The organism is Actinomycetospora sp. 2LY8.5 (assembly GCF_057180585.1).
This window is the reverse complement of sequence record NZ_JBXUHE010000011.1, coordinates 56,275-111,882: the sequence shown is the minus strand read 5'-3', so window position 1 is coordinate 111,882 and position 55,608 is coordinate 56,275. Positions and strand designations below refer to the sequence as shown.

At 72.1% G+C, this 55,608-nt stretch carries 58 protein-coding genes and 2 tRNA genes (2 of these 60 cut by a window edge); 32 read left to right on the top strand and 28 right to left on the bottom strand.

Annotated elements, in window-relative coordinates:
• The 3 genes in view from AC2A1K_RS15425 to AC2A1K_RS15415 are tightly spaced (each overlapping or abutting the next) and all read right to left on the bottom strand, a layout consistent with a single transcriptional unit that may run on beyond the window.
• Nucleotides 1–269: the 5' portion of a Fur family transcriptional regulator gene (locus AC2A1K_RS15425; protein WP_483897187.1), read on the bottom strand. 154 nt of this gene lie to the left of the window's left edge; only the first 269 of its 423 coding nucleotides appear in the window; it begins with the start codon at nt 267–269; its stop codon lies off the left edge, out of view.
• The gene (locus AC2A1K_RS15420; protein ID WP_483897186.1) at nt 266–640 is read right to left on the bottom strand and encodes an ArsR/SmtB family transcription factor; all 375 of its coding nucleotides are present in this window, start codon (nt 638–640) and stop codon (nt 266–268) included. The genes AC2A1K_RS15425 and AC2A1K_RS15420 overlap by 4 nt, the downstream gene beginning before the upstream one ends.
• Nucleotides 637–942, bottom strand: a complete 306-nt coding sequence (locus AC2A1K_RS15415) for a DUF6703 family protein (protein ID WP_483897185.1) — start codon at nt 940–942, stop codon at nt 637–639. Before AC2A1K_RS15415 ends, AC2A1K_RS15420 begins: the two co-directional genes overlap by 4 nt.
• Nucleotides 943–1,046: 104 nt before the next feature.
• Between AC2A1K_RS15415 and AC2A1K_RS15410 the strand changes: the two genes are divergently transcribed.
• The 6 genes from AC2A1K_RS15410 to AC2A1K_RS15385 all read left to right on the top strand — a co-directional run bounded on the left by AC2A1K_RS15410 (nt 1,047) and on the right by AC2A1K_RS15385 (nt 6,562).
• Nucleotides 1,047–1,379, top strand: coding sequence for an antibiotic biosynthesis monooxygenase family protein (locus AC2A1K_RS15410; protein WP_483897184.1), 333 nt, complete (start codon nt 1,047–1,049; stop codon nt 1,377–1,379).
• 91 nt (nt 1,380–1,470) lie between these two features.
• Nucleotides 1,471–2,898 carry a glycine--tRNA ligase gene (locus AC2A1K_RS15405; protein ID WP_483897183.1) on the top strand — a complete coding sequence of 476 codons (1,428 nt, stop codon included), beginning with the start codon at nt 1,471–1,473 and terminating at the stop codon, nt 2,896–2,898.
• 199 nt (nt 2,899–3,097) lie between these two features.
• A complete protein-coding gene (locus tag AC2A1K_RS15400; RefSeq protein ID WP_483897182.1) occupies nt 3,098–4,093 on the top strand; it encodes an XdhC family protein in 996 nt (331 codons plus the stop codon).
• The gene (locus AC2A1K_RS15395; RefSeq protein ID WP_483897181.1) at nt 4,090–4,755 is read left to right on the top strand and encodes a YdcF family protein; all 666 of its coding nucleotides are present in this window, start codon (nt 4,090–4,092) and stop codon (nt 4,753–4,755) included. The genes AC2A1K_RS15400 and AC2A1K_RS15395 overlap by 4 nt, the downstream gene beginning before the upstream one ends.
• The gene (locus AC2A1K_RS15390; protein ID WP_483897180.1) at nt 4,752–6,032 is read left to right on the top strand and encodes a deoxyguanosinetriphosphate triphosphohydrolase; all 1,281 of its coding nucleotides are present in this window, start codon (nt 4,752–4,754) and stop codon (nt 6,030–6,032) included. The genes AC2A1K_RS15395 and AC2A1K_RS15390 overlap by 4 nt, the downstream gene beginning before the upstream one ends.
• 14 nt (nt 6,033–6,046) lie before the next feature.
• A complete protein-coding gene (locus tag AC2A1K_RS15385; protein ID WP_483897179.1) occupies nt 6,047–6,562 on the top strand; it encodes a gamma carbonic anhydrase family protein in 516 nt (171 codons plus the stop codon).
• Between the two features lie 186 nt (nt 6,563–6,748).
• Here AC2A1K_RS15385 and AC2A1K_RS15380 read toward each other — a convergent pair whose 3' ends face one another.
• The gene (locus tag AC2A1K_RS15380) at nt 6,749–7,432 is read right to left on the bottom strand and encodes a GntR family transcriptional regulator (RefSeq protein ID WP_483897178.1); all 684 of its coding nucleotides are present in this window, start codon (nt 7,430–7,432) and stop codon (nt 6,749–6,751) included.
• 255 nt (nt 7,433–7,687) lie between these two features.
• Here AC2A1K_RS15380 and AC2A1K_RS15375 point away from each other — a divergent pair, with 255 nt between their 5' ends.
• The 8 genes from AC2A1K_RS15375 (at nt 7,688) to AC2A1K_RS15340 (ending at nt 15,840) form a co-directional block, all read left to right on the top strand.
• Nucleotides 7,688–9,421, top strand: a complete 1,734-nt coding sequence (locus AC2A1K_RS15375) for a thiamine pyrophosphate-binding protein (RefSeq protein WP_483897177.1) — start codon at nt 7,688–7,690, stop codon at nt 9,419–9,421.
• A complete protein-coding gene (locus tag AC2A1K_RS15370; RefSeq protein ID WP_483897176.1) occupies nt 9,418–10,818 on the top strand; it encodes a phenylacetate--CoA ligase family protein in 1,401 nt (466 codons plus the stop codon). The genes AC2A1K_RS15375 and AC2A1K_RS15370 overlap by 4 nt, the downstream gene beginning before the upstream one ends.
• Before the next feature lie 95 nt (nt 10,819–10,913).
• Nucleotides 10,914–12,413, top strand: a complete 1,500-nt coding sequence (locus AC2A1K_RS15365) for an aldehyde dehydrogenase family protein (protein WP_483897175.1) — start codon at nt 10,914–10,916, stop codon at nt 12,411–12,413.
• Between the two features lie 31 nt (nt 12,414–12,444).
• Nucleotides 12,445–13,086: a gluconate 2-dehydrogenase subunit 3 family protein gene (locus AC2A1K_RS15360; RefSeq protein WP_483897174.1), complete on the top strand. Its 642-nt coding sequence runs from the start codon at nt 12,445–12,447 to the stop codon at nt 13,084–13,086.
• A gap of 7 nt (nt 13,087–13,093) precedes the next feature.
• Nucleotides 13,094–14,746, top strand: coding sequence for a GMC family oxidoreductase (locus AC2A1K_RS15355; RefSeq protein ID WP_483897173.1), 1,653 nt, complete (start codon nt 13,094–13,096; stop codon nt 14,744–14,746).
• 163 nt (nt 14,747–14,909) lie between these two features.
• Entirely contained in the window at nt 14,910–15,116 is a 207-nt protein-coding gene (locus tag AC2A1K_RS15350) for a hypothetical protein (protein WP_483897172.1), read from the top strand.
• 29 nt (nt 15,117–15,145) lie between these two features.
• Nucleotides 15,146–15,505 (top strand): hypothetical protein, encoded by a 360-nt coding sequence (locus AC2A1K_RS15345; protein ID WP_483897171.1) that lies wholly within the window; start codon nt 15,146–15,148, stop codon nt 15,503–15,505.
• Nucleotides 15,502–15,840 carry a thioesterase family protein gene (locus AC2A1K_RS15340; RefSeq protein ID WP_483897170.1) on the top strand — a complete coding sequence of 113 codons (339 nt, stop codon included), beginning with the start codon at nt 15,502–15,504 and terminating at the stop codon, nt 15,838–15,840. The genes AC2A1K_RS15345 and AC2A1K_RS15340 overlap by 4 nt, the downstream gene beginning before the upstream one ends.
• Before the next feature lie 43 nt (nt 15,841–15,883).
• Here the strand turns inward: AC2A1K_RS15340 and AC2A1K_RS15335 are convergent, their stop codons facing one another.
• Nucleotides 15,884–16,462 (bottom strand): SDR family NAD(P)-dependent oxidoreductase, encoded by a 579-nt coding sequence (locus AC2A1K_RS15335; RefSeq protein WP_483897169.1) that lies wholly within the window; start codon nt 16,460–16,462, stop codon nt 15,884–15,886.
• 91 nt (nt 16,463–16,553) lie between these two features.
• Between AC2A1K_RS15335 and dnaG the strand changes: the two genes are divergently transcribed.
• From dnaG to AC2A1K_RS15320, 3 genes are read left to right on the top strand one after another with little or no spacing between them, the layout of a single operon-like run.
• Nucleotides 16,554–18,455 carry a DNA primase gene (gene dnaG / locus AC2A1K_RS15330; protein WP_483897168.1) on the top strand — a complete coding sequence of 634 codons (1,902 nt, stop codon included), beginning with the start codon at nt 16,554–16,556 and terminating at the stop codon, nt 18,453–18,455.
• Nucleotides 18,452–19,000, top strand: a complete 549-nt coding sequence (locus AC2A1K_RS15325) for a hypothetical protein (protein WP_483897167.1) — start codon at nt 18,452–18,454, stop codon at nt 18,998–19,000. Before dnaG ends, AC2A1K_RS15325 begins: the two co-directional genes overlap by 4 nt.
• Nucleotides 18,997–19,767, top strand: coding sequence for a trans-aconitate 2-methyltransferase (locus tag AC2A1K_RS15320; protein WP_483897166.1), 771 nt, complete (start codon nt 18,997–18,999; stop codon nt 19,765–19,767). The genes AC2A1K_RS15325 and AC2A1K_RS15320 overlap by 4 nt, the downstream gene beginning before the upstream one ends.
• A 19-nt stretch (nt 19,768–19,786) precedes the next feature.
• On the opposite strand, the gene AC2A1K_RS15315 is transcribed toward AC2A1K_RS15320, so the two are convergent.
• A complete protein-coding gene (locus AC2A1K_RS15315; protein WP_483897165.1) occupies nt 19,787–20,062 on the bottom strand; it encodes a hypothetical protein in 276 nt (91 codons plus the stop codon).
• Nucleotides 20,063–20,179: 117 nt separating this feature from the next.
• Here AC2A1K_RS15315 and AC2A1K_RS15310 point away from each other — a divergent pair.
• Nucleotides 20,180–20,252, top strand: a tRNA-Asn gene (locus AC2A1K_RS15310).
• Between the two features lie 56 nt (nt 20,253–20,308).
• Here AC2A1K_RS15310 and AC2A1K_RS15305 read toward each other — a convergent pair.
• From AC2A1K_RS15305 to AC2A1K_RS15295, 3 genes are all read right to left on the bottom strand, one after another.
• The gene (locus AC2A1K_RS15305) at nt 20,309–21,373 is read right to left on the bottom strand and encodes a tyrosine-type recombinase/integrase (RefSeq protein WP_483897164.1); all 1,065 of its coding nucleotides are present in this window, start codon (nt 21,371–21,373) and stop codon (nt 20,309–20,311) included.
• A gap of 106 nt (nt 21,374–21,479) precedes the next feature.
• A complete protein-coding gene (locus AC2A1K_RS15300) occupies nt 21,480–21,668 on the bottom strand; it encodes a helix-turn-helix transcriptional regulator (protein WP_483897163.1) in 189 nt (62 codons plus the stop codon).
• Nucleotides 21,669–21,682: 14 nt separating this feature from the next.
• Nucleotides 21,683–22,648 carry a replication initiator gene (locus AC2A1K_RS15295; protein WP_483897162.1) on the bottom strand — a complete coding sequence of 322 codons (966 nt, stop codon included), beginning with the start codon at nt 22,646–22,648 and terminating at the stop codon, nt 21,683–21,685.
• A gap of 29 nt (nt 22,649–22,677) precedes the next feature.
• Here AC2A1K_RS15295 and AC2A1K_RS15290 point away from each other — a divergent pair, with 29 nt between their 5' ends.
• The gene (locus AC2A1K_RS15290; RefSeq protein ID WP_483897161.1) at nt 22,678–22,833 is read left to right on the top strand and encodes a hypothetical protein; all 156 of its coding nucleotides are present in this window, start codon (nt 22,678–22,680) and stop codon (nt 22,831–22,833) included.
• Between the two features lie 18 nt (nt 22,834–22,851).
• Here the strand turns inward: AC2A1K_RS15290 and AC2A1K_RS15285 are convergent, their stop codons facing one another.
• The 4 genes from AC2A1K_RS15285 to AC2A1K_RS15270 all read right to left on the bottom strand — a co-directional run bounded on the left by AC2A1K_RS15285 (nt 22,852) and on the right by AC2A1K_RS15270 (nt 26,109).
• Nucleotides 22,852–23,220 carry a VOC family protein gene (locus tag AC2A1K_RS15285; protein WP_483897160.1) on the bottom strand — a complete coding sequence of 123 codons (369 nt, stop codon included), beginning with the start codon at nt 23,218–23,220 and terminating at the stop codon, nt 22,852–22,854.
• 691 nt (nt 23,221–23,911) lie between these two features.
• Entirely contained in the window at nt 23,912–24,295 is a 384-nt protein-coding gene (locus tag AC2A1K_RS15280; RefSeq protein WP_483897219.1) for a hypothetical protein, read from the bottom strand.
• Nucleotides 24,296–24,434: 139 nt separating this feature from the next.
• Complete coding sequence (locus AC2A1K_RS15275; RefSeq protein WP_483897159.1) at nt 24,435–24,617, bottom strand: VOC family protein; 183 nt, start codon at nt 24,615–24,617, stop codon at nt 24,435–24,437.
• Nucleotides 24,618–24,873: 256 nt separating this feature from the next.
• A complete protein-coding gene (locus AC2A1K_RS15270; RefSeq protein WP_483897158.1) occupies nt 24,874–26,109 on the bottom strand; it encodes an adenylate/guanylate cyclase domain-containing protein in 1,236 nt (411 codons plus the stop codon).
• A 146-nt stretch (nt 26,110–26,255) separates the two neighbouring features.
• Here AC2A1K_RS15270 and AC2A1K_RS15265 point away from each other — a divergent pair, with 146 nt between their 5' ends.
• From AC2A1K_RS15265 to AC2A1K_RS15255, 3 genes are read left to right on the top strand one after another with little or no spacing between them, the layout of a single operon-like run.
• Nucleotides 26,256–27,182 (top strand): metallophosphoesterase family protein, encoded by a 927-nt coding sequence (locus tag AC2A1K_RS15265; RefSeq protein ID WP_483897157.1) that lies wholly within the window; start codon nt 26,256–26,258, stop codon nt 27,180–27,182.
• Between the two features lie 5 nt (nt 27,183–27,187).
• Nucleotides 27,188–27,871, top strand: a complete 684-nt coding sequence (locus AC2A1K_RS15260; RefSeq protein ID WP_483897156.1) for a 4'-phosphopantetheinyl transferase family protein — start codon at nt 27,188–27,190, stop codon at nt 27,869–27,871.
• A complete protein-coding gene (locus AC2A1K_RS15255; protein WP_483897155.1) occupies nt 27,871–28,350 on the top strand; it encodes a DnaJ family domain-containing protein in 480 nt (159 codons plus the stop codon). The genes AC2A1K_RS15260 and AC2A1K_RS15255 overlap by 1 nt, the downstream gene beginning before the upstream one ends.
• 115 nt (nt 28,351–28,465) lie before the next feature.
• Here AC2A1K_RS15255 and AC2A1K_RS15250 read toward each other — a convergent pair whose 3' ends face one another.
• From AC2A1K_RS15250 to AC2A1K_RS15225, 6 genes are all read right to left on the bottom strand, one after another.
• Nucleotides 28,466–31,243 carry an AAA family ATPase gene (locus AC2A1K_RS15250; protein WP_483897154.1) on the bottom strand — a complete coding sequence of 926 codons (2,778 nt, stop codon included), beginning with the start codon at nt 31,241–31,243 and terminating at the stop codon, nt 28,466–28,468.
• A complete protein-coding gene (locus AC2A1K_RS15245; RefSeq protein ID WP_483897153.1) occupies nt 31,240–32,409 on the bottom strand; it encodes a metallophosphoesterase family protein in 1,170 nt (389 codons plus the stop codon). Before AC2A1K_RS15245 ends, AC2A1K_RS15250 begins: the two co-directional genes overlap by 4 nt.
• Before the next feature lie 103 nt (nt 32,410–32,512).
• On the bottom strand, nt 32,513–34,141 hold the full coding sequence (locus AC2A1K_RS15240; protein WP_483897152.1) for an alkaline phosphatase D family protein: 1,629 nt from the start codon (nt 34,139–34,141) through the stop codon (nt 32,513–32,515).
• 50 nt (nt 34,142–34,191) lie between these two features.
• Nucleotides 34,192–34,812 (bottom strand): hypothetical protein, encoded by a 621-nt coding sequence (locus AC2A1K_RS15235; RefSeq protein WP_483897151.1) that lies wholly within the window; start codon nt 34,810–34,812, stop codon nt 34,192–34,194.
• Between the two features lie 52 nt (nt 34,813–34,864).
• A complete protein-coding gene (locus tag AC2A1K_RS15230) occupies nt 34,865–35,002 on the bottom strand; it encodes a hypothetical protein (RefSeq protein ID WP_483897150.1) in 138 nt (45 codons plus the stop codon).
• Nucleotides 35,003–35,175: 173 nt separating this feature from the next.
• A complete protein-coding gene (locus tag AC2A1K_RS15225) occupies nt 35,176–35,364 on the bottom strand; it encodes a hypothetical protein (RefSeq protein WP_483897149.1) in 189 nt (62 codons plus the stop codon).
• Between the two features lie 411 nt (nt 35,365–35,775).
• Here AC2A1K_RS15225 and AC2A1K_RS15220 point away from each other — a divergent pair.
• Nucleotides 35,776–35,850, top strand: a tRNA-Ile gene (locus tag AC2A1K_RS15220).
• Between the two features lie 419 nt (nt 35,851–36,269).
• Here the strand turns inward: AC2A1K_RS15220 and AC2A1K_RS15215 are convergent.
• From AC2A1K_RS15215 to AC2A1K_RS15180, 8 genes are all read right to left on the bottom strand, one after another.
• Nucleotides 36,270–37,934: a GMC oxidoreductase gene (locus AC2A1K_RS15215; protein ID WP_483897148.1), complete on the bottom strand. Its 1,665-nt coding sequence runs from the start codon at nt 37,932–37,934 to the stop codon at nt 36,270–36,272.
• 31 nt (nt 37,935–37,965) lie between these two features.
• Nucleotides 37,966–38,895, bottom strand: a complete 930-nt coding sequence (locus tag AC2A1K_RS15210; protein ID WP_483897147.1) for a sugar phosphate isomerase/epimerase family protein — start codon at nt 38,893–38,895, stop codon at nt 37,966–37,968.
• Nucleotides 38,892–39,944: a Gfo/Idh/MocA family protein gene (locus tag AC2A1K_RS15205; protein WP_483897146.1), complete on the bottom strand. Its 1,053-nt coding sequence runs from the start codon at nt 39,942–39,944 to the stop codon at nt 38,892–38,894. Before AC2A1K_RS15205 ends, AC2A1K_RS15210 begins: the two co-directional genes overlap by 4 nt.
• Nucleotides 39,941–41,146 carry a lactonase family protein gene (locus AC2A1K_RS15200; protein ID WP_483897145.1) on the bottom strand — a complete coding sequence of 402 codons (1,206 nt, stop codon included), beginning with the start codon at nt 41,144–41,146 and terminating at the stop codon, nt 39,941–39,943. Before AC2A1K_RS15200 ends, AC2A1K_RS15205 begins: the two co-directional genes overlap by 4 nt.
• A complete protein-coding gene (locus AC2A1K_RS15195) occupies nt 41,143–42,267 on the bottom strand; it encodes a sugar phosphate isomerase/epimerase family protein (RefSeq protein ID WP_483897144.1) in 1,125 nt (374 codons plus the stop codon). The genes AC2A1K_RS15200 and AC2A1K_RS15195 overlap by 4 nt, the downstream gene beginning before the upstream one ends.
• The gene (locus AC2A1K_RS15190; RefSeq protein WP_483897143.1) at nt 42,267–42,737 is read right to left on the bottom strand and encodes a C-glycoside deglycosidase beta subunit domain-containing protein; all 471 of its coding nucleotides are present in this window, start codon (nt 42,735–42,737) and stop codon (nt 42,267–42,269) included. Before AC2A1K_RS15190 ends, AC2A1K_RS15195 begins: the two co-directional genes overlap by 1 nt.
• Nucleotides 42,738–42,801: 64 nt before the next feature.
• Nucleotides 42,802–44,124, bottom strand: coding sequence for an MFS transporter (locus AC2A1K_RS15185; RefSeq protein WP_483897142.1), 1,323 nt, complete (start codon nt 44,122–44,124; stop codon nt 42,802–42,804).
• A 529-nt stretch (nt 44,125–44,653) separates the two neighbouring features.
• Nucleotides 44,654–45,328 (bottom strand): GntR family transcriptional regulator, encoded by a 675-nt coding sequence (locus AC2A1K_RS15180; RefSeq protein ID WP_483897141.1) that lies wholly within the window; start codon nt 45,326–45,328, stop codon nt 44,654–44,656.
• A gap of 128 nt (nt 45,329–45,456) precedes the next feature.
• Between AC2A1K_RS15180 and AC2A1K_RS15175 the strand changes: the two genes are divergently transcribed.
• The 9 genes from AC2A1K_RS15175 (at nt 45,457) to AC2A1K_RS15135 (ending at nt 54,644) form a co-directional block, all read left to right on the top strand.
• Complete coding sequence (locus AC2A1K_RS15175) at nt 45,457–46,935, top strand: MFS transporter (protein ID WP_483897140.1); 1,479 nt, start codon at nt 45,457–45,459, stop codon at nt 46,933–46,935.
• A 56-nt stretch (nt 46,936–46,991) separates the two neighbouring features.
• Complete coding sequence (locus AC2A1K_RS15170) at nt 46,992–47,645, top strand: GntR family transcriptional regulator (protein WP_483897139.1); 654 nt, start codon at nt 46,992–46,994, stop codon at nt 47,643–47,645.
• A gap of 129 nt (nt 47,646–47,774) precedes the next feature.
• On the top strand, nt 47,775–48,482 hold the full coding sequence (locus AC2A1K_RS15165; RefSeq protein ID WP_483897138.1) for a 4-carboxy-4-hydroxy-2-oxoadipate aldolase/oxaloacetate decarboxylase: 708 nt from the start codon (nt 47,775–47,777) through the stop codon (nt 48,480–48,482).
• Entirely contained in the window at nt 48,479–49,573 is a 1,095-nt protein-coding gene (locus AC2A1K_RS15160) for a 4-oxalomesaconate tautomerase (protein WP_483897137.1), read from the top strand. The genes AC2A1K_RS15165 and AC2A1K_RS15160 overlap by 4 nt, the downstream gene beginning before the upstream one ends.
• Nucleotides 49,574–49,600: 27 nt before the next feature.
• The gene (locus AC2A1K_RS15155; RefSeq protein ID WP_483897136.1) at nt 49,601–50,569 is read left to right on the top strand and encodes a VOC family protein; all 969 of its coding nucleotides are present in this window, start codon (nt 49,601–49,603) and stop codon (nt 50,567–50,569) included.
• Nucleotides 50,566–51,357: an NAD(P)-dependent oxidoreductase gene (locus AC2A1K_RS15150; protein ID WP_483897135.1), complete on the top strand. Its 792-nt coding sequence runs from the start codon at nt 50,566–50,568 to the stop codon at nt 51,355–51,357. The genes AC2A1K_RS15155 and AC2A1K_RS15150 overlap by 4 nt, the downstream gene beginning before the upstream one ends.
• Complete coding sequence (locus tag AC2A1K_RS15145; protein WP_483897134.1) at nt 51,354–52,373, top strand: amidohydrolase family protein; 1,020 nt, start codon at nt 51,354–51,356, stop codon at nt 52,371–52,373. Before AC2A1K_RS15150 ends, AC2A1K_RS15145 begins: the two co-directional genes overlap by 4 nt.
• A gap of 168 nt (nt 52,374–52,541) precedes the next feature.
• A complete protein-coding gene (locus AC2A1K_RS15140; protein WP_483897133.1) occupies nt 52,542–53,516 on the top strand; it encodes a PDR/VanB family oxidoreductase in 975 nt (324 codons plus the stop codon).
• Nucleotides 53,517–53,531: 15 nt separating this feature from the next.
• A complete protein-coding gene (locus AC2A1K_RS15135; protein ID WP_483897132.1) occupies nt 53,532–54,644 on the top strand; it encodes a Rieske 2Fe-2S domain-containing protein in 1,113 nt (370 codons plus the stop codon).
• A 50-nt stretch (nt 54,645–54,694) separates the two neighbouring features.
• On the opposite strand, the gene AC2A1K_RS15130 is transcribed toward AC2A1K_RS15135, so the two are convergent.
• Nucleotides 54,695–55,608, bottom strand: partial view of a dihydrodipicolinate synthase family protein gene (locus AC2A1K_RS15130; RefSeq protein ID WP_483897131.1) — the 3' portion only. 67 nt of this gene lie beyond the right edge of the window; only the last 914 of its 981 coding nucleotides appear in the window; its start codon lies beyond the right edge, outside the window; the stop codon is at nt 54,695–54,697.

Genomic DNA, 55,608 nt, shown 5'->3' with positions numbered 1-55,608 from the left:
TGGTGATGGTGGTGCTCGGAGCACCGGCGGTACGACGCCTCACCGGTGCCCGTGCGCAGCACGTCGATCTCGTTGGCGTCGGCGAGCGCCTGCAGCGTCCGGTACACCGTGGTGAGCCCGATGCCCTCCCCGCGGCGCCGCAGCTCCTCGTGGATCTCCTGCGCGGACCGGAAGTCGCTCAGCTCGTCGAGCAGCTCGGCGATCGCGGCGCGCTGCCGGGTCGCGCGCAGCCCGGGGACCGAGGGCGTGCGCGAGCCGGATGCCGTCACGACTCCTCCTCCACGTGCGCGACCGCGTCGACGACGATGTGTGCGAGGTGATCGTCCACCAGGCGGTAGACGACTTCGCGACCCCGCCGGTCGCCGCGCACCACGCCCGCCGCCTTGAGTACGCGCAGGTGCTGGCTGATCAGCGGCTGGGTCACCGCGAGGGCGTCGACCAGCTCGTGGACGCAGCGCGGCGAGCTGCGCAGCTGCAGCACGATCGCGATCCGCACGGGCGCCGCCAGGGCCCGCAGCAGGTCGCCCGCCGCGGCGAGGGACGTCGACCCCGGCGTGTCGGGGCCCGGGGCCGGCAGGTCGGCGGGGGTGTCCTCGTGGAGGTGCCCGGGAGTCGTGGTCCCGGCCCGGGGCGCGCTCATCGCAGCACCAGCCCGACGGCGAGGGCCACGAGCACCGCGAGGACGAGCACGCGCACCGCGCGCTCGCCGGGGCCCAGGCGCGGCCAGGTCGCGGCGAGCAGCCCCGCCACCCCGAGCGCCAGCAGACCGAGCAGAACCGCCCCGGTCGCGCCGCCGACGAACACGCCCGCGGCGAAGACGACGATGACGACGGCGAAGACGGCCACCGCGGGCACGCGCGCGAGCGGCCCGTCGCCGGGCACCGCCCGGCCGCGCCGCCCCGCGAAGGGGGTGCGCGCCCGCCCCGGTCCGCGACCGCTCACGGCTGCCTCCCGGCCGTCGGCTCCGCGTCGCCCCGGGTCTGCGCCCCGGCACGACATCTCCCGATAATGGTATCCGTTGTCGACCCGAGGGGAGGACGCCCGGGATGCTGCTGGTCTGCCGCTTCGCGCCCACCGCCGCGCAGACGGAGGCGTTCCTCGAGCGCGCGCGCCGGGCGGTCGCCCTGCTCACCGCGCAGCCCGGGTGCGAGGGCGTCGACCTGGGGCGGGCGATCGAGCAGCCGGAGAGCTGGGTCCTGGTCGCCCGCTTCACCTCCGTCACCGCCTACCGCAAGGCGCTGCAGCCCTTCGACGTGCGCGAGCACGTGGTCCCGCTGCTCTCGGAGGCCCGCACCGACGAGCCCGCCGCCCACGAGCGGGCGCTCGTCGCCGGGCCCGACGGCGTCACCGAGCACCCGAGCCTGCTCACCGACCGCTGACCCCGCTCCGGTGGTCCGGCGGCGCGGATCCGCTCGCTACGCTGGGTGCACCCGTACGACCAGCGTTCCCTGCGAGTTCCGGAGTACCACCGTGCCCACCCCCACCGGCAGCGCCCGTATCGAGACCGTGGTCAACCTGTGCAAGCGCCGCGGCTTCGTCTTCCCGTCCGGTGAGATCTACGGAGGCACGCGCTCGGCCTGGGACTACGGCCCGCTGGGCGTGGAGCTCAAGGACAACATCAAGCGCCAGTGGTGGAAGTCGATGATCACGGGCCGCGAAGACGTCGTCGGCCTCGACTCGAGCGTGATCCTGCCGCGCCAGGTGTGGGTCGCCTCGGGCCACGTCGACGTCTTCACCGACCCGCTGGTGGAGTGCACCAACTGCCACCGCCGCTTCCGTGCCGACCAGCTCGCCGAGGACTTCTCCGAGCGCACCGGCGGCCCGTCGCTGGAGACGGTCGACGCCGAGGGCAAGGTCGGCTACGAGCTCGGAGGAGTGCCGTGCCCGAACTGTGGCGTGCGCGGCGAGTACACCGCGCCGCGCGAGTTCAACATGATGCTCAAGACCTACCTCGGCCCGGTGGAGTCGGAGGAGGGCCTGCACTACCTGCGGCCCGAGACCGCACAGGGCATCTTCGTCAACTTCGCCAACGTCATGTCGGCGGCCCGCAAGAAGCCGCCGTTCGGCATCGGCCAGATCGGCAAGAGTTTCCGCAACGAGATCACGCCGGGCAACTTCATCTTCCGCACGCGCGAGTTCGAGCAGATGGAGATGGAGTTCTTCGTCGAGCCGGGCTCCGACGAGCAGTGGCACCAGTACTGGATCGACGAGCGCACCCGCTGGTACACCGACCTCGGCATCGCTGCGGAGAACCTGCGGCACTACGAGCACCCGAAGGAGAAGCTCTCCCACTACTCCAAGCGCACGGTGGACGTGGAGTACAAGTTCCAGTTCAACGCCGGCCAGGAGTGGGGCGAGCTCGAGGGCATCGCGAACCGCACCGACTTCGACCTCACGACCCACACCAACCACAGCGGCGTCGACCTGAGCTACTACGACCAGGCCACCGACTCCCGCTACCGGCCCTACGTCATCGAGCCCGCCGCAGGCGTCGGCCGCCCGATGATGGCGTTCCTGCTCGAGGCCTACACCGAGGACGAGGCCCCGAACGCCAAGGGCGGCGTCGACAAGCGCACGGTGCTGCGCCTCGACCCGCGCCTCGCACCGGTCAAGGCGGCGGTGCTGCCGCTGTCGCGCAACGCCGACCTCTCGCCGGTCGCCCGCGACCTCGCGGCCACCCTGCGCAAGCACTGGAACGTGGAGTTCGACGACGCCGGCGCCATCGGCCGCCGCTACCGGCGCCAGGACGAGATCGGCACCCCGTTCTGCGTCACGGTCGACTTCGACTCGCTGAACGACCAGGCCGCCACCGTCCGGCACCGCGACGCCATGACCCAGGAGCGCGTGGCGCTCGACCAGCTCGAGGCCTACCTCGCCGCCCGCCTGATCGGCTGCTGAGGTTCTCGGCCTGTCGCAGCGAACGGGTATCTCGCTGCTTCTATGCGCGCAATGTCCCCGCTCGCGATCGGCGCGCGGTGATCAGTCAGGGCGCGAACGCGGAGTTCGTGCGCATAGAAGCAGCGAACAGCGCGTTCGCTGCGAACCGCTCGGGCCCGGCGAGCCGGAAGGGATCGGGGCCTCGCCTACCCTGGAGCACGTGAGCGACCTGGCGGACGTGGCGGCGGTCCTGGCGCGAGGGGACGAGGCGCGGGCGGTCGTCCGCGTGCTCGATCGGCACGGGTTCGGCACCGTCGAGCCCGGTCAGATGCTCGTCGCCGGCGCCGACGGGTCGCTCGGTGGGGTCCTGCTGCGCGGCGCGCTGGACGACCGCGCGGCGGCGCTCGCGACGGAGGCCAGGGCCCGCCCGTCGACCGTCGAGGCGCACGTCGCCGAAGACGCCGCCGTCGCCGCCGGGCTCGCCTGCGCGGGCGGGGCCACGCTGCTCGGCCACCCCCTCGACGCCGCGCCGGCCCGTGCGCTCGCCGACGCCTTCGCGGGCGGCAGCCCCGCCGCGCTGGTCTCGCGCGCCGACGGGTCGGCGTCGCTGGCGGCCACGGGCGGCGAGCTCGACACCGCCGTCGGCACGCTGGGCGACCAGGCCGTCGACGACGCCGCGCTCGCCCACGCCCGCGGCCTGCTGCGCCGGGGCGCGACGGCCACCGACCGCACGACGATCGAGGGCGTCGACGTCCTCGTCGACCTCTGGGTGCCCGTGCCGACGATCACCGTCGTCGGCGGCGGGGCGATCGCCGAGGCGCTGGCCGCGCAGGCCGGGGTGCTCGGCTGGGCGTCGCAGCGCGCCGACACCGTGGCCGAGGCGGACGCCGCGGTCGCCGCGTTCACCGACGCCGACGTCCTCGTGCTGCTCGACCACGACCCCGCGTTCGACGCCGTCCTGCGCACCGGCCTGAAGGGTCGCGGTTTCCTCGGCGCCCTGGGTTCGCGGCGCACCCAGGCGGCCCGGCGCGAGCGCCTGCTCGCCGCCGGCGTCACCGAGGACGAGCTCGGGCGCATCCACGGGCCGGTCGGCCTCGACCTCGGCGCGCGCACGCCCGCGGAGACCGCCGTGTCGATCGTCGGCGAGGTCCTCGCGGTCCGCAGCGGGCGCGACCCGTCGGCGCTCGGTCGCGCCGCGGGACCGATCGGCGCATGAACCGCGGTACGAGCCCGACCTCCCCGACCACCGCCCGCACCGCCGCCGCCTGGGCGCCCCGGGTGGTGGTGGGCGCGATGGTGGTCGCGCTCCTGCTGGTCGGCGGCACCGCGATCCGCGTGTGGCAGCTGGGCCGCGTCGACGAGCGCCAGCCGGTCGACATGATCGTCGTGCTCGGCGCCGCCCAGTACGACGGCCGCCCGTCACCGGTCTTCCGTGCGCGCCTGCAGCACGCGCTCGAGCTCTACGAGGAGGGCGTCGCCCCGCGCATCATCACCGTCGGCGGGGCCGCGGCCGGCGACGCGTTCACCGAGGCACAGGCGGGCGAGCAGTGGCTCGTCGAGAACGGGGTGCCGGGCCAGGCCCTGCTGCCGGTCGACGAGGGACGCGACACCTTCGAGAGCTTCGAGGCGGTCGCCGCCGTCGCCGACCAGCGCGGATGGAGCTCGGCGGTGCTGGTCAGCGACCCGTGGCACTCGCTGCGCTCGCGCACGATGGCCGACGACGTGGGCCTCGACGCGACGACGTCGCCGACCAAGCGCGGTCCCGTCGTGCAGACCCGCGAGACCCAGTTGCGCTACATCGTCCGCGAGACCGGCGCGCTGATCTACTACCACCTCACCCACGGGTCGTCCGACTTCTCCGACCCCGGCCTGGGATGAGCACCCGGGAGCACCGCGCGGCCCGGCTGTTCGACGAGGCCCCGAAGCCGGGCCGCGACCTGCGCTCGCCGTTCGCGCGCGACCGCGGCCGCGTGCTGCACTCCGCGGCGCTGCGCCGCCTCGCCGGCAAGACCCAGGTCGTCGGCCCCGACGAGGACGCCGCGGTCACCGGCGTGCCCCGCACCCGGCTGACCCACTCGCTCGAGGTCGCCCAGATCGGCCGCGGCATGGCCGAGGACCTCTGTGCTGGGTCTCGGGGGCCGGACCCCGACGTCGTCGACACCGCCGGGCTCGCCCACGACATCGGCCACCCCCCGTTCGGCCACAACGGGGAACGGGCGCTGCACGCGCTCGCCGCCGACTGCGGGGGCTTCGAGGGCAACGCCCAGACGCTGCGGATCCTCACGCGACTCGAGCCCAAGGTGCTCGACGACGACGCGTGCCGGGGACTCAACCTCACCCGCGGCGTGCTGGACGCCTGCCTCAAGTACCCGTGGCCGCGGCGCGACGGGCTGCGCAAGTTCGGCGTCTACGCCGACGACCTCGCGGTCTTCGGCTGGGTGCGCGAGGGCGCGCCGCCCGACCGCCGCTGCGTCGAGGCGCAGATCATGGACTGGGCCGACGACATCGCCTACTCGGTGCACGACCTCGAGGACGGCATCCTCGCCGGGCGCATCGTGCTGGCCTGGCTGGGACGCCCCACCGAGCGCGCCGCGCTCGCCGACCTCGCCGCCGACGCCTTCTCCGCCGCGTCGCGCGCCCAGCTCGAGGACGCCGCGGGGGTGCTCGCCGAGATGCCCGCGGTCCGCGCGGCCGCGGCCCACGGCGAGCACGACGGCTCGCTCGCCGCCACCGCCGCGCTCAAGCGCCTGACCAGCGAGCTCGTCGGGCGATTCGTGTCCAGCACCGTCGACGCCACCCGCGACGCGCTCGGCGACGACGCCGTCCCCGCCGGGCACGACGCGGATCTCGTCGTACCGGCGGATGTCGGGGCGGAGGTCGCCGTGCTCAAGGCCGCGGCGCTGCGCTGGGTGATGAGCGACCCGGCCCGGCTCGCGGTACAGGCGCAGCAGCGGGACCTGATCACCGAGCTGGTCGAGCGGCTCGTGGCGGCCGCCCCGCAGGCCCTCGACCCCGCGTTCGTGCCCGCGTGGGAGGCTGCCGCCGACGACGCCGCGCGGCTGCGGGTCGTCGTCGACCAGGTCGCGGTGCTCACCGACGCCGGTGCCGAGCGCTGGTGCGCGCGCCTGCGCGCGACACGTCCCGTAGCTGGTTGAGAGGAAGCCCGAACTTGCCGCTGATCACCGTCCTCGGTCACACGCCGACGATCGCCGACGGCGCGTGGGTCGCGCCGGGCGCCGTCGTCGCGGGCCGCGTGACGATCGGGACCGACACCGGCGTCTGGTACACGGCGGTGGTCCGCGCCGACACGGAGTCGGTGACCGTGGGGGAGGGGACCAGCGTCCAGGACGGCACCGTCGTCCACGCCGACCCCGGCTTCCCCGCCTCGATCGGCGACAACGTGACGGTCGGCCACCGCGCCGTGGTGCACGGCTGCACGGTCGAGGACGACTGCCTGATCGGGATGGGCGCGGTGGTCATGAACGGCGCGACGGTCGGGCGCGGGTCGGTCGTCGCGGCGGGTGCGGTGATCCCCCAGGGCGTGACGGTGCCGCCGGGCTCGCTCGTCGCGGGCGTCCCGGGCACGGTGCGCCGGGAGGTCACCGACGACGAGCGCGCCATGATCGCGGCCAGTGCCGCGACGTACCGCTACCTGCTGGGCGTCCACCGGGACGCCACGGCCTGACCCCGGAGCTCGCGCTGCCGTCGGGCACCAGCGGGCCACGCGCGGCGCAGGCGCGTCGCGGCGTCCGACTCGTCGTCGCCCCACGCGACGGAGTGGTCGGCGCCCGAGGATCAGGCGTCGCGCCGGGCCGCCGACCCGCACGACGAGCCGCGGGACGGTCACACCGCCCCTGCGGGACGCCCGTCGCTAGCCGCCCGCGGCCCGGTCGTCGTCCTCCGAGGGCCCCATCGCGTCCAGGATGAGCTGCTCCCCGTGGGCCGCGTGACGGCGGGCGAGCTCCTCGGCGTGGGCGGCGTCGCCGCGGGTGATCGCGTCGAGGATCGCGGCGTGGTCCTCCCACACCCAGGCCGGCGAGCCGCCCTGGAGCAGGACCTCGCCCATCACGCGCTGGACGTTGCGCCACATGACCGCGGTGCTCTCGACCAGCAGCGGATTGCCCGCGGCCTCGACGACACCGCGGTGGAACTCGACGTCCGCGGAGATCATCCGGGCGAACGCGCGCTCGGAGAACGCCTGCTCGCCCATCCGCACGATCCCGGAGATCTCCTCCAGCCACGGGTCGGTGCGCCGTTCGGCGGCCAGCCGGGCGGCGTAGCCGTCGAGGAGCTCGCGCAGGTCGTAGAGGTGGCTGACGAACTCGCGGTCGAGCGGAGCGACCTCGAGGCCGCGACGGCCGAACTCGCGCACCAGGCCCTGGTTGCGCAGGAGCAGCAGCGCCTGCTGCACGGGCTGGCGCGACACGTTGAAGCGCTCCGCGAGCTGTTCCTGGCGCAGCGGGGTGCCGGGGGTCAGCTTCCCGGTGCAGATGTCGTCGACGATCGCGTCGAACACCTGCTCCGTGCGGGACGGAGGGGTCGGCAGCGCGGTCATCGCCGGCACTCCGGGCTCGGCACGGGCGGCCTCCTCGGAGATCCTGCGGCTCGAACGGTCGACCACCGAGGTTAGCGCCTGGCCGGGGACGGGTTCCCGGTGTGGCTCTTGACTTCTGAATTCAGAATGCGGCACTGTGAGCGTGGGTTGCATCACGTGGTGTGGGTCACCGGGGCTGCCGCAGGAGTGTCCCGGCTCACGGTCTCGCACGGCTCGTCCGCGCCCGGATCACTGAAACGACGACGAGGAGGACGGATGGCCCAGGGGTCAGCACCGGTCGCGGACCTGGTGGCGCGGTTCTTCCGCGACCACGGGGTTCGGCGCGTGTTCGGGCTGCAGGGCGGACACATCCAGCCGGTGTGGGACCAGCTCGCCCGGCTCGGCGTCGAGATCGTCGACGTCCGCGACGAGGGCTCGGCCGTGCACATGGCCCACGCCCACGCGGAGCTGACCGGCGAGACCGCCGTGGCCCTCGTGACCGCCGGGCCCGGCGTCACCAACACGGTCACCGCCGTCGCCAACGCCTCGATCAGCCGCGTCCCGCTGCTGCTCCTCGGCGGCTGCCCGCCCCGCCCGCAGGCCAACATGGGCCCGCTGCAGGACATCCCGCACACCGAGATCCTCGCGCCGGTGACGCGGCTGTCCCGCACGCTGCGCCAGCATGACCAGGTCCTGCGCGAGCTCGACGAGGCCTGGGCCCGCGCGTCCGGCGACCGCGGTGAGCCGGGGCCGGTGTACGTCGAGATCCCCACCGACGTCCTGCGCCAGGAGGTCCCGCCGGCGCTGGTCACCGACGAGCACCTGCGCGCCAAGCCCCGCCGCCGCCCCCAGCCCCACCCCGACGACGTCACCGCGGTCGCCGAGCTGGTCCGCCACGCGAGCAAGCCCGCCGTCATCTCCGGGCGCGGCGCTCGGGTCACCGACGGGCGCGAGCTGGTGCGCTTCCTCGACGCCAGCGGCGCGGCCTACCTCGACACCCAGGAGTCGCGCGGCCTCGTCCCCGCCGACCACCCCGCCGGGGTCGGCTCGGCGCGCTCGGCCGTCATGCGCGACTGCGACCTGCTGATCACCGTCGGACGCCAGCTCGACTACCAGCTCGGGTTCGGGTCACCGGCGGTGTTCCGGAACGCGAGGGTCGTGCGGATCGCCGACACGGCGAGCGAGCTGATCGACAACCGGCGCGGCGAGGTCGAGATCCTCGCCGACCCGGCCGCCGCGCTGGGCGCGCTCACCACCGCGCTCGCGGGCCACACCCCCGACACCGGCTGGCGCGACGAGCTGCGCGCCAAGCACGAGAAGCGCAGCGCGGAGTACAAGGCCGCGATGGCCGAGGCGCCCGCGGGCTCCGACGGCCTCATGCACCCCAACCGCGTCTTCGCCGCGCTCGACGCGCTCGACGGCTCGGAGAGCCTCGACCTCGGCGAGACGATCATGGTGGCCGACGGCGGCGACCTGCTCTCGTTCGCCCGGCTGGGCATCACCCGTTGCGCGCGCTACCTCGACCCCGGCGCCTTCGGCTGCCTCGGCGTCGGCACGCCGTTCGCCGTCGCCGCAGCGCTCGCGTACCCGGAGCGGCCCGTGGTGACCGTCACCGGCGACGGCGCGTTCGGCATCACGGCCACCGACATCGACACCGCGGTCCGGCACGGCGCGAAGGTCGTCGTGATCGTCTCCAACAACGCCGCGTGGAACATCGAGCGCTACGACCAGCAGGAGAACTACGGGCTGGTCGTCGGCACCGAGCTCGCGTTCTCCGACTACGCGGCGCTGGGCCGCAGCCTCGGCGCCCACGGCGAGCGGGTCACCGATCCCGCCGACCTGCCCGACGCGCTGCGCCGCGCGCTGGAGAACGCGCCGGCCGTCGTCGACGTCCTCACCAGTCGCGACGCGCCCTCGCCCGACGCCGACAAGGGCCTGGGCTTCGTGCCCGACTACCAGGCCCTCACGCCCTGGAACGACGCCGAGATCGAGCGGAGGAGGGCCCGATGAGCGCGCAGATGGAGGAGTGGCACTTCCCGGCGGGCTACGACCAGAGCTACCTGCCCGACCCGTCGTCGCCGTACTGGTTCCCGCACCGCGAGACGATGGATCCCGAGGAGCGCAACGCCGCGGTGCTCGTGCGGCTGCGTGAGGTCATGGCGTACGCCTACGCGAGTTCGCCGTTCTACCGGCGCAAGTGGGACGCGGCCGACCTCAAGCCCGCCGATATCACGTCGTTCGAGGCCTTCGAGCAGGTCCCGGTGGTGAGCAAGGACGAGATGCGGGCCTCGCAGCACGACGTCCCGCCGTTCGGCGACTACCTGTGCTGCGAGGAGTCCGAGATCCACCACATCCACGGCACGTCGGGCACCACCGGCATGCCGACGGCCTTCGCCATGGGTCGGCGCGACTGGGAGGTCATCGCCGACAACCACGCCCGCATCCTGTGGGGGATGGGCGTCCGTCCGGGCGACACGGTGTTCGTCGCGGCGCTCTTCAGCCTCTACCTCGGTTCGTGGGGGGCCATGACCGGTGCCGAGCGGCTGCGTTGCCGGGTGCTCCCGTTCGGGGCGGGGGCCCAGGGCATGACCGCCCGCGCCGTCACCTGGCTGGCGCGCACCAGGCCCGCGGCCTTCTACGCGACGCCGTCGTACGCGCTGCGCCTCGCGGAGGTCGCGGAGCAGGAGAAGATCGACCCGCGCGAGTTCGGGCTGAGGGTCATGTTCTTCTCCGGCGAGCCCGGCGCGTCGGTGCCGGCCGTGCGCAAGGCGATCGAGGACGCGTTCGGCGCGACGGTGATCGACTGCGGGACGATGGCGGAGATGACGCCGTTCATGTCGGCGTCGGCCACGGCGGGCACGCCGGAGGGCATGCTGCTCTGGCAGGACATCGTCTGGCACGAGGTCTGCGACCCGGACACGTTCCGCACCGTCCCGTTCGGCTGCGAGGGCACGCCGGTCTACACGCACCTCGAGCGCACGTCGCAGCCGATGATCCGGCTCGCGTCCAACGACCTCACCCGCTGGGTGATGGAGGACAACCCCTGCGGGCGCACGTACCCGAAGCTGCCCGACGGAGTCTACGGCCGGATCGACGACATGATCCACATCCGGGGTGAGAACGTGTACCCCACGGAGGTCGACAACTACCTGCGCGGCGTCGCCGACTACGGCGGCGAGCACCAGATCGTCGTGCGCCGCACCGGCTCGATGGACGAGATGATCGTCCGCGCCGAGACCACGCTGCCGGAGGGGCGGCGTTCCGAGTTCGAGAAGTCGATCGGCTCCGGACTGCAGTCCTTCCTCGGCATCCGCGTGACCTTCGAGTCCGTCGACGCCAACACCCTCGAGCGGGCCGAGCACAAGTCCCGCCGCGTCGTCGACGAGCGCGAGCACACGAAGCGCTGACCCCTGTGAGCACTTTCCGGGCCCAGGGGCCCGGAAAGTGCTCACATCACCCACACGGACCCGTCCAGCACACCCCACAGCGAGGTGGCCCCTCCATGTCCCTGACCCTCGACACGACGACCCGCACCGCCGAGCACGCGCAGATGTTCATCGGCGGGGAGTGGGTGTCGGCCTCGTCGACGTTCCCGACCGTCGACCCGAACACCGGCGCGGCGATCGGCGAGGTCCCGCGCGGCGACTCCGCCGACGTCGACCGCGCCGTGGCGGCCGCGAAGACCGCGGCCGTCGACTGGCAGTTCACCGACGCGATCGCGCGCGCCGGCCTGCTGCGGGCGCTCGCCGCGAAGGTCACCGAGAACGCCGACGAGCTCGCGCGCCTCGAGGCCCTCGACTCCGGCCACTACCTGGCCAAGGCCCAGGAACTGGTCGGCGCGATCCCGCTCTGGCTCGACTACTGGGCGAGCCTCGCGGACAAGGTCGGCGGCCGCACCATCGAGGTGCCGGGCAACAAGCTCTCGTTCACGATCCTCGAGCCGCTCGGCGTCACCGCCCACATCGTCCCGTGGAACTACCCGCTGCTGATCCTCGTGCGCTCGTGCGCGCCGGCGCTCGCGCTCGGCAACACCTGCGTGGTCAAGCCCGCCGAGGACACGTCCCTGTCGGCCCTGAAGTTCGCCGAGCTGGTCGAGGAGGCGGGCTTCCCCGACGGCGTGTTCAACGTCGTCACCGGCTACGGCGGTGAGGCGGGCGCCGCGCTCGCCGCACACCCGGACGTCGCGGGCATCACGTTCACCGGCTCCACCGAGACCGGCAAGCAGGTCGCCAAGCTCGGCGCCGACCACATCGCGCAGGTCAACCTCGAGCTGGGCGGCAAGAGCCCGACGATCGTCTTCCCGGACGCCGACCTCGACGAGGCCGTCGAGGCCGCGGTCCAGGGCTTCTGCTCGCACACCGGTCAGGTCTGCGTCGCCGGCACCCGGCTGTTCGTCCACGCCGACGTCGAGAAGCCGTTCCTGGACAAGCTGACCGCCCGCCTGGACCAGACGCAGGTCGGCGACGGGTTCGCCGACGGCACGCAGATGGGCCCGCTGGTCTCCCGCAAGCAGTACGACCGGGTCACCGAGTACATCGAGATCGGCAAGTCGGAGGCGACGCTGTTCTACGGGGGCGGGCGCCCGGCGGGCACGAACGAGGGCGGCTACTTCGTCGAGCCCACCGTGTTCACCGGTGTCCCGGCCTCGGCGCGGATCGCGAAGGAAGAGATCTTCGGGCCGGTCGCGTCGGTGTTCACGTGGTCCTCGGAGGACGAGCTCGTGGACGCGGTCAACGACTCGATCTACGGCCTGTTCGCCGTCCTGCTCGGCAAAGACGTCACCCCGCTGCTCTCGACGGCCCGCCGTCTGCAGGTCGGCGGCGTGATGATCAACGACTGGTTCGGCGAGCTGCCGATGACCCCCCACGGCGGTCACAAGCAGAGCGGCACCGGTCGCGAGGAGGGCCTCGAGGCCGTCCACGGCTACACGCAGGTCAAGCACGTCGCCGTCAACCTCGACCCGCTGCGTTCGGCCACCGACTGGGCCGGGGCTCCGCTGTAGACGCACCTTCACCAGCAGAGGGGAGTACCTCGTGAACAACGCTCTGGGAGAGAAGCCCGCACCGTACGGCGCACCGGAGACCACGGCGACGCCGGGCGAGGCGGGAGGCTTCTTCGAGACCGGCCGCCCCCGCCTGGGCGGCCTGCCGAACCCGATCGCCTTCAGCGACACCCAGGCGGCCGTGATCAGGGCGGCCGCCGACACGCTGATCCCGCCGCACCCGGACTGGCCGACCGCGAGCGAGCAGGACCTCGTGACGTTCGTGGGCCGCTACGTGACGCCGAGCGGCTACCGCAACAAGCACTTCCCGTTCGCGAGCGAGGACGAGTTCAAGGCCGGGCTCGACCGGCTCGGGCAGGCCTTCGTGGACGGTTCCGTCGCGGACAGGACCGCGGCGATCTCCGGGCTCGAGAAGGCCGAGGACCCGCTGTTCGAGCAGCTGCGGGCGCTCGTCTACTACGGCTACTACTCGCGTCCGGTGGTCACGCTCGCGATCAACCGCAACCTGCCCGCCGGCCGCGACTACCACGGCCCGCCGCTGCCCTACGGCTACCTGCAGACCACCGAGCCGTGGGACGAGGAGCTGCTGACGGCTGCGCAGGAGAACGGCTCCTACCTCGAGACCGACGAGGTCGTCCGCGTCGACCTCTCCCAGCTGTCCTGGACGAAGTGAGGCAACCATGGCCGCATACTCCGAGACCGACGTCCTGATCATCGGCGCGGGGCCCGGCGGCGCCGGCATCGCGCTGAAGCTGGCCAAGGCCGGCGTGAAGGTGACCTGCCTGGAGCAGGGCCCGTGGGTCAAGCCGACCGACCACCCGCACTACCACGACGAGTGGGAGCTCGAGAAGCAGCGCGGGTGGGCCTACGACCCCAACGTGCGCCAGCTGCCCGAGGACTATCCGGTCACCGGCACGACGACGCCGTACATGATGAACAACGTCGGCGGCTCGACCGTGCACTACGCGGGCCACTGGCCACGCTACAAGCCGGTCGACTTCCGCAAGGGCACCGAGCACGGCCTCGAGGGCACGATCGACTGGCCGATCTCCTACGAGGACCTGGCGCCGTTCTACGACGAGAACGACGAGATCTACGGGATCTCCGGGCGCATCGGTGACCCGTCCTACCCGGACCGCAAGCAGGCCGTCCGCGACCCCGAGGTGCTGCCCGGCAAGCTGGGCCTGAAGTACGCGAAGGCGTCGAAGGACCTGGGCTGGCACTGGTGGCCCTCGGACAACGCGATCATCACCGTGCCGCGGGAGAACCGCGAGGCCGACCAGGCCATGGGCAACGAGCTCTCGGGCAGCCCGACGGGCTCGCTGTCCACCCCGGCCAACGCCCACTGGCCCTCCGCGATCCGCCACGGCGCCGACCTGCGCACGAACGCGCGCGTCGAGACGATCGACGCCGAGGGGGGCAAGGCCACCGGGGCGACCTACCTCGACCGCGTCACCGGCGAGCGGCACGGGATCCGCGCCAAGATCGTCGTCCTGGCCGCGAACGGTATCGGGTCGCCGCGGCTGCTGCTGCAGAGCGCGCAGAAGGGCCACCCCGACGGCCTGGCGAACTCGAACGGCATCGTCGGCAAGTACCTGATGCACCACGTGTTCGCGTTCTGCGACTCGTGGTTCGACGAACCGATCGAGGGCTTCAAGGGTGCGTTCGGCGCGCCGCTCTACTCACACGAGTTCTATCACACCGACGTCAGCCGGGGATTCGTCAACGGCTTCGGCATGCAGGTCGCGCGCAGTTTCGGGCCCGCCTACGCCGCGATGGGAACGCACACCGGCTACACGGCGCCGTGGGGCGAGAAGCACCGCGAGTTCTTCGACGGCCACTTCGCCAACCACCTCATGGTCTTCATGTTCGGCGAGGACCTGCCGGTGGAGTCGAACCGCGTCACGCTCGACCCCGACGTGAAGGACTCGTCGGGCCTGCCGGCCGCGCACGTCGACTACAACCTCCACCCGAACGACATCGCGCTCGCCGAGTACGGGATCGACAAGATCTTCGAGGCGACGCGCGCGGTCGGTGCCGTCGAGACCAACGACACCGGCGTGCTCTACCCGCCACCGGGCTGGCACCTCATGGGCACCTGCCGCATGGGCAACGACCCGGGCGACTCGGTGCTCAACAAATGGTGCCAGACGTGGGACGTCCCGAACCTGTTCGTCGTCGACGGCAGCACGCTCACCACGGGCGCCGCCGTCAACCCGACGAGCACGATCGGCGCGCTGTCGCAGCGCACCGGTGAGTACATCCTGCGCAACTTCGACCACATCGCCGCGCAGAAGACGACCCCGAGCAACGCGGACGCGCCGACGATGTAGTTCGCGTTCCCGTTCCGGGGGGAACACGCGAGGAGAAGACATGTCGTTGTCACCCCCGGAACGGGGGCCGAGAAGGTCTGTTCGAGGATCACGCGAGGTCTGGTCCGGTTCCTGTTCGTCTGCTACGCCGCGGCCTATCTGGACCGTGTGAACGCCGGGTTCGATGTTCCTCATCGAGGTCGTGCCGTCGCTCGTGCTCGGCCTGCTCGTGCTGCGCTGCCTCGACAACTCCGTCGACGACGCCCGCTGGCTCTCCGAGGAGCAGAAGGCGGTGGTGCGCGCCGACCTCGCGGCCGAGGAGGCGATCATCACCACGACCGCGAGTCGGCGCACGGCGACCGCACCGGCGAGCGCCGCTGGCACACGCTGATCCCGTGCCTGGTCGCTGCGCTGGGCCTCGTGCTGACGGCGGTGTTCCCGCAGAGCACGGCGCTCGCGGTGGGCTCGATGGTGCTCGTCGCGGCCGGCGTCTCGACCGCCCGGTCCGCGTTCTGGAGCATCCCCGCGGCGCTGCTCTGCGGCGCCGGCGCGGCCGCGGGGATCGCGCTGGTCAACTCGATCGGCACCATCGGCGGCGGCGTCGCTACCTCGCTCGTCGGCTGGCTCTGCGACCTCACGGGGTCGACGGCGTCGAGCCTCTACCCGTTCGGCGCGGTGCTGCTGATCGGCGGTCTGCTCGTGCTGCTCGTGCCGAGATCCGTCGATCACCGCGCGATGGCGGCGCGCACCCCCGGGGAGGACCTACCATCGCCGCGATGAGGTACGAGGTCACCGAGGACGACACCGCTGTCGCGCTGGGCACCGGGGAGCTGCCGGTCCTGGCGACGCCGCGGCTGATCGCCTGGCTGGAGGCGGCGACCGTCGCCGAGGCGTCCCCGGGCCTGCGCGAGGGGCAGACCACGGTCGGCGCCGCGATCCGCGTGCGGCACCGCCGGCCGACCCCGGTCGGCGGCATCGTCGACGTCTACGCCTCGCTGACCACCGAGGGCGACCGGCTGACCTTCGACGTCAGCGCCATCGACGGCGACGGGCACTATGTCGCCGACGGCGAGATCGACCGCGTCGTGGTGGACCGGGCGCAGTTCACCGCGTGATCCCGACCGGTTGACGGCCCGCACCACGCCCCGCGGGCGTGAGCTACGGGATGATCGAGTCGACGTAGCCACCGTCCACGCGGACAGCCGCGCCCGTCGTGGCCGAGGCCAGCGGCGAGGCCAGGTACGTCACGAGGTGTGCGATCTCCTCGGGCTCGATGAGGCGCTGGATCAGCGACTGCGGCCGATACTCGATCATGAACTTGCGCTGCGCCTCGTCCCACGGCAGGTCATCGCCGACGAGCTCGCGCACGAACCCTTCGACGCCGCCGGTGTGGGTCGGGCCGGCGATCACGGAGTTCACGGTGACCCCCGTGCCGGCCGCCTCCTTGGCGAACCCGCGGGAGACGGCGAGCAGGGCGGTCTTCGACATCCCGTAGTGGATCATCTCGGCGGGGAGCGCCGCGGCACCCTCGGCGGACGCGACGTCGGCGGCGACTCCGACGACCTCGCCGCCGGTCTCGTCCCGGATTCCGGCGACGGCCTCGTCGACGCGCGCCCGGTCACGACCGTTGACGACCACCCGTGCGCCGGCACGGCCGAGATCGACGGCGATCGCCCGCCCGATGCCCCCGGTCGACCCCGTGACCAGGGCGGTCCGTCCGGACAGGTCGAGCTGCATGGTGGGTCCTCCTCGTCCTCGCTGCGGTGCCGATGGGGCAACCGACCGATGCGGCCCGAACTTCCCGGAGCGGGTCCCTACACTCGGGGGCATGGCGGGGCGCATCCGGGACGCGGACATCGCGGAGGTGCGCGACCGCAACCGGGTCGACGAGGTCATCGGCGAGTACGTGGCCCTGCGCCGCGCGAGCGCGAGCTCGGTGAAGGGCCTCTGCCCGTTCCACGACGAGAAGACGCCCTCGTTCAACGTGCGCCCCACGCACGGCACGTTCCACTGCTTCGGTTGCGGCGAGGGCGGCAGCGTCATCGACTTCTTGATGAAGATCGAACAGCTGGGCTTCGTCGAGGCCGTGGAGAAACTGGCCGACCGCATCGGCTACCGGCTGACCTACGAGGGCGGCGGGTCGAGCGTCCAGAAGGACCGCGGCACCCGCGCCCGCCTGCTGGCCGCCAACAAGCTGGCCGCCGAGTTCTACGCCGAGCAGCTGCGGGCGCCGGGGGAGGCGCAGAAGGCCCGCGAGTTCCTCGCCGAGCGCGGGTTCGACCAGGCGGCGGCCGAGGAGTTCGGCTGCGGGTTCGCGCCGTCGGGCTGGGACAAGCTCACCAAGCACCTCGTCGCGCAGGGCTACACGCTCGAGGAGTTGGAGAAGGCGGGGCTGTCGCGCCCCGGCCAGCGCGGGTACATGGACCGGTTCCACCGTCGGCTGCTCTGGCCCATCCGCGACCTCGGCGGTGACGTCGTCGGTTTCGGCGCGCGTCGGCTGTTCGACGACGACCGCATCGAGGCGAAGTACCTCAACACCCCCGAGACGCCCGTCTACCACAAGTCGAAGATGCTCTTCGGGCTGGACAAGGCCAAGCGCGACATCGCCAAGACCCGGCAGGCCGTGATCGTCGAGGGCTACACCGACGTCATGGCGATGCACCTGGCCGGGGTGACGACGGCGGTCGCGAGCTGCGGCACGGCGTTCGGCGAGGACCACGTGGCGGTGCTGCGCCGGCTGCTCATGGACGACTCGTTCGACCGCGGCGAGGTCATCTACGTCTTCGACGGCGACGCCGCCGGTCAGGCCGCGGCGCGCAAGGCGTTCGAGGGCGACCAGCAGTTCGCCACCCAGACCTACATCGCGGTCGCCCCCGACGCCATGGACCCGTGCGATCTGCGGCAGGCGCGCGGCGAGGTCGCCCTGCGCGACCTGGTGGCCCAGAGGGCGCCGCTGTTCAGCTTCATCATCCGCGCGATCCTCGACGAGCACGACCTCGGCACCGTGGAGGGCCAGGTGGCGGCCCTGCAGCGCGCCGTGCCCGAGGTGGCCCGCATCCGGCGTGAGGACCTGCGCGACGGCTACGCGCGCAGGCTTGCGGGGTGGGTCGGGTGGACCGACGAGGCACAGGTGGTGCGCCGGGTCCGGGAGACCGCCGGCGCGCCGACCGACGCCCCGGCGCGCCGGGCGCAGCGCAAGCCGCCGACCAACCACCGGGCCGGCGCGGAGGGCGGGCCCGCGTTGCCCGCCCGTGACGACCCTCGCCTGCGCGTCCAGCGCGAGGTGCTCAAGGCCGCGCTGCAGGCCCCGGCGCTGGCCGGGCCCGTGTACGACTCGCTGCCCGAGGACGCGTTCAACAACGATGCCTACCTCGCCGTGCACCGGGCGGTGCTCGCCGCCGGGGGCACCTCGGCGGGCTGGTCCGGCTCGGCATGGATCGACGCCGTCGGCCGCGAGGTCCCGAGCGGCTACCGCACGCTGGTCCACGAGCTCGCCGTCGAGCCGCTGCAGACCCGCGAGACCGACGAGCACCGCTACATCACCTCGATGATGAGCGCCCTGCAGGGCACGCTGGTCGAGCGCCAGGTCTCGGAGATCAAGTCGCGGCTGCAGCGGCTGTCGCCGATCAACGACGCCGACGAGTACCACGAGCTCTACGGCGACCTCGTCGCGCTCGAGCAGTACAAGAAGGCGCTGCGCAGCCAGGCGTCGGGCGCGGTGTCGCTGTGAGCGGGTTCGTCGACCGGCTCGGGGCCCTCCTCACGGGGCGCGAGCCGATCCCGGAGGGCTTCACCGGCACGCTCGACGACGGCGAGCGGGTGATCGCCGACGGGCGCGGGCCGCGCGGGTCGATCGTGCTCGCCACCGACCTGGGGCTGTGGCTGCCGCCCGCCGCGTCCGGCGAGGGCGCGCACCGGATCCTCTGGCACCTGGTCACCAAGGCCACCTGGGCCTCCGGCGCCCTGGAGGTCGTCGAGGCCGACGAGGTCGAGGAGCTGGCGGGCGGGGTCGTCGTGCTGGCCGACCGGGCGCCGCGCCGCGTGCCGCTGACCGAGCCGCGCCGGGTGCCCGAGACCGTGCACCATCGGGTGACGGTCGCGGTCAAGGACAGCCAGCACCACGACCTCGGCGACGGCGGCGCCTGGTTCGTCCAGCGGCGCGTGCCCGGGGCGGGGATCGTCCTGCACGTGCGCCCCGATCCCGGCACCGACCCGGAGGTCGTACGCACCGTGGCGGCGGGAGTCGGGGAGAAGCTCAGAGACGCCCGCTCGTGACCCTGACCTGGGATCCGGAGCTCTACCGACGCCACGACGACCACCGCGCGCGCCCGTTCCTCGACCTCGTCGGCCGGGTCGGCGCGACGGCCCCGCGTGAGGTCGTCGACCTCGGCTGCGGGCCCGGGCACCTCACCGGGGTGCTCGCCGGGCGGTGGCCGGACGCGCGGGTGCGCGCGTCGGACGCCTCGCCGGAGATGATCGCGGCGGCGCGCGGGAACGGCGTGGACGCCGAGCTCGCCGACGTCCGCGACTTCGCACCCGGTCCCGAGACCGACGTCGTCGTCTGCAACGCGGTGCTGCACTGGGTGCCCGAGCACCGCGAGCTCCTCGCCCGCTGGGCCGCGGACCTGCCCGCCGGCGGATGGCTCGCGACGCAGGTGCCGGGCAACGAGCGGTCGCCGTCGCACGAGACCGCCCGGGAGCTCCTGACGAGCCCGGCGTGGACGGACCTCGTCCCGGGCGGCCTGCCCGCCTACGGGGTCGGCACGCCCGAGCAGTACGCCCGACTGCTGGCCGCGGCGCGCCCCGGCGGCGTCGTCGACTGCTGGGAGACGACCTACCTGCACCCGCTGACCGGGGACGACCCGGTGGGCGACTGGATCGCGGGCAGCACCCTGCGACCCGTGCGCGACGCCCTCGACGACGCCGGGTGGGCACGCCTGCGCGCGGAGCTCGCACCCCGCCTGCGCGACGCGTACCCGCCCGACGACGCCGGCGTGACCTGGTTCGGGTTCCGCCGGGTGTTCGCGGTGCTCGGTACCTGACTTTTCCGGGCGCCCTGACCTACCGGCCGGAACCGTTGGCGGCCGCTCGACCCGGTGCGGTGGGCTGCTCCCCTTCGGGACCACCCGCGGGCGCGACCTTCTCCTTGGCCAGCGCGACGCCCGTCTGCACGGCCTCGCCGGCCTTCGCGCGGGCGACACCGGCGGCGCCCTGCACGCTCGGGTGGTCGGCCACCTGGCGGTACGCCCGCGCGATCTGCTCGTAGCGCTCGCGGCCGGCGCGCGCCCCGAGGACGTACCCCACGCCGGCCCCCAGCAGGAACGGAATGATCTTCATGCGTTCTCCTCCCCGACGTCTCGTTCCGCCCATCCTGCCCCACCCCGTGCGGAAGGACGGTGGGGCGGGTGAGGTAGCGTGGAGGGAGTCCGCACGCAAGGCGTCCGGACACAGCGGTCCTCCGTAGCTCAATCGGCAGAGCATTCGGCTGTTAACCGAAGGGTTACTGGTTCGAGTCCAGTCGGAGGAGCCGAAACCCCAGGTCACAGCCCGTGGCCTGGGGTTCTTTCTTGATCGGCCCACCGCTTACCCACCTCTTTCGTCGCCGCTACCTCCGTAGGCCCGGTCCAGGGCGTCGGCGACGTCGCTGGTGACGGCGCGGCGCCCGAGGTACTTGTCCTGGGTCATGGACACCTTCGCGTGACCGAGCTGGTCGGCGATCTGGCGTGCCGAGAGGCCGGCCGCGTCCAGCTCGGTCGCCGCGGTCTTGCGGAACACGTGCGAGGTCACCCATGCGAAGTCCGCCGAGCCACGGGCCGCGCGCAGCGAGCCCGACGCGTTGGACGGGTCGCGCCAGCCACCCCGGGCATCGGGGAAGACCGGACCCCGTCCGTCCGAGTCCTGCCGCCGTCGACGCAGCATGCCCATCGCGAAGCCGGGCAGCCGCAACGTCCGCTCGCCGGCGATGCTCTTGGTCGTCTTGCGGACCAGTCCCTGGCCCTTCACGCGGATGATCGTGTGCTCGATGACCACCAGGCGGCCGTCGAGATCGACGTCGTCCCACGCCACGGCCAGCGCCTCGCCGATTCGGACGCCGGTCGCGAGCATGAGGGCGCACAGGTCCGGCAGGTCCTTGCGTCGCGCCACCGGATCGGCGTGCAACTGCTTGATCCACTCCTCTCGTTCTTCCCGGGTCAGCGCGCGTGGCTGGCGTCGGGGCGTTGTGGCGATGCGCCCGATGTCTCGTGTCGGATTCGTGCGGATCGCGCCGTAGCGGACGGCGAGCCCGAGCGCGCCCGACAGCACGGTGCGCGCGAGCTTCGCCGTCGCCGCGCCCCTCTGGACGTTGACGGTCTGCACGAAGCGGTCGAGACGGGACACGCTGATCTCGCGCAGCCGCACCTCACCGAGCGCCGGTCGCACGTGGACATCGAGCGTGAGCCGGTATATCTGTGCTGTGTTGGGGGAGCGGAGACCCTGCGCCACCTGGGAGTCGATCGACAGCAGCCAGGCGTCAGCGACGGCCGAGAAACGAGAGTCGCCGGTGATGTCGTCCGGGTCCCCGGCGGCGACCCGGTCCCGCAGCTCGTCGCGGAGACGGTTCTTCGCGATGGCGGCGGTCGCCCCGGTCTTCTCGACCTTCCGGGTCACACCGTCGTGGTCGCCGGAAGCGAGCCGTGGCCCGGACGCCGCCGGGCACGGCGTGCGTGGTGATGTTGCCGTAGGTCCCGATCGGCAGCGGTGGACGCGGCATCCCTCAGCCCGCCTTCTCGGTCAGCGACGCGAACCACGAGCGCACTTCCTCGGGCTCGTAGCGCACGTACCGACCGACGCGAACACCCTTCGGGCCGTAGCCCGTGCGGCGCCAGTTGTAGATCGTCATCACGGGGACGCTCAGGTAGTCGCTCAGGTCCTGAACGCTCCACAACCTCTCTGCTCTCGCCATCTCGGCACTCCAGGTCAGACTGCGGTGATCAGTTCGTCGTGGGCGGCGCGACCCCTGGCGCGGGCGTTGGCGGCCGAGGTGTTGGCGAGCAGGGCGTCGGCGCTGGTGTGCCAGCCGATGCCGGCGTAGACCAGGGAGCTGATGACGATCTCGGTGGTGTCTTCGTCGTCGGCCTGGTCGCTGTCGTCGGGGCCGTGGTGGTCGAGCTGGGCGAGGCGCCAGTCGCGGCGGGCGTGGCGGAGGGCGCCGAGGGTGGCGGAGTAGCGGCGGGAGCGGCTGGAGAAGTGGCCGCCGAACCCGAGCATGTGCGCCCAGCGTTGGAGCCGGCCCCAGCCGGCGGCCCACTGGTTGCTGTCGGCGCGTTCGGGGCGGGTGCCGAGGTGCCAGCACGCGTCGATCTGGCGGCCGGGGTGGGTGTCGAGGCGGGCGTGGTGGCGCACGGTGTCGGGGCGCAGCCGGCCCGAGGTGTGCCCGGCGAGTTCGGTGGCCTTGGTGGCGTACTTGGCGAGGTAGCCGGCCACGGCCGCGGTGGTGATCTCTCCGGCGTCGTCGAGGTCGAGCCGTGAAAGTCGGACGGGGCGGGGGTCGACCTGTTCGCCCCAGGCGATCGGCCAGCCCTGCTCGCGGGCCGGGTGCGCCGTGGTGGTGAACCGCGTGTCGGTGATGGCGTCGCGGAGGAGGGTGGCGAGGTGGTTGGCGCCGACACAGGGGGCGGGCGGGATGACGGCGTCGGGGTCGCGGGGGTCGAGCCCGTCGAGCCGGACGAGGGCGTGGAAGTGCGCGGCGCCGCGGTGCTGGAACTCGGCGACCTTGGTGTAGGACAGGCGCAGCTTGATGCCGTGGCGCTTGGCGAGGGCGGTGACGGCGCGGCGGGCGGTGATGATGGTGCGGCGCCACAGCTCGCCGCTCGACAGGTTCCACACGGCCTGGTGGGGGTGGTCGTAGCAGTCCAGGCACAGCGGACGGCCGAGACTCGTCACGCTCCTGCACGGCGGGCAAATGGCTGATCATGTACGACGCGCGCCTCGCTGGAGCAAGCTGGAGCGAGATCGGCCAGGCGACCCGAGTCACCGCCGAGCAGGCCCAGGCTATCTACGTTCAGGCGGTCGAGATCCAGGAGCGACACAAGATCAGGCGCACCAGCGCCTATCGCAAAGTGATCTGACGAGGGCTCGGAGACTGATCAAGCTGCTGACTCGTCGACCTCAAACAGGCCGAAGGTGTTGCCCTCCGGATCGAGGAAGTAGCCCTGCCAGCATCGGCCGGGCACGGCGAACTTCGGCAGCGCGACTCGACCGCCACGGTCGGTGATCCGCTGCGCGGCCTGGTCAAAATCGTCCACCGGGAAGGAACAGACAAAGGCGTTGGTGCCCTGTTCGGGTGCCGGTGCCGGAGCGGGCCGCTTCAGTATCCCGCCCGCGAGACCGTCGGCGTGGATGCGCCAGTACTCCAAGGGCATGTCCTCGCCAGCCGGCGCGATCTTCCAGCCAAACACGTCGCCGTAGAACGTCGCTGCTCGTTCCAGTTCGTCAGCTTGCAGCTCGATGTACATATCAGGCTCCCGGCCCTTCGCTGATCCGATCTTGCCGCGCGGCAACTACCACTCACCGGCGGCACCATGGGTAGACCTTCCCTTCAAGTACGTTCAACGTACTGCATCCTAGTGTATTAGGACAAGGGTGGATGAAGCGTCGACGCCGAAGATCATCGGCATCGCACTGCCTCCTGCTGCTACCTGTCGAGAACGGCCCTACTCACGACACTCAATGTTGACCTTCGGTCGTGCCATCCGCGTGCCATCCACCACGGGTAACCAGGGTCTGCAGCGGTACGACGGGACGTTCTCCGGTCGAGGTCGTACCCTCTGACGACGAGCCCAGCGCAGCCTTCCAACTTGGGGCTCAAGTGGCGGAGATGGGCGACTTCTTGTGAAGATCAACAGCGCCGCTTACCTCCCGCTACCCGTCGAGAGCAGCCGCTGACGAGCACCAACAAGCACAAACCTCGATCCAGCGTCCGTCCAGCTCAGGGGTCGTTTCGACCATCGACGAGAAACGTCCACAAGTCCGCTGCGCTGATCCGAAGGGTTACTGGTTCGAGTCCAGTCGGAGGAGCCGAAACCCCAGGTCACGGCGCGTGGCCTGGGGTTCTTTCTTGATCGGCCCACCGGGACGCTTTCCGCTGTGCAAGGACGAACGGACGCGCAAGTAGCCCCTGCAGTCCTCGGCCGGCCCCGCGAGCCATCAGCTCGCCGGGTTCGTCTCGAGCCATTCATCGATCTCGGCCACTGCTGCATCCACGACCGCAGCCGATGCTGCGCTGGCGGTCAGCGACGCTCGAGCGAGGCCGGCCATCTCGCTGTCGGTGAGTCCGAGGGTCTCGCGGGCGAGTCGATACTCGTCGGCGAGGTCGGTGCTGAACACCAGCGTGTTGTCCGCGTTGAGCGAGCAGAGCACACCGGATCGCACGAACTCCGCCAGAGGATGCTCGGCGAGCTCGGCGACGACGCCGAGCGCGACGTTGGAACTAGGACACAGGTCCAGGCAGACGCCCCGGTCGGCCAGTTCCGAGACCAGCGACGGATCGTCGGCAGCACGCACGCCGTGCATGAGCCGGTCGGGGCGCAGAACATCTTCGGCTCGCGCCTCATCGGCGGCCCTCCAGTCGAGCCATGTGGACCCGGATCATCGCCACCACCGACATCGACCATCACCGCGATGTCGCCCGACTATCGCGACATGTCTGACTATGGCTCGAAGACGAGGTTCACGCCGCTGTCTCGTCGATCTCGAACAGGCCGAAGGTGTTGCCCTCGGGGTCGAGGAAGTAGCCCTGCCAGCATCGGCCCGGCACGGCGAACTTGGGCAGTGCGACCTGCCCCCCGAGATCGGTGATCCGCTGCGCGGCCTGGTCGAAGTCGTCTACGGGGAACGAACAGACAAACGTCACCGATGGTCACGGCCTGGGGTCGTCGGGCGCCCCGACGGCCCAGCGAGACGTCGACTGGTCGAGTGAACCCATGCCCGTATCGAGTGAACCTCGGCGTGGATGTCTGGTGTCGTCGGGTCGGTCCGGGCACGCTCCGTCTCGAGCCGGTGGGGGAACCCCGGCGATCCGGCGCCCCGGGGGGCGCCGATGGCGAGATGGTGGGCCGGACCAGGCAGCTGGGGAGCGGGCCCCCGGCCCACCATCCTCGCATCCCTCGTCATCGCGGCGGCTCGTCGCGAAGCAGCCGGTCGGCCTCGTTCACCGCATCGACGGGCGTGCCGTTGCCGATCGGCCCGGTCGGCCGGGCCGGCCGGGTCGGGCGGGGCGGGCGACGCTGCACGCGATACAGGCGCTGCGCTCCACGCACACCTTTGAACTTGCGCGGCGCGGCTGCGCGGAAGAGGAACGGGGAGTCCTCCGACGCCGCGGCGACGACCGCGTCGCGCACCGCGGCAGTGATCGTCACATGGCCCGGCCGCGCGGTCTCGGTGACCCGGCTGGCGAGGTTGACCGGCGGGCCGAACCAGTCCCCGGCGTGCGGTACCCCGATGCCCTTGGCGACGCCGACGCGCAGCGCGGGCCGTCCGTCCTCCTCGCTCGACCACGCGTCGACGAGGTCGAGCGCCGCCGTCACGAGCAGGGTCGGGTCGGGCGACACGAGCATGACCGCGTCCCCGATCGTCTTGGCCAGGCGCACCGGCCACACCGACACCTCGGTGGCGCGGGCGGAGAGCATCTCGGCGACCTCGCTGAGCTCCACCGCCGAGACCGTCTCGCCGAGGTCGGTGAAGCCGACGAGGTCGGCGAAGCAGACGGTGACCTCCTGCGCGCCGCGCAGCCTGCCCGCGCTCGAATCCTCGACGGCGAGGGCGTGCGAGCGGATGCGGTCGGCGAGCGCCGCGGCCACGAGATGGACCAGGTGCAGCGAGTCGTCCTCGACGATCCGGCGCGCCTCGGTGGCGTAGCGCAGGGCCGTTTCCGGCTCCGGCTCGCCCGGCTTGAGCAGCGCCTCGCCCAGCAGCCCGCCGAGGGCGTCGGCGATGTTGAGCACGCCGCGGCCGATGGCCCGCACGACCGGCATCATCTCCTCGTCGGAGAACCCCAGGATGCGGTAGCGGTGGATCCGCTCGGCGATCTCGACGTCCTCGTCGGTGTAGATCGGCTCGCCGGGGTCCGGCGCGAGGGGCCGTCCGAGGGCCTGGAACCAGCGCCGCACGACGTCGATGTCGATCTCGGCGACCCGGCAGACGTCGTTGAGGGAGTGGCCGTCCTCGGGCCGCAGGGTGCGCTCGAGCAGGAGCAGGCCGAGGCGGTCGCGCGCGATGGCGTCCCGCATGGTGTCGATGTCGACCCCGTCCGCCGCGAGCGACTCGAGGACGGACACGCGCGTGCGGCGCTCGTCGCCGGCCAGTCCCTCGAGCAGCCCCGCGCGGTCGTAGTCACCCTCCGCCATCACCGAACGGACCCGCGCCGGGAGGGGCAGCGATGTGCGGTGACGCGGCGGCACCGCTTCATGGTGCCAGTGGGGTAGGACCCAGACATCTCGTGGCACCGCTGCCTGGGTCCGTACCGTGGCGGCGAGGGAGACAGGGAGGACCCATGACTGGCGGCCCACGCCTGCTGGCCACGAGCGACCTGCACGTCAACCGCTCGGAGAACGAGGACATCGTCCGTGAGCTGCACCCGGCCCACCCCGGCGACTGGCTGATCGTCGCGGGCGACGTCGGCGATCGCGTGGCCACCGTCGCGTGGGCCCTGGAGATCCTGGCCGGACGCTTCGCGAAGGTCATCTGGGTGCCGGGCAACCACGAGCTGTGGACGCCGCCGGGCGACGAGGTCGACCTGGTCGGACCCGCCCGCTACGACCACCTCGTCGAGGTCGCCCGGGGCCTCGGGGTCCTCACGCCCGAGGATCCGTGGCCGGTGTGGGAGGGCACCCAGGAGGATCCGCGGGGCGGGCCGGCGCTCGTGTGCCCGATGTTCGTCCTCTACGACTACAGCGTCCGGCCGCCCTCGATCCCCGGCGACTGGTCGAACGAGGCGGCGCTCGAGGTCGCCCGCGAGGCCGGCGTGGTGTGCACCGACGAGGTGCTCATGTCGTCCGACCCGTTCCCGGACGCCGCCGCGTGGTGCGCCGACCGCGTCGCCCGCACCGAGGCCCGCCTCGCCGAGCGCCCGCCCGGCATGCCGACGGTGCTCGTCAACCACTGGCCGCTGACCCCGCACCCCACCCGCATCCTGCGGTACCCGGAGTTCGCGCTGTGGTGCGGCACGACCGCGACCGCCGACTGGCACCGCCGCCACGACGCCGCGGTCGTCGTGTACGGCCACCTCCACATCCCGCGCACCACCGTCGAGGACGGCGTGCGCTGCGAGGAGGTCTCGGTGGGCTACCCGCGCGAGTGGCAGCGCCACGGGCTGGTCCGCGGCGCGTTGCGGGAGATCCTGCCGGGCCCCGCGGGGGACGGCCCCGATCCCTTCACCGCGTGGGCCGCGGAGCAGCGCGCGCAGTGGGCGCGGACATGAGGGACGTGACGACCACGGGCGTGGCGGCGCTCGACGCCGTCCTGCCCGGTGCCGTCGTCACCGCGGTGCGGACCGACGACGACCCGCGGGCCGTGCTCGCGCCCGAGGAGGAGCCCGCCGTCGCGAAGGCCGTGGCGTCGCGGCGCGCGGAGTTCACGACGGCGCGGGGGTGCGCACGGGACGCGCTCGTCCGTCTCGGGGCGCCGGCCGCGGCGATCCCGGTCGGCGAGAAGCGGGCCCCGGTGTGGCCCGACGGCGTCGTCGGCGCGATCACCCACTGCGCCGGCTTCCGGGGGGCGGCGGTGGCGTGGCGCGACGCCGTCCGCACGGTCGGCCTCGACGCGGAGCCGCACGTGACCCTGCCCGACGGTGTGCTCGAGGCGGTGTCCGACGCGGGGGAGCGGGCGGTGCTGTCGTCGCTGGCCGCGTCGGCGCCCGAGGTGCGGTGGGACAAGCTCCTCTTCAGCGCCAAGGAGAGCGTCTACAAGGCGTGGTTCCCGCTGACCGGTGCCTGGCTGGGCTTCGAGGAGGCCGAGCTGGTGCCCGATCTCGACGGGACCTTCCGCGCTTCCCTGCGTGTCCCGGGACCCGTGGTGGACGGTGCCGAGGTGACCGGGTTCCGCGGCCGCTGGGTGGTGCGGGACGGGCTCGTGATCACGGCGATCGCCCTGCCGGCGCGGGGGGTCTGATGCGCAACGAGGCGTGGTGGGAGACGTACGAGTCCGTCGTGGAGCAGCGCATCCGCGACGCGCAGGACGCGGGCAAGTTCGACGGGCTGCGCGGCGCCGGCCGTCCGTTGCCGGGGCAGAACCGTCCCTACGAGGAGAACTGGTGGCTGCGCTCGTACCTCGAACGCGAGGGCATCGGAAACGACGTCCTCCTGCCGACGCCGCTGCGTCTGCGTCGGGAGGTCGAGCGCCTGCCCGAGACCGTCCGGGACCTGGCGACCGAGCGCGAGGTCCGCGACACCGTCGCCGCCCTGGCCGCGCGCGTCGCCCACTGGCTGCGCTTCCCCGACGGGCCGCAGGTCGCGGTGCCGCTGCCGCGGGCCGACGACGTCGTCGCGCGGTGGCGGGAGGAGCGGGCGGCGGCACCGGCGCCGCCGCCCGACCTCCCGGCCGCGGCCGGTCGCCGGTCGTGGCGGCGGTGGTGGCGCCGCCCGTCCTGATCGGGGGCACGCGGGTCATCCCGGGTGCGAGCGCGGCATCTGCCGTTGATCAAGAGCGCGTGGTGCACCCCACGTGGCGTGCCGAGGTCGACGAGGTGCTCGTGATCTCGACGAGTCAGCCGGCGCGCGGAGCACGCGGCAGATCCACGACCGTTCCCGGCGGCTGGAGCGCGGTGTCGTCGACGGCGGGGGCCGGGGCCTCCCGGTCGCGGTCCCCGGGGCGGCGGGAGGGGGCCAGCGGGACGACGGTGGCGGCGCCGATGCCGTGGTAGCGCTCGGGGGTGCAGGTGAGCACGAGCACCTGGGCGGCGCCCTCGGCGGCGGTCGCCGCGGTGAACACAGCGCCGAGGCGGGAGAGGCGCGCCGGATCGGTGTGGCCGAGCGCGTCGTCGATGACCACCGGGACCCCGTCCGACGGGTCGACGAGCGCGGCGCACGCCAGCCGCGCGCACAGTCCGAGCTGCTCCTGGGCGCCGCTGGACAGCGCGGAGAACGCCACCGTGACGCCGTCGAGCGTGCGGTGGGTGATCCGCAGGTCCTCGTCGATCTCGAGGGACAGCGAGGCCCCGAAGACGATGCGCGCCAACCGCTCGACCTGGGCGCGGAACGGCGCGACGTAGGAGCGGCGCACGCGCTCGCGGTGACGGGCGAGCGTGTCGTGCAGGCGCTGCGCGGCGGCGGCGCGCCGGGCGACGCGGTCGTGGTCGCGCACGGCGGCCTCGAGCTCGGTGGCCGCGGCGGCGTGCTGGTCGTGCCAGCCCTCGAGGCCGGCGGCCTGCAGGCGCCCGGTGGTCTCGGCGTGCTCGCGCTCCAGGCGCGCGGCCTCGCCGGCGAGGCGCTCGTCGACGGCCCGGGCGTTGACCACGCGCGCCTCGACGGTGTCGGGGTCGTCGTCCGCGAGCGCCGCGGCCAGGGTCTCGTGCTCGCGCTCGGCCTCGCGGGCCGTGGCGAGCCGCTCCTCGGCGGCGGCGACGAGGCCGGCGTCCGGCTCCGCCTCGCGGGCCGCGCGCAGCTCCTCGGCGCGGCGGCCGTGGGCGTGGTGGGCGTCGGCGGCCCGCTCGGCCAGCACCGCGGCGCGGGTGTCGGCGTCGCGCACGGCGTCCTCGGCGGCCCGGCATGCCGCCGCGACCTCGTCGGCCCGGCGGAGGGCCGCGTCGGCGGCCTCGCGCGCGGTGTCGGCCTCGCGCCGCAGGGCGAGGATGTCCGTGGCCGGGGCGGGCTCGATGCTGGTGAAGAGGTCGGCGGGCCCGTCGAGCCGGTCCTGCACCGCGTGGTGGGCGGCGCGCAGGGCGGCGGCGTCGCCGTGCCCGGCGAGCTCGCGGGCGAGCGCCGCGCGGTGCTCGTCGGCCCGGCGCGCGGCGTCGTCGGCGCCGCGCCGGGCGACCCGGGCGGTCTCGAGGTCGGCGACGCCCAGCTCCTCGCACCGCTGGGCGAGGTCCCGCGCGCGGTCGCGCACCGCGTCGTCGCGGCCGGCCTCGTCGAGCCCCGGGCGCACGCGCACGTCGAGCACGCCGGGGAGCGACAGCGCCCGCGCCTCCGCCACCGGCAGCGTGCGCGTCTCGCCGGCCGCGAGCACGACCGTCTCGCCGTCGACCTCGACGGTGAGCACATCTCCACCAGCCGGCGCCGTCAGCTCCACCCGCGCGGCGGCGGCGTCGCGCGCGGCCTCGGCGCGCAGCAGGTCGCGGGCGAGGTCCTCGAGATCGGCGAGGTCGTCGGTGCCGACGGTGGTCGCGGCCAGCACCCGCTCGGCGGCCTCGAGCCCGGACTCGGCCTCCCCGACGCGGCGCAGCCGCTCGGCGAGGTCGGCGAGCTCGGCACGGTCACGCGCGGCGGACACGGCGCGCGCGGCGTCGTCGGCCCGGCGCCGGGCCGCGCCCGCCTCCTCGCGGGCGGCGGCGTCGGCGGTCCGCCGGGCGTCGCGCTCGTCGCGGGCGGCGGTGTGCTCGTCCTCGTGGGTGGTGCGGGCCGCGGTGGCCTGCGCGACCGCCTCGGCGTCGGTGTCGAGCGCGCGCACCAGTGCGTCCCGCGCCTCCCGGCGTTCACGAGCGGTCTGCGCGCGTTCGCGGGCGAGCACCGCGCGCCCGCGCGCGGCCTCGACCTCGCGCAGCCGCGACTGCAGGCCCGCCCACCGGTCCTCGAGCTCGGCGACCTCCGCGTGGTGCGCGCGCCGGCGGTCGCGCACCGACGCGGCGTCGGCGTCGAGGCGGTCGCGCGCGGCGACGTCGCGCTCGACCGCCTCCAGCGCGGCCCGGCAGCGGTCGTACTCGGTCTCGGCCTCGGCGAGGCGCACCTCGGCGGCGCGCAGCTCGCCGGTGGCCCGCCCGCTCGGGGTGCGGTAGCGGCGCAGCTCCTCGACGGCCCGCTCCACGAGCCCGTCGTCGGCGGTGGGGTCCGGGCGAGCGGCTCCCGACGCGGCGCGGTCGAGCGCGCGGGTCAGCGCGTCCTGGCCGCCGAGGTCCGCCTGCCCGACGGCGGTGTGCTGCTCGACACGCAATCCGCGCCAGAGCACCCGGTCCATCGTCTCGTCGAGGATCGCCGACACCCGGCCGTGCGCGTCGGCGCCGGTGAGCTGCTCGGGGGCGGGGGCGATGACGTGCAGCTCGGTGCGCGGGCGGCGCAGCCAGCGCTTGCGGTAGACGAACCGGTAGGGCCCGGTGGAGACCTCCGCCTCGACCTCCGGCCCCGCGTCGACGCCCGCGGGCTGGGCGGCGCGGATCTCGGCGCGGCGCGAGGAGTCGGCCGCGTCGAAGAGCAGATCGAGAGCGGCGACGGTCGACGTCTTGCCCACCTCGTTGTCGCCCTGCAGCACCGTGACCCCGCGCTCGGCCAGCGTGACCTCGCGGTCGTGCACGCCGCGGAAGTCACGGAGCCTGATGCGGTGCAGCCTCATCGCTCGCTCCCGACCAGCCGGTGCAGCAGGCGCAGGGCGTCGCGCGCCTCGTCGTCGGCCGCTGCGTCGGGGGAGGCGGCGGTGAACAGCTCCGAGGCGGCGTCGGCGGCGAACCCGTGCAGGTCGAGGTCGTGCAGGTCGGCGTCGTCGGGGACCGTTGCGAGGTCGGAGTGCTGCGCGAGGACCTCCACCGCCGCGAACACGTGGTCGTGGCCGGCGAGGAGGTCGTCGAGCCGGCTGCGCTGGCGCAACGACAGCGTGCCGACCAGCGCCAGACGCACCGCCGCGCGCTCCTTGTCGGGGTGGGCGGCGAGCCAGGCGTCGAGCGCGTCGAGGTCGTCGTCGGAGTCGAGGCGTGCGTCGTGCCGCACGAAGCGCCAGCGCCCGACCGGCTCGACCGCGACCTGCGCGGCGCGCTCGTCGAGGTCGACCACCAGGACGTTGCCGGGGTCGACCTCGTCGAAGTCGGTGACCTCCGGGGTGCCGGCGTGGCGGATGCGGTCGTCCACGGCGTCGGCCCAGGTGGAGTGCCGGTCGCCCAGGGCGACGTAGTGCACGCGCCCGTCGGCCAGCGCGGCGAGCACGCCGTCGCGGCGGATGCGGGCGGGCTCGTCGTCGTCGGGATCCAGCACGTCGAGCTCGCCGTGCCCGGCCAGCACCCGCAGCGTGCCCGCGGGCGCGGGCTCGACGGCGGCGAGCTGCTCGCCCACGAGGTCGGTGAGCGGGTGCTTGGAGCGCCACGGGGCCGCGACGACCTCGACGCCCGGCGCGACCTCGTGCACCCCCGGGGCGTCCAGCACCGTCACGTGCGGCGGGCACCGGCGGGCGAAGTCGGGCCGGCGGAGAACGCAGGCGGCGTCGGCGGGGTCGTGGTTGCCGGGGAGGAGCAGGACGGGCGTGCGGAACGAGGCGAGCGCCTCGCAGGCCCGGGCGACGACGTCGGGCCCCACGAGGTTGGACTCGAACACGTCACCGCAGACCAGCACGAACGCCGCCGCGCGCTCGTCGGCGAGCCGACCGAGCGCGGACACCGCGTCGAGCCGCGCCTGCGCGAACCGGGCCTGGGCCTCGCCGGTGAGCCCGCCGGCGGCCTCCTTGGGCGGGCGGGCCCCCAGGACCCGCCGCGTCATGCCGAGCTGCCAGTCGGCCGTGTGCACGAACCGCACGCGCGCCTCCCTCCGCCGCTCGACCCTTGATCGTAGAACGACCTCACCGCCCGGGCGGGCAGCGACACAGGTTTCGACGCAGCGGCCCCTCGAACGGTTCCCCTCAGGTCAGCGGGAGTTCCGCGACCGCCTCGAGGCCGCCGCGAGCACCGGAGCGTTCCACCCGCAGGCGGGCGTCGCGGCCGGTGACCTCGACCGTCGAGACCGCGTTGCCGAACCACGGCCCGCCGATCGTCGACCAGTCCAGGGGCAGCTCGTCGAGGCCGGCCGCGTGCGACACCCGTCCCAGCACCCTGCTCAGGCGCCGCCACCACCCGAGCGCGAACACGTACTCCATGAACCACGGGACGCCGTTGCGCACCGGCGAGCACGTCAGCTGGTAGACCCGTGAGCGCGTGGGGGACGACCAGCGCGCCTCGGCGGCGTAGCTGTGGTGGACGTCGCCGGAGAGCACGCAGACCGTCGCGGGCGCCGACGGGCCCGAGGCGACGCCACGGATCAGGTCGGCGAGGCGGTCGAACGACGCGCGGAATGCCGGCCAGTGCTCGAGGTCGACGGCCTGGCGCACGGTCTCGGCGAGCTTGCTGCCCCGCGCGGCGGCCCACTCGTCGAGCGACTGGACGTGGCTGACCGCCGGCGGCATCAGCCAGGGGATCGACGACCCGAGCAGCAGGTGGTCCACCTCCCCGTCGGCGGCGCTCTCCTCGATCCAGGCGAACGAGTGATCGTTGATCATGAGGCGGTCCTGCTCGTTCAGGACCCGCGCACACCGTGTGTCGATCATGAGCAGCCGCGTCCGGCCGAGGTCCCAGCGGTAGCTCCACCGCACGCCGGTCGGGTGGCCGACCTCGGCGTCGGCACGCGCGGCGAAGTCGGCGAGCAGCTCGTAGACGTCGCCGTCGGCCTCGCGGACCTTGCGGTAGAGCGGGTCGGCGTCGCGCGTCTCCGGGTCGAGGTTGCCGAGGTGCTGGTAGACCCAGTACGACGCGAGCCCCGCCCGGATGCGCTGCGGCCACCAGAGCTTGGACGCCATCTGGTCGCGCCAGACCTGCGAGGTGTTCCAGTCGTCGCGCACGTCGTGGTCGTCGAAGATCATCGCGGTGGGCACCGTCGAGAGCAGCCACCGCAGCTCCCGGTCGCTCCACGACTCGCTGTAGAGGTGGGAGTACTCGCCGAAGTCCGCGATCTCCAGGCCGGGCCCGTCCGGGTCGTCGGGGTCGCGGTTCTCGCGGATCCACTGGGCGGTCCGCGGGGTGATCTCGTCGGCGTAGACCTGGTCGCCCAGTAGGCAGAGCGTGTCGGGCAGGACGGACCCCGGGTCGTCGGCGTCGGCGACCTCGTCCATGAGCCGCGTGGCGAAGGCGTCGAGCGCGTCGATGCCGAGGGAGGCCTCGAGCTCGGGGTCGTCGGTCGGGGGGTAGCGGCACGACCCGAAGACGAACCGCAGGCGTGCCGTGCTGTCCTCGGTCCGTGTCCGCAGGTAGCTCGGCGGGGTCCCGGTGCCCTCCAGCGGCCAGACGAGCTCGCCGTCGAGGCGCACCTCGTAGGGCAGGCAGCTCCCCGGCGCCAGGCCCTCGACGACGACGAGCGCGTAGTGCTGCCCGCACACCTCGAACGTCGGCGCGCTCGTGCCGAGCACCTCGACGGTGCACCGTGCGCTCGTCTCCACCCAGATCGTCGCCGTGGTGGTGCCGACATGGCGCAGCAGGGGTCCGAGCTCCAGGGAGGTCACGTGTCCTCCCTACCCGAACCGCGACCCCGGCCCACGCGCGGGCGGCGTCCTCAGTCCGAGCGGTGGGTCAGCTGCTCCAGGCGAGACTGCACCTGATCGAGGCGCGCCTGCAGGAGCGCCACCTCCGCGCTGAGCAACGGCACGAGCGTGGCGTCGTCGACCTCCGCGCCGACGCCCGCGAGCGGGTCCTCGACGCCGTCGCCGCCGTCCTCCGCGCGCACCGGCACGTTCCCGCACAGCACCCCGAACGCCTCCGGGGTGACGACGGGCCTCGGGCCCGCGCACAGCCCGCACACCGGGTGCAGGCGCCGCCACCCCACGACGCCCGGTCCGCCGTCGGCCAGTGCCGTCGCCGGGCGCCCGCAGCCGCACCGGCCCAGGCGCACCGAGCGCACGGTCTGGCGCGCGAAGCGCAGGCCGAGCTCGTAGCGGATGAACCGGCCCGACGCCGCGATCTCGAGCAGCACGCAGTGCTGGTACTGCGGGTCGCACGCGAGGTCACGGGCGTCGGACAGCGCGTGGAAGCAGTAGAACCCGCAGTCGCACCACGACGACGGGCACCGGTGGCGCGGACTCTGGATACACACGGCGTCGGCCACCGCCCCGTAGACCTGCGAGCGGCCGAGCGCGACGCCGTTGAATCCCCCGCGGCGCGAGTCCGCGGAGATCATCGGGTAGGCGATCTTGTACCCGGTGAGCGACCCCTCCGGCCGCGGGCGGTGTCTACCGATCGACCAGCTGCTCGGCCGGCTCACGGTGCTCCGTGGTGAGGCTCTCGACCGTCTCCTCGACCTCCGGGGTCTCGGGCGGCGCGGGCGGGTCCTCGGCGATGCCGGCGGAGAGTCGACGTCCCAGGCGCATGGCGGCCTCCCAGCTGATCGGGGTGACGTCCGTCCAGCGTCGTCGGCGAACCGCGAACTGTCCAGGGCCGTTGTTCCGGGTCCGACGCGCGGAGGGCCCGGGTCGGCGTCGACCCGGGCCCTCGCGGAAGCTGCTGTGGGGAGCGGCTGTCCTTGCTGTTCTCTCTTGCCGACCTACTCGGCCTCGAGGCCCAGGTCGTCCAGGACCGCGCCGACCTGGGCCTCGGTGGCCGCGACGTCCTTGTCGAGCTGGTGGGCGTACGGCGCGAGCTCGACCGCATTGGCAGCCGGAGCGGCGAAGCCGGTGACGGCCGCGGGAACGGCGACGGCGGCGAACGCGAGACGCATCGTGCTCTTCTTCATGAGGGTCCTTCCCGATCAGGACGGGGACTGTCCGAGTCGGGGTTGACCCGGACGGCCGAACCATCGCTGCCCTTCGCCTGCCGATTCAACTCAGAACGGCTCAATTCGGGACTCGGTAACGAGATCATCACGAAGGGTTGCAGGGCGTCTGTGCGGCCCGGCGCCGTCCGCGCATGTCAAGGGCCTCTCAGGTTGCTTTCAGGTAGATCTCCGTGAAGTCACGGTGATGTCACGGGGCGTAACACGGCCGTCACGGCAGTGCGAAGATCTGGATGAGTGGAGCGAACGCTCCGCTGAGCGAGACATACGCTCCGGAGATCTGGATCTTGACATGAGCGGTGCCGGAACGGCTCATCCGGTGTCGTACGCTTCGCCCGGTCGTGAACGCCCGCCGGGAGTGCACGGACCCCGGGGGCAGTAGCTCAGCTGGTCAGAGCAGCGGACTCATAATCCGTTAGGGCGTGGGTTCGAGTCCCACCTGCCCCACCCGTTCCCGCTGGTGAGGGGGCCTGCCGGTGATCCGGTCGGCCCGTCACCGGGGGAGTGTGTGTGCGGTGTGCGAACATCGGTGCTCCCGACCGCCCGCGCGACGAGCGCTGCGGCGCGCTCGGCAGCCTCGGCCGCGACCTCGGGATGGACCGAGGTGTCGCTCGCCAGCGCCGTCGTCGAGGGCCCGAGCGTCGCAGACACGACCCCACTCCGCCGCCCTCACGTCGCGCCCCTGACCAACCGCGACGCCGACCGCGACCCCGACCGCGACGCCGACCGCGACGCCGACCGCGACGCCGAGCGCGACGCCGAGCTCGACGCCGAGCTCGACGACGTGCTGCGCGGACTCGCGCGAGCGGCGGGGGCGGCGCGGGCCGGGAAGCAGGGCTTCCCGACCCGTCACCTGGCAGGACCCGTCATAGCGAGCCGTCGGCGTGCTGCCGCGCGGCGTAGTCGCAGGCGCGGGCGGTCATGGCCATGATCGTGAGCGTGGGGCCGACGCCGCCGTTGGAGACATACGAGCTGGCGTCGGTGACGAACAGGTTGGGGATGTCCCAGGCCTGGTTGTGCTCGTTGAGTACCGAGCTGCGCGGGTCGTCGCCCATGCGCGCGCCGCCGCACTCGTGGATGGCGGCGCCCATCGCCATGCTGCGCTTGATCCCGAGCCGGAAGATCGTGCGGCTGATCGGGTCGGCGTCGGGCCAGACCTTGCGGGAGTCGAGGCCGAGCGTCGACGCGGCGAAGTTGACCCGGTAACCGGCGGCCTCGGCCATCTCGCGGAGGCCACGAACCTGGGCACGCATCAGCGCGCGCTCGTTGTCGGTGATCTCGAGGTGCACCCGCGGGATGGGGATGCCCCAGGCGTCCTTGCGTCGCGGGTGGATCGTGATGCGGTTGTCGTAGTAGGGCAGCATCTCGCCGAAACCCATCAGGCCCACCACGCCGCCCGAGCCTTCCGGCACGGGCATGCGCCCGATGGTGCCCTGGACGGCCCACCCCCGCGCGAACGCGGAGTCGGTGGTCGCGTCGAGGTTCTCGAACCGCGGGATGTACACGCCGCCGATCGGCGGGTAGTACGGGTCCGGCGGTGCCTGGTCGGTCGATTCCGACCCCGGATGGTGGGGGTCGTCGCCGAAGAGCAGGCTGGGCGTCTGGTCCATGAAGTAGCGGCCCAGCAGCCCGGACGAGTTCGCCAGGCCGTCGGGGTGGCCCTCGGTGGCCGAGTTCAGTAGCAGGCGCACGGACTCGATGCCTGAGGCGCAACACATCACGATGTCGGCGTGCACCCGGTGCTCGCGCTTGGTGTGTCGGTCGACGAACACCGCGCCGTCCGCGCGCCCGGTGACGGGGTTGATCACGATGCGGCTGACGATCGCGTCGGTGCGGGTGGTGAGGCGTCCGGTCTCTCGGGCGGCGAGAATGCCGAGCGGGACGCGTTGGAGGTTCGGTGCAGCGTATCGCCACGGCACCACGTGTCGGTCGGGCCAACGCGCCTCCACGGTGGCCTTGAAGTCCTTCTCGGCCGCCGTCAACAGCGAAGGCCCGCGATACACGCCGTCCGGGAGGTTCTCGACACCCTCCGAGGTTCCGTACACGCCCATGAACTCTTCGACGCCGTCGTAGTACGGCGCCAGGTCGGCGTACGAGATCGGCCAGTCCTGCCCGTGCCCGTCGTGCGAGGCGGCCTTGAACTCGTGATCGGAGGAGCGCAGCAGGACCCGGCCGTAGGCATGGAGCCGGCCGCCGAGCTGCTGGCCGCGGATCCAGAGGAACTCGCTGTCGGAGGCGTAGGGCTGCTTCCAGTCGTTGACGAGGAACGCGCTGGTCTGCTCCTTGAACATGGCGCGGCGGGACTGGATGTACTGGCCTTTGAGGCTCGAGCGCAGGCGGCCGGCGAGGCCGATGCTCATGGCTGCGGGCCGGGTCTCGGGCGGCGGGACGAAGTCGGCGTCGCCGATGTCGCGGCCGGCCTCCAGCAGCAGGACGTCGAGGCCGCGCTCGGTGAGCTCCTTGACCGCGATGCTGCCGGCTGCGCCGGAGCCGATGACGAGCGCGTCGTAGCGCTTCTGCGGGGTGGTCATGATCGTTTCCGTGTTCTTCCGCGACGTGGTCTCAGGCGACGATGAGCGGGCGCAGGGTGCGGTGGGCGACCTCGAGGCCGATGTGGACCTTGTCCTCGGTGCCGCCCCAGAGTGGGTCTTCGTGCTCGACGGACAGGACGCCGTCGAAGCCGCCCTCGTAGAGCGTGTCGACGACGCGGCGCCAGTCGACGTCGCCGAGGCCCGGGACGCGATAGCGCCACCAGCCGGTGAGGAACGGGTCGCGCTCGCGGTCGACGGCGATCCCGGGCCAGCCGTAGCGGTTGCGGCGCTCGGGGAAGAGCTGGACGTCCTTGGCCTGGGCGTGGGGGATGCGGTCGACGTAGGGCTTCAGCGCTTCGACCGGGTCGATACCCATCCACAGCAGGTGGGAAGGGTCGTAGTTGAGGTGGAGCCCGAGCGAGAACATCCACTCCCAGAGCTCGGGGGAGTAGGCGAGGTTGCCGGGATAGCCGTCGGGGTGCCAGCCCTCCATCACGCAGTTCTCGACGATGAGCTTGACGCCCTTCTCGCCGGCCCGGTCGACGAGGGGCTTGAAGACCTCCTCGGCGTCGCGCAGGTTCTCCGACACGGGCTTGCCCGGATGGCGCCCGACGAAGGTGCCGACGGTCTCGGTGCCGAGCAGCGCGGCGGCGTCGATGCAGGCGAGGACGTGCTCGTTGACCCGCTTCCGCTCGTCGGGGTCGGGGTGGAGGTTGTTGTCGTAGTAGGCCAGCGACGAGGGCGCCGAGCCGAGCCCGTGGCGCTCCAACAGCGCGCGCGTGTCCGTGGCGGCCCGCTCGTCGAAGGCCGCGACGTCGAGGTGTGAGGCGGTGAACTCGCGGTCGCCGATCGCCGGCCACGCGGCGACCTCGAGCGCTTCGTAGCCGGCCTGCGAGGCCCAGGCGGCGATCTGCTCGAGGGACTGGCCGGGCAGGCAGGCGGTGAGCATGCCGAGCTTCACGAGGGGCTCCTTCCGGGCGGAGCGATCTCCACCCAGGTCGAGGTGGTCGCCGAGGTGATGACGGCGTCGGTGAGGACGGCGGCGCGGAGGCCGTCGGCGAAGCTCGGGAGTCCGGCGGGCCGGTCACCGGTGATCGCGCTGTAGGTGTCGAGGACGAAGGCGTTGAAGCAGTCCTGGTAGCCCTGAGCGTGACCCGACGGGATGCGGGTGTAGCGCTGCGCGTCCTCGCCCATGGCGGCCGACCCCCGCGGCACGGCGAGTGTCCCCTCGAGGCTGCGCACGAGCAGGGTCTCCGGCTGCTCCTGGTCGAAGGCGTAGGACGCGCGCCCCCCGTCGATGGAGAGGCTGAGTTGGTTCTTGCGCCCGACCGCGGCCTGGCTGATCGTGGCCGATCCGGTGGCGCCGTGGTCGGTCTCGAACACGACGGTCACCGAGGTGCCGTCGGAGGCGAGCTTCGCGAGCAGCCCGGTGATGCGGTGCCCGGTGACGAACTCGGCGAGGTCGCACCAGTGGATGCCGACATCGGCGAAGGTGCGCCCGGCGCCGCCTTCACCGCGCCAGCCGGCGCCGCTCTCGAGCTGCCAGTCCTGGAGGTAGCCGCCGTAGAGCAGGTGCAGTGCGCCGGCGTCGCCGGCCGCGATACGGGCGCGGGCCTCGCGGACGGTGGGGTAGAAGCGGTAGACGAACGGCACGGCCGTGACGGCCTGCTGCTCGACGGCGAGGTCGGTGAGGGCCTGCGCGGATTCGACGTCGGTGGCCAGTGGCTTCTCGCAGATCACGGCCTTCCCGGCGGCGACCGCGGCCCACGCCAGCGGTACGTGGGTGTCGTCGGGGGACGCGACGTGCACGACGTCGACGTCGTCGGCGCCGACGACGTCCTCGGCCGACGCCCCGCGGTCCGCGCCCAGGCGGTGGGCCGCCTCGGCCGACCGTTCGGGAGTGGACGCGGCCACGACGGCGAGCTGCGCGCCGGCGGCGCGGACGGCGTGGGCGTGCACCGTGCCGATGAAGCCGGTGCCGATCACACCGGCCCGGAGTCGCTCGCTCATCGGGGACTCTCCTGGAGTTCGGTGACGGCGACGAAGGCCGGCTGGGGTACGCCGGTGTCGCCGAGGTGGTGCAGCGACCCGTTGCCAGGGTCGACCGCGTAGGCGCGCACGACGTCGCCCGGCCGGTCGGCGACGAGCAGGACCGTGCCGCTCGGGTCGAAGCTGAAGGTGCGGGCCGCCAGCCCGGGATGGATCGAGGGGCTCAGCGGCACCGTGCCGCGCCGGTGCAGCCGGCCGACGTCGTCGAGGGTGAACCAGGCCACGGTGTCCTCGCCACGGTTGTTGACGTAGACGACGTCCAGGGTCGGGTGGACGCGAACCTCGGCGGGTTCGTTGAGCCCGTCGAAGTCCGGCGGGACGGTGGACACGTGGTGGAGCAGGGTGGGCTGCCCGCTGGTGGGGTCGAACGCGAAGCTCGCGAGCTCCGAGGAGAACTCCCACGTCATCAGCAGCCGCCCGGTGGCGGGGTGGAAGGCTGCGTGTCGCGGGCCGGTCTCCGGTCCACAGTGCAGAGCTGCGGCGCGGCCGAGTGTGGTGCCGTCACCGAGTGCGTAGACCAGGACCTGGTCGGTTCCCTTGTCGCCGACCACCACGTAGCGCCCGCTCGGGTCGATCACGGCGCAGTGCGCGTGGGCGCCGGACTGGCCGTGTCCGCGGGCTTGCGGTGAGGAGTTCGGGTCGGTGCCGTGGCCGTCGAGCACCGTCACGTCGTGGATCGCGCCGATGCGCCCGTCGGGTTCGAGCCCGAACATGACCACCGTGGAGTCGTCGTAGACGTACTTCACGTCCCATCTTCCGTCAGCCGTCCGCACCACACGCTCGACGTGGTCGAACGAGCCATGGTTGGCGGTCAACAGCACCCGGGGGTTCGCCGAGACCGACAGGTAGGTCGGGAACGGGCCGGGTGCCGGTCTGGAGTTCAGCGGTGAGAGCGTGCCGAGGACGGGGTCGACCGCGAACGCGTGCACGGCGGCCGGCGGGTCGACCGGTCCGCGGCCGTCGTTCTTGCGCTCGTCGACCGCGTAGAGCACCCAGGTGGACGCGTCGAACGCCAGGTAGCCGGCCTGCTCCGGCGCGTCGGTGCGCCCGACCGTGATGAGCTTGCCCGTGTGGTCCAGCTCGAAGGTGGTGATGCCGCCGGAGCCGGGGTGGTCCGCGTCGGCGTACGAGCCGACGAAGCACACCACGCGTGCGCTGGTCATGCCGCGGTCAGACGGCGCAGCATCTCCTGGTGGCGGCGGACCTGTTCGACCTCGCTGGCGAGCTCGGCACGTCCGCGGTCCTGGAAGTAGCGCTGGCCCTCGTACTCGGAGTTGATGTAGCCGTCGTAGCCGCCGGCGACGAGCCCGCCGATGGCCGACTCGTAGTCGATGGCGATGTCCTGAAACTGCCCGGGGCGGCCGGGGATCTCGGACATGTTGTTGAACTTCCCGTGCACGCTGACCACGTGGGGCACCAGCTCGCGCAGTGTGTCGGCTGAGGTGTTCGACAGCATCAGGGCCTCGGAGACGACGGTGTAGTCGATCTCGCGAGGGTCGCCGACGCGCGAGTCGGTGAACGTCGTCACGCCGCGGAAGGTGTCGGCGAGGGCCGGCTCGACCTCGCCGCTGGTCAGGAACCGCTTGAAGTCGACGCGCAGGTTCCCCGCGGTGGAGCGCGACATGTCGACGTAGCCGAAGGAGGCCTGGCCGGCACGCAGCAGCTCGGCGAGTTCCACCGCGGCAGCGGTGGCATCGGGGGAGGCGCCGCGGCGCTCGAACCAGGCCAGCTGGACCTCCGAAGGCCGCCATCCGAAGATGCCGAAGTCGGGGACGATGCCGAGATGGCGGGTGCCGGTGCGCTCGACGTACTCGATGATCTCGGTGACCTGGGCGCCCTCGAGAGGCATCGGCTGGTGGATCTCCTTGCCGAGCCGGATGCCGAGCTCCTCGGCCAGCGGCAGCGCCGAGATCATGACCTCGATCGGCACGACCGAGAGCACCCGGACATTGCGGAAGCCGAGGCGCTTGGCCAGTCGGAGGTCGCGGCGCAGCCGGTCGGCGCACTCCTCGTAGGTCATGACGTGGTCGCGGAACTGCAGGACGTCCATGCAGACGTCCATCGTCACCGGGGTCGTGCCGTAGCGCTCCATCCAGCCGAACCACCGCTCGACGAACGCCTCCCCGGGATCGGGGTAGCGCAGGGACATCTCGTCGACGATCTCCACGCCGTCGGCCTGGGGGAGGACCTCGCCCACCTCGCGGACCTGGGCCTCGAGGTCGAGCTCCTTGAAGAACTGGGCCTGCTGGTAGCTGTAGAACGACACGCCGCGCTTGATGGCCATCAGACGGTCTCCTTCTCCGCGGTGAGCTCGAGGGTGTAGACGACGATCTCCGGGGCCTTCTCCGAGCCGGCTCCGCTGCCGGGAACCGGTGGGTTGGCGACCCAGGCTTCGTCGGTGGGCTGGTAGCCGTAGGCGGCCAGCACGGATTGCTGGAAGCGCACCGTGTGCACGCCGGGAGCGAGTCCGCCCGGAGCGGCGACGTGCAGGACGGCCTCGTCGTCGTAGTCCCAGTGCTCCCAGACCTGGTGGCGCAGCTCGTCGAACGAGCGGGGCGGCCGGCCATTGATCTCGAAGGTCTGCACGTCGCGCGGGTAGGAGACCCCGTCGACCTCGAGGTAGTAGCCGTTGTGCAGCGAGAGGAACACCCCGCGGTAGTTGGCGTTGCGGACCGCCAGACAGAACCCGACGACCTCGCCGTCGACCTCCTCGTTGCGCAGGCTGTCGGCGCGGATCAGGAAATTCTCGAACACTGCTGTCTTCCTTCGTCGGGTTCTCGTTGACGGTCAGGGATGTCCCGCTGTCCCGCTGTCCCGGCTACGCGGCCACGGTGTTGCGGGAAGCACCGCGTCCGGCCGAGAGCCGGACGAAGGGCTCGTCCTTGGGGTGCCGGAAGAACACGACCCAGAGAACGCTGGTGATCACGGCCAGCGCGATCGGCACCAACCAGATCGGGGTCCAGGCCGAGGCCGGGGCGGCCGGGTCGAGGGCCACGGTGGAGCCGTAGATGAAGCCGGAGGCCAGCGACCCGATCAGCGCGCCGAGCCCGGAGATCACCAGGATCAGCATGTTCTGCGTCTGGGCGTGCAGCTCCACGGGCACGACCAGGTTGAGGTACATGGCGGAGAGGATGAGGAAGAAGTCGTTGCAGATGCCGTGCAGCGCGATCGCGATGACCATCGGCCAGAGGCCGCCCCCGGCGGCGGCGATGAACAGGGCGAACCGCACGCCCCACATGGCCATGCCGATCAGCAGGCCCCACTTGAGGCCGAGGGTCCTCAGCACGAACGGGATCGTGACGATGAAGACGACCTCGGAGACCTGGCCCAGCGCCAGCAGGCCGGCGACGTTCGAGATGCCGAGTGCGCCGAGGTACGCCGAGGCCCAGGTGTTGTACACACCGAGCGAGATCGCGGTCAGCAGGGTGCACAGCATGACGATGGTGAAGTTGCGGTGCTGGAACAGGGGCCAGGCCTTGGAGCCGATGACGTCGCCGAGGGAGAACGTGACGCCCTTGGCCGGCGGCGGGGTGGAGGGCAGCGTGAACGAGTAGATGCCGAGCACGAAGCTCGCGATGGCGGTGACCACGAACAGATTCCCCGACGCCGAGAGGCCGAGGGCGCCGACCCCGAACCCGGCGATCGCCCAGCCGAAGGTGCCGAACACGCGGATGTAGGGGAACTTCCCGTCCTCGGAGCCCAGGTGGCGGAAGACGATGGAGTTCGCCAACCCCAGAGTCGGCTGGAAGAACAGGGTGTAGAGGAACACCAGGAACAGGACCATGCCTCCGTTCCCCCCTCCGATCGCGCCGGGGAGGAAGCACAGGACCACGCCGCCGAGCAGGTGGGCGGCACCGAGCACCTTCTGAGAGGCGAAGAACCGGTCACCGAGCGCCCCGAGGAACATCGGAGACAGGATCGCGGAGATCGCCGCCAGGGCGTAGACGAAGCTGATGATCGAGGACAGGCCGTTCGAGGACAGGACCAAGCCCACCGTGGCGAACCACGACCCGAACACGATGAACTCGAGGATCATCATCGCGATCAGGCGCGTGTAGAGGGATGCATGGCCGATCGGTCGGCCGGACTCGGCCGCCAGGGCGCCGGGTGCCGCGGACGCCGCGGTGGGGCTCTCGCTCATCGTTGAGTTCCTTCGGAGGTGGAGTGGCGAGGGCGGCCGGCGACGGGCGCCGCCGTGCCGACGCAGACGTGGCGCCTCGGGCTGGACGGGAGGCGCAGGAGCGGTGGTGCGAGCTGACCGACGTCTGAGCGTCGCGCTCAGGTTGCGAGCTGGGCCACAGAGGCCCAGCACCGACGTACGCTAGCTCACACCATAATCAACAACAAGAACGCTGGCAGGATTATTGACAATTTTGGATCCGGGCGTGGAGGCGGTCCACCAGGTCCACTGCGGTGCGCTGTCGCGCAGCACCTCGCAGGCATGCGTGCAGCTCGGCGATCGATCGCGAGCCGGACGCTGCTGCGGGTCGCCCCGAAAGACCGGACCAGGGTGGACTCCACGAGCCGGTATCCCGGCGGCAGATCGCCCCGGCCGGGTCGGGGCTGCGTGGCACGCCGGCGCACGGGTCAGCCGGCGACTCGAGTCGTGCACTGATGGTGCTGGGCGGCGTCAGCCGCCGGTCAGCTCGCTCGCCGCTCCCGATGCTCCTTCAGGCGGGGGCTTCCTCGCGCACCGCGGTGATCACGCCTCGCAGGTGCGCGCGAGCGGCGGCGTCCGCGGCATCGGGCTCACGAGCGGCGATGGCGTCGACGACGGTCTCGAGTTCCGCGAGTGACTGCTCGGCGCGACCCGGCCGGAGGGAGAGCTGGAACTGATGCCGCACGATCTGGGCAGCGAGCTTCGCCACCAGCTCCGAGGCGATCGGGTGCTGCGCAGCGTCACGGACCAGGGCGTGATGGTGCTGGATCAGCTCGGAGTAGCGCAGCAGCTCGCGGTCCGCGACAGCTCGGCGCATCAGCTCGCGGTTCCCGAGCAGGCGCGCGATCTGGTCGTCCGTGGCCAGCTCGGCCGCCTTCGCCGAGAGCAGTCCATCGAGCACCATGCGACATTCCATGATCTCGACGGCTTCCTCGGTGGACACGGTGCGGACCCGGGCGCCACGGTTGGGAACCCGTTCGACGAGACCTTCGGCGGCCAGGGCGTCGAGCGCCAGCCGCGCGCTGCTGCGGGTGACGCCGTACTCCTCGCTGATGTCGGCTTCGATCAGCCGGTGACCCGGTGCGACCGCGCCACGGGCGATCGCCTCACGAAGGCTCTTCTCGGCGAGGTCTCGGCCTGGGCTACCGCTGAGCAGCCCCTCGTCGCTCGCTCTGGTCCTGGCCACGAGGTCGACTGTACGAATCGTTCACAGGATCGTCCACGATCTCCGACGGGCGCGCTGCGGCGTGGCCGACACCCGTGTTCGCCGTCGTTCCCCGCAGTCGCCGCTGACCTGTGCAAACAACGATCTCGGTGGCCGACGCCCGCCGCTCCGACGAAGTGCACCAACTTTGTCAACAATATTGGTTTTACTCTTGCTGTGGATATTGGTGTGAGCTAGCGTACCGCGATGTCCGTGACGCAGGTCGCATCGCGTCGCCCTCCCATCCCTGCTCGAGAGGAACGCTGATGTCCTCTGCGCTGACCTCGGCTCGCTCCGGCGCCGCGTCACGGCTCGCGACGCGAGTCACCGCGCTGTGCTGGTTCGTCGTGCTGCTCGACGGACTCGACCTGTTCGTCTACGGCGCGGTCCTGCCGCACCTGCTCTCCGAGCACGCTCTCGGGATCACCCCGGTGGTCGCCGGCGAGATCGGGTCGCTGACCACCTTCGGAATGCTGCTCGGTGCTCTGGCGTCCGGTTACGTGACCGATCGGCTCGGCCGGCGGCAGGGCATGGTGCTCGGCGTGACGGTGTTCTCGCTCGCGTCGCTGGCCACCGGTCTCGCGCCGAGTCTCGCGGTGTTCGGGGCGGCGCGTTTCGTCGCGGGCGTCGGGCTGGGCGGTCTGCTCCCGACTGCCATCACCATGACGATGGAGTACGCCTCGCCTCGCCGGAAGGCGTTGTCGGTCGCGGTGGTGATGACCGCGCACCAGGCCGGGGGCGCGCTGGCCGGCACGCTGGGGCTCTCCCTGGCTGCGTCGATGGGCTGGCGTGGAGTCTTCATGCTGGGGGCGATCCCGCTGTTGATCGCCGTCCCGGTGCTTCTGGCTTGGCTTCCGGAGTCGCCGAGCTTCCTCGTCTCCCGCGGGCGATCCGCTGAGCTCGATGCCATCGCCGCGCGTCACGGCATCGACGTCGCTGCGCTGATGCCTGCCGAGGTGGACAAGCGTTCTTCTGACGTCGGTCTGCGAGCGCTCTTCGCTCGCGGCTCCCGTCGTACGACGGTGTTGTTCTGGATTGCCTCGTTCTTCGGTCTGCTGCTGGTCTACGGGATGAGCACCTGGCTGCCCACGATGATGCGGTCCAACGGCTACGAGCTCGGATCTGCAGTGGCCTTCCTGGTCGTGGTCAACATCGGTGGGATCGTCGGCCTGCTCATCGCCGGCCCGCTGGCTGACCGCTTCGGTGCTCGACCGGTGGCGGTGACCTGGTTCGTGCTGACGGCCGTGGGCCTCTGCCTGCTTGCGGTGAAGATGCCGCTGCTGGCCACCTATGCCGTCGTCTTCTTCACCGGGACCTGGCTCTTCAGCGCCCAGACGATGATCTACGCGTTCGTCGGCGCATCGTTCGGGCCGGCGGCCCGCGGCACGGCCTTGGGCTGGGCGGCCGGTGTCGGGCGTATCGGGGCGATCGTCGGTCCGTCGCTGGGCGGCCTGCTCGTCGCGTCCGGTGCGGCCACATGGGGCTTCGGCGTCTTCGCGACCGCTGCAGTACTCGGCGCGGCCTCGACCGCACTCGTACCACGCCGTCGCCCCGCCGCGGCGGAACGGCGCGAGCCGGCGTTCACCTGATGTCCGAGCCGGACGATGTGGTCCGGAGCGTCGGAGACGCCGCCACCATGGGTCCTGTGACCGATCGCGATGACGAACCCACTGATGTCGTCGACCAGATTCGCCAGGCCATCTACGACGGGCGCTTCATGCCCAACCAGCGGTTGATCGAAGCCGACCTGTCGCTCCAGTTCGGCGCCAGCCGGTCCGCGATCCGCGCCGTGCTCACCCAACTTGCCGGCGAGGGGTTGGTTGAACGCATCGCCAACCGGGGCGCGAGGGTTCGCTCGGTGTCCTTGGACGAGGCCATCGAGATCTCCGAAGTACGGATGGCCGTCGAGGGGCTCTGCGCGGCGAAGGCCGCGCAGCGCGCGACCGACGACGACATCGGGGTGCTCCAGGGCATCGCGCGAGACATGCGGGTGGCCGTGGATGCGGGCGATGTCCTGGGGTATTCCGAGCTCAATCGTCAACTGCACACCGCCGTGCGCACCATCAGCGGCCAGAAGGTGGCGGCCGGCGTCCTCGAGCGCCTGCGAGGCCAGAACGTGCGGCACCAGTACCGACTGGCTTTGTTGCCTGGCCGTCCATCGGTGTCGTTGCCCCAGCACCTCGAGATCGTCGAGGCGATCTGTGCTCGCGAGCCCGCGGTGGCCGAGACCGCCATGAGGGCCCACCTCGCCAGCGTGATCGAGACGTTGCCCCAGGTCGCCACCGATCCCACTGGCTGACGCGGGTCGGCATCGCCGGTCCGCCACCGAGCGAACGAGTTTCAGCAAAAGTGTTGACAATCATGGCGACAGATTCGAGGCTGGCGGGCAGCGCCGACGGAGGCGTCCACGATCGACGAGGGAGAAGCCATGGAGACGGTCGTGGTGACCGACCCGCCCCGGGCGGACATCGATGACGCCGTGGCTCTGGGGGAGTTCGGGGTCGCGACGGTCCACGAGGCGCTGGGTCGGGTGGGCTACCTGGGGCCGGAGCTGCGTCCGGCCTGGTCCGGCGCGCGCATCGGGGGCACCGCGGTCACGGTGCTGTGCTGGCCCGGCGACAACCTGATGATCCACGTCGCGGTGGAGCAGTGCCGGCCCGGCGACGTGCTCGTCGTCGCGACCAACTCGCCGTCGGTCGACGGGCTCTTCGGCGAGCTGTTCGCGACGGCGCTTGTACGTCGCGGGGTGCGCGGTGTGGTGCTGGCCAGCGGCGTGCGCGACGTCGCCGAGCTGCGGGCCATGGGTTTCCCGGCCTGGTCCCGAGCCGTGAGCGCCCAGGGGTCGGTGAAAGCGACCGCCGGCGCGGTCAACGTCCCGGTCACCGTCGGAGGACAGGTCGTGCACCCCGGCGACGTGGTGGTCGCTGACGACGACGGGGTCATGGTCGTGCCGCGCGGTGAGGTGTCCCGCGCGCTGTCGTTCTCTCAGACCCGCGTCGACAAGGAGGCGGCCTCCCGTGCGGCCTTCGAGGCGGGCGAGCTCGGCCTCGATCGCTACGGCCTGCGCGATCGGCTCAAGGAGTTCGGCATCGAGTACCTCTCCTACGACGACTACCAGACGCGGTCGGGACGATGAGCGGGTACGACGACACGGGTGTGCGCGCCACAATGCTGCGCGGCGGCACGTCGCGTGGGCTCTACGTCGAGGCCGCCGACCTGCCGGCCGATCCGGCGGAGCGCGACGACCTGCTCCTGCGCCTGATGGGCACCCCGGACCCGCGCCAGATCGACGGACTCGGCGGGGCGACGTCGCTGACGAGCAAGGTCGCCGTGGTCTCGCCGTCCGAGCACCCCGAGGCCGACGTCGACTACCTCTTCCTGCAACTCGGGGTCGCCGAAGCGACGGTCTCCGATCAGCAGAACTGCGGCAACATCCTCGCCGGAGTCGGTCCGTTCGCCCTCGAGCGCGGTCTCGTCGGCGCTGCCGGCGACCTGACCGACGTCCGCATCCGCATGGTCAACTCCGACGGCATCGCCGTCGCGACGGTCGCCACCCCTGGTGGGCGGGTCAGCTACGCCGGCGACATCGAGATCGCCGGGGTTCCGGGCACCGCGGCCGGGATCACCCTCGCCTTCACCGACACCGAGGGATCGGCCACCGGCGCGCTGCTACCCACAGGAAGCCTGCGCGACACCGTCGACGGTGTCGAGGCCACGTGCCTCGACAACGGCATGCCGGTGGTCCTCGCGCTCGCGTCGTCGTTCGGGCTGACCGGCCACGAGGACCACGACGAGCTCGCCGCCGACACCGACCTCGGCGAGCGCATCGACGCCTTCCGCACCAAGGCCGGCGCGCTGATGGGCCTCGGCGACGTCGCCGGCTCCTCGGTGCCCAAGACCGTCCTGCTCGCTCGGCCCGCCGATGGCGGCCACGTCACGACCCGCTCGTTCATCCCCGTCGTGCCGCACACCGCGATCGGCGTGCTGGCCGCTGTCAGTGTCGTGACCGGGATGCTCCTGCCCGGTGCCGTCGGGCACGACCTCACCGCCGACTGGCCCGCCGACTCCAGCCGGATCGACGTCGAGCACCCGACCGGCCACTTCCTCGTCGACGTCGTCGTCGACACCACCGTCACCCCGCCGCGCGTCGTGCGGTCCGGCGTCGTCCGCACCGCCCGCAAGCTCATGGACGGCGTGGCCTTCCCCCGGGCCGTCCCCGGCGCCTGAGCTCCCTCGCACCCTCCCGGAGAACCCATGCCCCCCATGCACGAGGTCGCCCACCTCGCCCACGTCGAACTGCGTACCCCCGTCCTCGACGAGAGCGTCACCTTCTTCACCGACTATCTCGGTCTGACCGTCACGGAGACGATCGGCGACTCGGTGTTCCTGCACGCGTTCGACGACTACGAGCAGACCACGATCAAGCTCACCGGCCACCCGACGTCCGGTATCGGGCGCACCAACGTGCGCGCGGCCAGCCCGGAGGCCCTCGAGCGGCGGGTCAAGGAGATCGACGCCGCCGGCTACGGCATCGGATGGGTCGACGGGGACCCGGGCGTCGGGGCGACCTACCTGTTCCACGACCCCGACGGCCACGAGTTCGGCATCTACTACGAGTCCGAGTGGTACTCCGCGCCCGCAGAGCTCGTGCCGTCGCTGAAGAACCAGGCCCAGGCCTACCCGGGACGCGGGGTCGGCGTGCGCCGCCTCGACCACGTCAACTTCCTCGGCGTCGAGGTCGTAGCCAACCGCGACTACCTGCGCGACACGCTCGGCGCACTCGTCACCGAGCAGATCGTGCTCGACGACGGCACCGTCGCCGGCAGCTGGACGACGTTCACGAACAAGGGTTACGACGCGGTCTACACGCGCGACCGGACCGGCACGGCCGGGCGGCTGCACCACATCGCGTTCGCCACCGACACCCGCGCGGACATCCTCCGGGCTGCCGACATCGCCCTGGACCAGGGCGTCTTCATCGAGACCGGCCCGCACAAGCACGCGATCCAGCAGACCTTCTTCCTCTACGTCTACGAACCCGCAGGCAACCGCATCGAGCTCTGCAACGCGGGGGCCCGGCTCGTCCTCGCGCCGGACTGGCAGCCCGTCGACTGGACCGAGGCCGAACGGGCCAAGGGTCAGGCGTGGGGGCTCGAGACCATCGCGTCGTTCCACACCCACGGCACCCCGCCGGTCGGCGAGAACGCCGGAGTGACGTCGTGACGCAGCCCCTCCGCGTGGCGGTCCTGGGGCTCGGTGAGGCCGGCTCGGAGATCGCTGCCGATCTCGTCGCGGCGGGCGCCGACGTGCGCGGGTACGACCCCAAGGTCACCCCGGCCTCGGGCATCACCGCCCGGTCCGACGAGGCCGACGCCGTCCGCGACGCCGACCTCGTGCTCAGTGCCAACAGCTCCCACGACGCCGCCACCGCCTTGACGAACGCCGCCTACGGCCTCGCCCCGGGCACCGTCTGGGCCGACCTCAACACCGCCTCGCCCGGCGCCAAGGTCGGGCTCCTCGACATCGCGCCCCCCGGGGTTGCGGTGGTCGACGTCGCGCTCATGGCTCCAGTGCCGGGCAAAGGGCTGCGGACGCCGATGCTCGTCTCGGGCGTCGAGGCCGAGCGCTACGCCAGGATGCTGCGTCCGCACGGTGCCGAGATCGTGGTCGAGACCGGCCCGGTCGGCGAGGCGATCTCCCGCAAGTTGCTGCGCAGCGTGTTCTACAAGGGTCTCGCCGCGGCTGTCGTCGAAGCCCTCGACGGCGCGCGGGCCGCGGGCTGCGAGAGCTGGCTGACCGACAACATCGCCACAGAGCTCGCCGGGTTCACCGGGGAGTCCCTGGACCGCTTGGTCGATGGCACCCACCGTCACGCCCGGCGTCGCGCCGACGAGATGGATGCATCTGCCCAGCAACTCCGGGAGCTGGGCGTGGAACCACGTGTGGCGTCGGCGGCACGCGACCTGCTCGCCGCCTTGCGCGACGCCGACCAGCCCGGAGGCACTACGTGATCATCGACTGCCACGGCCACTACACGACCGCCCCGGCCGCGCACACCGACTGGCGCACCGCCCAGACCGCCGCGTTCGAGGCGGGGCAGCCGAGCCCGCTGTACCCGGCGATCTCCGACGACGAGATCTGCGAGTCGGTCGAGGGCAGCCAGCTGCGGCTCATGGCCGAGCGCGGCATCGACTTGACGATCTTCTCGCCGCGGGCGTCGGCGATGGGCCACCACCAGGGCGACGAGGCCGTCAGCGCCGCGTGGACCCGCGCGTGCAATGACCTCATCGCGCGCGTCACCACGTTGTTTCCCCACCACTTCGCCGGGGTGTGCCAGTTGCCACAGTCGCCGGGTGTGCCGATCGCCCACGCGGTGGCCGAGCTGCGTCGTTGCGTCGAGGATCTGGGCTTCGTGGGGTGCAACCTCAACCCCGACCCCTCGGGCGGGCACTGGACGGCGCCGCCGCTGACCGACAAGGCCTGGTACCCGATCTACGAAGCGATGATCGAACTCGACGTGCCGGCCATGGTGCACGTCTCCGCGGTGACCAACCCGAACTTCCACGCCACCGGCTCGCACTACCTCAACGCCGACACCACCGCGTTCATGCAACTGCTGCAGGCCGATCTCTTCGCAGATCTTCCTGAACTGCGGCTGGTCATCCCGCACGGTGGGGGCGCGGTGCCCTACCACTGGGGCCGCTTCCGAGGGCTGGCCGACATGCTCGGGCGGCCGCCGGTGCACGAGGCACTGATGGGCAACGTGTTCTTCGACACCTGTGTCTACCACCAGCCCGGCATCGACCTCCTCTTCGGCGTGATCGACCACGCGAACATCCTGTTCGGCTCGGAGATGGTCGGTGCCGTCCGCGGCACCGACCCCACGACCGGGCACCACTTCGACGACACCCGCCGCTACGTGGACGCGCTCGCGCTCGACCCGGACGCTGCGCAGCAGGTCTACGAGCGCAACGCCCGCCGCGTGTACCCGCGGCTCGACGCCGTCCTGCGCACCCAGGGCCGCTGAGCACCGACCTCCACCGGCCCGGTGCGGCTGATTGTTAACAATGACGTCAGTTATCTTGTGATCAGAGTTGTCAGCGACGTAGCGTGTCCCCTGTCACCAGCTACGAGCACGAGCCGACCCGCCTTCGCCACCCGCGCGACACGGTCGTCGCAGCAGACGGAGTGATCCATGAACGACAGGTACCTCGAGGCCGTGGTGGTGGGACGGCGGGCGCTCACCGAGCGCATCACCGAGCTCACTCTGGGGGCTGCCGACGGTCGCCCGCTGCCCATGGCCGAGGCCGGGAGCCACCTCGAGCTGCGCTTCGGTGGGGGCCGGGGCCGGTTCCTGCGGCACTACTCCGTCGTCGGTCCGCTGTCGCAAGAGGAGACCCACGAACCGTTCTGGCGCATTGCCGTCCAGCGGGAAGACCGCGCCCGGGGCTCGGCCTACATCCACGCGACCTTCCGGGCCGGTACTGCGCTGACGGTCTCGCAGCCCATCGGCGCTTTCCGTCTCGCTCGCAACCTGCCCCACGTGCTGCTCGTCGCCGGCGGGATCGGGGTCACGCCGGTCCTGCCGATGATGCGATCCCTGCTGGTGCGCAAGCAGAGCTTCACGATGCTCTACGCCGGGGCCGAGCGCCCGGCGATGGCGTACGTCGCCGAGGTGGAAGCCATGGGCGGTGCGGCGGTCACCGTTCACGAGAGCCTCCGCGACGGCCTCCCCGACCTCGACGCACTGCTCGCGCTCCAGCCGGTCGGGACGATCGTCTACGTCTGCGGACCCGGGCCGATGATCGACGGCCTACGTGCCGCCGCCGCACGGCGTGGCTGGGCCCCGGGGCGGGTGCGCTACGAGGTGTTCAACGCCGCTCACCGCCCCGAGGACGGCGACTTCGCGGTCCGGCTCGCGACCGGACGAGTGATCGAGGTCGGCGCCGGTACCACCATCCTGGACGCCCTCGAGCGCGCCGGTGTCGACACTCTCTCGGATTGCCGCCGCGGGGAGTGCGGTCTGTGTCTGACCGAGGTGCTCGATCCCCACGACGGCATCGACCACCGCGACAGCTACCTCACCACGGACGAGCGATCAGCGGCCACGCAGCTCACGATCTGCTGCTCCCGGGCCAGGGGCGGCCTCGTCGACCTCGACCTACGCTGACCAGGAGGACCGGAGATGACCACTCTCTCGACCGACGAGACCGTGCTCGGCGCGATGGAGCCGCACGAGCCCGGCCACTTCGCCACCCATGCCACGCCGCTGGTACGCAACTGCTGGTATGTCGCCGGACGGTCCTGCGAGATCGGGCGCACGCCCCTGGCCCGCAAGCTCGTCGGCGCCGACGTCGTCCTGTACCGCACGGAGGCCGGCGAGCCGGTCGCCATGCGCAACCGCTGCCCCCACCGCTCCTTCCCCCTGGCCAAGGGCACGCTCGAGGGCGGCCGACTGATCTGTGGCTACCACGGGATGGAGTTCGAGGCCGACGGCGTGTGCGTCAACATGCCGGCGCTGTCGAGCACGCCGTCAACGGTCACCGTGCGGACCTACCCGATCGTCGACCGCGGACCCGTGAGCTGGATCTGGGTCGGCGCCCCCGACCTCGCCGACGAGTCGCTGATCCCCGACCTGCCGTGGCTCTCCGAGCCGGGGTGGGGCACCGTCACCGGCGATTTCCACATCGAGGCCGACTACGTGTCGATGCACGAGAACCTCATCGACCAGACGCACTTCCCGTTCCTGCACCCGGGCACCGTCGGCACCCCCGAGTACGCCCGCTCGAAGCTGACCGCCCGCACCGAGGGCAACCAGGTCGTCATCCGCCGCGAACTGAAGGACTGTGCGCCTCCCGGGGTGTACGGCGAACCCGCGAAGATCATGCACAAGCGCATCGACAGAAGTTCCGAGGCGCGGTTCGTCTCACCGGCCGTCCACCAGGCCTTCGCCCGCATCGGCGACCCCGCGCCGGATCCCGGTGCGCCCTCGCTGTACCGCTACAACATCACCCACTGCTTCACGCCCGAGACCAACACCTCCATTCACTACTGGTGGTTCGTCTCGCGGGACTATCGTCCGGGCGACCCGGACATCGACCGGTTCATGATCGAGGCGCACCAGAAGGCCTACTCCGAGGACCTCGAAGCTCTTGAGTGGATCATGGACGTCGTCCGTAACGACACCGATCCCCATATCGAGCTCAGTTTCGCGACCGACAAGCCCGGCCTGATGGCGCGTCGGATCCTTCATCGGCTCGCCATGAAGGAGACCTGCGCGGACGACCGGCTTCTGTAGACGACCGGTCGAGCGGGGCGGAGCACGTCGAGGTCCGCCTGGTCGGCGTCTCAGACGTCGATCTCGGCGAGCCGGCCAGTGGCGTACTCCAGGCCTGCCTTGATGGTCTCGAAGCGCGTGCCGCTCGGCACCAGGTAGGGAGAGCGCGCCGGTCCGGCATGGCGGCCCTGCAGGTTGAACACGGCCTTGACGCAGCCTGGCCAGTTCTCCCCGTCCATGACCTCCTTCATCAACGGCCAGAGCGCGAAGTGGATCGCCCGGGCCGTGTCGTAGTCGTTGTTCGCGATGGCATCGAACATCGCGATCGACTCCTTCGGGAACATCGACGTCGTTCCTGAGATCGCGCCGACGGCACCCAGGCCGAACCCGGGGAACATCATGTGGTCGGTGGCCCAGGTGACGGCGATCTCGTCGCCGACGTCGGCGAGCAGCTCCGAGAGGCCGGCCAGGGAGCTCCCGGCGCTCTCCTTCGTGCCGACGATCGCGTCGAGCTTCACGAGGTCTCGCATGAAGGCGGGTGTGACCGGGGAGGCCGGCAGCACGTTGTAAATGATGATGGGCAGACCGCTCGCCTGATAGATGCCGTCGTAGTAGGCGCGTAGATTGTCCAGGTCGGGCTTCTGGTAGATCGGCGGAGTGACCATGAGCCCGGTGGCGCCGGCGTCCTTGGCCTGCACGGCACGCGTGATCGCGTCACGGGTGGTGGTCGTGATGATCCCGGTGACGATGGGCACCTGCCTCCCGGCCTGCTCGGCCGCGCTCGCGGTGAGGCGAGTGAGCTCGTCGACCGAGAGCGCATGCCCTTCGCCCGTGCTGCCGCCGACGACCAGCCCGGTGACCGGCAGTGAGAGCATGAAGCCGACCTCGTTCTTGAACTGCTCGTAGTTCACCTCTTCGTCGGCGGTCAGAGGAGTCATCAGGGGCGGGAAAATGCCCTGCACGGCGGCTTTGTCGATCACCATGT

Coding starts and splice junctions, on each gene's coding strand:
- AC2A1K_RS15315 (WP_483897165.1), bottom strand. CDS start 20,062: ATGAAGATCATTCCGTTCCTGCTGGGGGCCGGCGTGGGGTACGTCCTC.
- AC2A1K_RS15370 (WP_483897176.1), top strand. CDS start 9,418: ATGAGCGCGCAGATGGAGGAGTGGCACTTCCCGGCGGGCTACGACCAG.
- AC2A1K_RS15265 (WP_483897157.1), top strand. CDS start 26,256: ATGACTGGCGGCCCACGCCTGCTGGCCACGAGCGACCTGCACGTCAAC.
- AC2A1K_RS15365 (WP_483897175.1), top strand. CDS start 10,914: ATGTCCCTGACCCTCGACACGACGACCCGCACCGCCGAGCACGCGCAG.
- AC2A1K_RS15185 (WP_483897142.1), bottom strand. CDS start 44,124: ATGAGCGAGAGCCCCACCGCGGCGTCCGCGGCACCCGGCGCCCTGGCG.
- AC2A1K_RS15350 (WP_483897172.1), top strand. CDS start 14,910: ATGTTCCTCATCGAGGTCGTGCCGTCGCTCGTGCTCGGCCTGCTCGTG.
- AC2A1K_RS15225 (WP_483897149.1), bottom strand. CDS start 35,364: ATGAAGAAGAGCACGATGCGTCTCGCGTTCGCCGCCGTCGCCGTTCCC.
- AC2A1K_RS15390 (WP_483897180.1), top strand. CDS start 4,752: ATGAGCACCCGGGAGCACCGCGCGGCCCGGCTGTTCGACGAGGCCCCG.
- AC2A1K_RS15200 (WP_483897145.1), bottom strand. CDS start 41,146: ATGACCAGCGCACGCGTGGTGTGCTTCGTCGGCTCGTACGCCGACGCG.
- AC2A1K_RS15355 (WP_483897173.1), top strand. CDS start 13,094: ATGGCCGCATACTCCGAGACCGACGTCCTGATCATCGGCGCGGGGCCC.
- AC2A1K_RS15270 (WP_483897158.1), bottom strand. CDS start 26,109: ATGGCGGAGGGTGACTACGACCGCGCGGGGCTGCTCGAGGGACTGGCC.
- AC2A1K_RS15160 (WP_483897137.1), top strand. CDS start 48,479: ATGAGCGGGTACGACGACACGGGTGTGCGCGCCACAATGCTGCGCGGC.
- AC2A1K_RS15300 (WP_483897163.1), bottom strand. CDS start 21,668: ATGGCGAGAGCAGAGAGGTTGTGGAGCGTTCAGGACCTGAGCGACTAC.
- AC2A1K_RS15215 (WP_483897148.1), bottom strand. CDS start 37,934: ATGACCACCCCGCAGAAGCGCTACGACGCGCTCGTCATCGGCTCCGGC.
- AC2A1K_RS15420 (WP_483897186.1), bottom strand. CDS start 640: ATGAGCGCGCCCCGGGCCGGGACCACGACTCCCGGGCACCTCCACGAG.
- AC2A1K_RS15290 (WP_483897161.1), top strand. CDS start 22,678: ATGTACGACGCGCGCCTCGCTGGAGCAAGCTGGAGCGAGATCGGCCAG.
- AC2A1K_RS15165 (WP_483897138.1), top strand. CDS start 47,775: ATGGAGACGGTCGTGGTGACCGACCCGCCCCGGGCGGACATCGATGAC.
- AC2A1K_RS15205 (WP_483897146.1), bottom strand. CDS start 39,944: ATGAGCGAGCGACTCCGGGCCGGTGTGATCGGCACCGGCTTCATCGGC.
- AC2A1K_RS15335 (WP_483897169.1), bottom strand. CDS start 16,462: ATGCAGCTCGACCTGTCCGGACGGACCGCCCTGGTCACGGGGTCGACC.
- AC2A1K_RS15155 (WP_483897136.1), top strand. CDS start 49,601: ATGCCCCCCATGCACGAGGTCGCCCACCTCGCCCACGTCGAACTGCGT.
- AC2A1K_RS15380 (WP_483897178.1), bottom strand. CDS start 7,432: ATGACCGCGCTGCCGACCCCTCCGTCCCGCACGGAGCAGGTGTTCGAC.
- AC2A1K_RS15235 (WP_483897151.1), bottom strand. CDS start 34,812: ATGATCTCCGCGGACTCGCGCCGCGGGGGATTCAACGGCGTCGCGCTC.
- AC2A1K_RS15195 (WP_483897144.1), bottom strand. CDS start 42,267: ATGGCCATCAAGCGCGGCGTGTCGTTCTACAGCTACCAGCAGGCCCAG.
- AC2A1K_RS15410 (WP_483897184.1), top strand. CDS start 1,047: ATGCTGCTGGTCTGCCGCTTCGCGCCCACCGCCGCGCAGACGGAGGCG.
- AC2A1K_RS15250 (WP_483897154.1), bottom strand. CDS start 31,243: ATGAGGCTGCACCGCATCAGGCTCCGTGACTTCCGCGGCGTGCACGAC.
- AC2A1K_RS15135 (WP_483897132.1), top strand. CDS start 53,532: ATGACCACTCTCTCGACCGACGAGACCGTGCTCGGCGCGATGGAGCCG.
- AC2A1K_RS15230 (WP_483897150.1), bottom strand. CDS start 35,002: ATGCGCCTGGGACGTCGACTCTCCGCCGGCATCGCCGAGGACCCGCCC.
- AC2A1K_RS15375 (WP_483897177.1), top strand. CDS start 7,688: ATGGCCCAGGGGTCAGCACCGGTCGCGGACCTGGTGGCGCGGTTCTTC.
- AC2A1K_RS15140 (WP_483897133.1), top strand. CDS start 52,542: ATGAACGACAGGTACCTCGAGGCCGTGGTGGTGGGACGGCGGGCGCTC.
- AC2A1K_RS15285 (WP_483897160.1), bottom strand. CDS start 23,220: ATGTACATCGAGCTGCAAGCTGACGAACTGGAACGAGCAGCGACGTTC.
- AC2A1K_RS15340 (WP_483897170.1), top strand. CDS start 15,502: ATGAGGTACGAGGTCACCGAGGACGACACCGCTGTCGCGCTGGGCACC.
- AC2A1K_RS15255 (WP_483897155.1), top strand. CDS start 27,871: ATGCGCAACGAGGCGTGGTGGGAGACGTACGAGTCCGTCGTGGAGCAG.
- dnaG (WP_483897168.1), top strand. CDS start 16,554: ATGGCGGGGCGCATCCGGGACGCGGACATCGCGGAGGTGCGCGACCGC.
- AC2A1K_RS15395 (WP_483897181.1), top strand. CDS start 4,090: ATGAACCGCGGTACGAGCCCGACCTCCCCGACCACCGCCCGCACCGCC.